The organism is Pseudoalteromonas sp. NSLLW218 (assembly GCF_015864775.1).
Taxonomy (GTDB): domain Bacteria; phylum Pseudomonadota; class Gammaproteobacteria; order Enterobacterales; family Alteromonadaceae; genus Pseudoalteromonas.
In genome coordinates, this window is sequence record NZ_JADYWO010000006.1 from 1 (window position 1) to 57,671 (window position 57,671).

A 57,671-nucleotide genomic window follows, 5' to 3' on the forward strand; every position below is an offset into this window, starting at 1 on the left:
GCAGGAGGATTCGAACCTCCGACCGCTCGGTTCGTAGCCGAGTACTCTATCCAGCTGAGCTATGCACCCACTTTCATTTTTACTATTACTTGTTTTTACTCTAAGTGAGAGTTTTACTTATTTATACTCTAAGCAGAGTTTATAAAGTGGTGGGCGCAGGAGGATTCGAACCTCCGACCGCTCGGTTCGTAGCCGAGTACTCTATCCAGCTGAGCTATGCACCCACTTTCATTTATAGTATTACTTATTTAAACTCTAAGTGAGAGTTTTGCTTATTTAGACTCTAAGCAGAGTTATTAAAGTATGGTGGGCGCAGGAGGATTCGAACCTCCGACCGCTCGGTTCGTAGCCGAGTACTCTATCCAGCTGAGCTATGCACCCATACTTTAAAACTTTACAAAACACGCCATTAAAAGAAATGGTGGAGAGGGAGGGATTCGAACCCTCGATAGAGCTACAAACTCTATACTCCCTTAGCAGGGGAGCTCCTTCGGCCACTCGGACACCTCTCCGTCTTGTGGGGCGTATAATAAAGATTTCAGAAAATATGTCAAACACTTTTCTACCAAAAACGACTATATGGTTATAGATTGCACATATGCTTGGTTTAAAAGTGTAATTAGTTTGAAATTTAAGCGGGTTACGCGTTTTTATTTGAAGGATTAACACCTAGCACGGGAACTAAGTCATCAGTTAACTGAGCTAAATACTGTTCTTGGTAACCTAACTGTTGAAATTCAGCAATACAAGCACGGTAATAAGCATTTCGTTCTTGCTCTGATGTGCCCTCTTCTGAAAAATCATCTACTCGTTTGTCTTTCATACTATTATTCTAAGTCCTTTAAGAATCTATACTTAAACTGCTAAATACCAAGCAGTGTAAATTTCGTGCGTATTCTAGCTAAAACCTTTACATAAATACAACATATGTTTAAAAAACAATCATACTAAAAAGTTATAGCACTGTTAGTTTTAATATTAAAAACTGCCAATAACAATAAATTAGTGAAGCTGAATTGCACATTAACCAGCACTAATAACTACATTTAATTTTTAGTGTAGTACTTATTAATTAAAATACTAATACAAAATAAAAAAACGCCGCTATTAAGCGGCGTTTATTAACTTACTTTGTTCTACCCAAAGCTTAGTCAGCTTGCGGGCGCATATGCGGGAACAAAATAACGTCTTTGATTGTAGATGAGTCAGTAAACAACATTACTAAACGGTCAATACCAATACCTTCACCTGCAGTTGGCGGTAAGCCGTACTCAAGTGCGCGTATGTAGTCTTCATCGTAATGCATTGCTTCATCATCGCCTGCGTCTTTCTCTTCAACTTGGCGTGTAAAGCGCTCTGCTTGGTCTTGTGCATCGTTAAGCTCAGAGAAACCATTTGCAAGTTCACGACCGCCAACAAAAAATTCAAAACGGTCGGTAACAAATGCATTTTCGTCGTTACGGCGTGCAAGTGGAGAAACTTCCCACGGGTAGCCAGTAATAAACGTAGGTTGAATAAGCATGTGTTCTGCTGTTTCTTCAAATATTTCACACAAGAACTTACCTGGGCCCCAAACACAGTTTTCAGGAATTTTAACGTGTACTTGTTTAGCGTACGCTTTTAATTCGTCAAAGTGGTTTTCTGGGTCGTTAAATACCGCAGCATCAAACTCAGGGTTATATTTTAATATTGCGTCCGCCATGCTTAAACGTGTAAACGGTTGGCCAAAGTCGTATTCAACTGAGTCAATTACTTCGCCGTTTTCGTCTTTAGTTGTATTAACTACAACTGCACTACCTAGTACGTTTTCTGCAACCGTACGAAGCATGTCTTCGGTGATGTTCATCAGGTCGATGTAATCAGCGTATGCTTGGTAAAATTCAATCATTGTGAATTCTGGATTGTGACGCGTAGATAACCCTTCGTTACGGAAGTTACGGTTAATTTCGAATACACGGTCAAAACCACCTACCACTAAGCGCTTTAAGTAAAGCTCAGGCGCTATACGTAAGTACATGTCGATATCAAGCGCGTTATGGTGAGTTACAAACGGACGCGCAGATGCACCGCCAGGTATAACCTGTAGCATTGGTGTTTCTACTTCCATAAAGTCACGGTCTGCTAAAAAGCGACGAATGCCTTCAACTACTTGTGAACGGATGCGGAATGTTTCGCGCGTTGCTTCGTTAGTAATTAAATCAACGTAACGTTGGCGGTACTTTGTTTCTTGATCTGATAAGCCATGGAATTTTTCAGGCAACGGACGAAGTGACTTAGTTAATAATTGGTACTCAGTCATTTCTACGTATAAATCGCCTTTACCCGATTTATTTAATGCGCCTTTAACACCAATAATATCGCCAGTGTCTAGCTGACCATATTTTTCTTTAAGATCTTTTTGAACATCTTTAGATGCATACGCTTGTACGCGACCTTTCATGTCTTGAATTACAAAAAACGGTCCACGCTTTGCTAAAATACGGCCAGCGATAGACACAACTTCTTGCATCTCTACTAATTCTTCTTTGCTCTTATCACCAAACTGGGCTTGCAAATCAGCCGTGTAATGCTCACGACGGAATTGGTTTGGATGACCGTTGGCTGGGCAATTTTCGCGTATAGCGTCTAACTTGCCGCGACGCTCAGCGATTAACTTGTTTTCGTCTTGGATTTTATCAGTCATTTTTTAGCTCTTTATTAGCTTGGTGGTTATAGGCCAGATTTAAGGCTGGCTTCAATAAATTTATCTAAGTTACCGTCAAGTACCGATTGGGTATTGCGGTTTTCAACGCCTGTACGTAAATCTTTAATGCGTGCGTCATCAAGTACGTATGAACGAATTTGACTACCCCAACCAATATCAGATTTAGCGTCTTCTTGCGTTTGTTTTTCAGCATTTTGCTGTTGTAGCTCAAGCTCAAATAATTTAGCTTTTAACTGCTTCATCGCTTGGGCTTTATTTTTATGCTGTGAACGCTCGTTTTGACACTGCACTACGGTATTTGTTGGTACGTGAGTAATACGAACCGCCGATTCGGTGGTGTTAACGTGCTGACCACCCGCGCCCGATGCACGGTAAACGTCTATACGTAAGTCTGACGGATTCATATCAATTTCAATGTTATCGTCAACTTCTGGGTATACAAACGCAGAAGCAAATGAAGTATGACGACGACCACTTGAGTCAAATGGGCTTTTACGTACTAAACGGTGCACACCAGTTTCGGTACGTAGCCAACCGTAAGCGTATTCGCCAACAAAGCGGACAGTTGCGCCTTTAATACCGGCAACATCACCGTCGGTCGCTTCAACTAGCTCAACTTTAAAGCCTTTAGCCTCGCCCCAACGTAAATACATACGAAGTAAAATATTACACCAGTCTTGTGCTTCAGTACCGCCAGAACCTGATTGTAAATCAAGGTAAGCATCGTTTGAGTCATGAGGACCCGAAAACATACGACGAAACTCTAAACCTTCTAACTGTCCGTTTAAATCAGCAAGCTCAGTTTGCGCTTCAACAAAGGTATCTTCGTCTTCAGCTTCTACAGCTAGCTCAAGTAAGCCTTCAACGTCGTCAGTACCGGCTACTAGGTTGTCGATTGTTTCAACAACCGCTTCTAATGCTGATTTTTCACGGCCAAGCGCTTGTGCGCGTTCAGGCTCATTCCATACGGCTGAATCTTCAAGCTCGGCGTTAACTTCTTCTAAGCGTTCTTGTTTAAGAGCGTAGTCAAAGGTACCCCCGAAGCAATTCAGTACGTTCGCGAATTTCCTTGATTTGATTAATCACAGGATTCACTTCAAACATGTACATCACTCCAAAATGGCTAGGTAATTGCGCCCCTTTAAATGGGATTTTCGCAATAAATTATCGTCAAATGATAAAAACGCCCGATTTTAACAAAAAACCGCGCGCTTTATTAGCATTTTATGCATGATATTACATATTTTTTAATGCACTTTTTCAAGCTCTCTAACTATTAATTGCAGCGTAAATTTACCTCTAAACTCATTTATATCGAGCTGATACGCTACTTTTACAAACTTCGCCTCAGTATCTGGCCACTCTTTTATATCAATACCAAAAGCAATGGCGTCAACTAATCGACCAGATTGGTGCTTTAACACGAGCTTTAAATGCTTTTCGCCTACTATGCGCTGCTGTATTACTTCAAAGGTATGCTCAAACACCGGCTCAGGAAATTGCTGACCCCACGGGCCCGATTGCTTTAATAGCTGGGCAAAATCCATTGTAAAGCAGTCGTTTGGCAGCTCGCCGTCGGTAAACACAATGCAGCGTTTACTTTCTTCACTTAGTTGCGCGCTAACTGCGGCATCAAACGCTTTTTTAAAGTCGTTAAAGTGTTGCTCGTTAATACTTAAACCGGCGGCCATTGCGTGACCACCAAATTTATTAATTAAATGCGGGTCGGCGGTATTAAGTCCTTCGAGTAAATCGCGCATGTGTAGCCCTTCAATAGAGCGGCACGAGCCTTTAATCTCACCGTTTTCGCCACCAGCAAATATAACGGTTGGGCGGTGGTATTTTTCTTTTAGGCGACCAGCCAAAATACCAATAACACCTTGATGCCAATCGTCTTGAAACAAACAAATAGCATCAGGAATGTTATCATCGCTAAATGCGAGCCTATCAAGCACGGCTTGCGCCTCAAATTGCATGCCTTGTTCTATTTCGCGCCTTGCAAAGTTTAAGCTATCGAGCTCGCCCGCTATACTACGCGCTTGGTTTATATCGGTGCTAAGCAAGCACGCTATACCCAAACTCATGTCGTCTAATCGCCCTGCTGCATTCAAACGCGGCGCAAGCGAAAAACCAAAGTCGCTTGCACTTAAGCGCGCAGCATTGCGGTTAGCCACTTCAATAAGCGCGGTAATACCAGGGCGTGTTTTACCACTGCGAATACGTGCTAAACCTTGATGCACTAACGTACGGTTGTTCGCATCAAGTGCGACCACGTCAGCAACCGTACCAAGCGCTACAATGTCGAGTAAGTTAGCTAAATTAGGCGGCGGTTGCTGCTCAAAATAACCTAAGTCCCGCATTACGCTTCTCAGTGCTATTAACAAGTAAAAAGCAACGCCAACGCCTGCAATGGATTTAGACGGAAAATCACATTCATGCCTGTTTGGGTTTACTATTGCATCGGCATTTGGCAGCTGCTCACCTTGTAAGTGGTGATCTGTTACCAGCACTTTTATGCCAACCGCTTTTAAAATATCAATACCGGCAATACACGATATGCCGTTATCTACGGTGATCACTAAATCAGGTTTTATTTGTACTATTTGCTCTGCAAGCGCGGGGCTTAAGCCATAACCTAAGCTAAACCTGTCAGGAATTAAGTAATCTAAATGCTTAAAGCCAAACATCTCAAGGCCTTGCATTAAAGTTGTAGTGCTTGTTGCGCCATCGGCATCAAAGTCGCCAACTATTAATATTTGGCTTTGCGCTTTTAATGCTTCAATTAATAAGTCGCTGGCTTTGTCGATGTCTTTAAACAATTTAAAGTCGTGGAGCGTAGCTACGCTGTTATTTAGCTCTTCGGCATTGAATACATTGCGGTTAGCATAAATTTGTTTAATTACAGGGTGTAAATTACTCGGCAGATGCGAGTCGTCAACGTTTTCACGCGCAATGATTAGTTTTTTCATGCAGGGTTTTAACTTATTGAGTCGTATTAAAAAGACAAAAAAAGGCCATTAAGGCCTTTTTAATAATAACTAAGCGTTTAATTACGACGCTTTGTTAGCTTCTAATGCTGCTTTTAATGCTGCTGCTGGCTGGTAACCAGGGATCATCGTACCATCTTCTAAAATAATAGCGGGTGTGCCGCTAATACCAAAGCTTTGACCTAATTGGTAATGCTCTGCAACCGGTGCGCTACAGCCTGCAACTACTTTAGTGCTTGTGCCCGATTTAGCTTCTGTTAGTGCTTCTTGCTGATCGCGTGCACACCATACGTTCATTAAATCTGCGTAACCTGAACCTTGTAAGCCACCACGTGGAAACGCTAAGTACTTAACGGTAATACCCGCATCAAGTAAATCGTCTAACTCGCGGTGTAATTTACGACAGTAACCACAGCTAATATCGGTAAATACAGTAATACTGTGTTTTTCGTTTGGCGCTTTGTACACAATCATCGATTCTTCGTATTCTTTAATACCTTCAACACGCACGCCATTTAATGCTTGCTCTGTTAGGTTATTACGATTATTTAAATCAATTAACGTACCTTGCATTAAAAATTGACCATCTGGACTTGCATAGAGCACGCCTTTATTAGTGATCAATTCTTTTAAACCAGCTACTGGACTTGGATTAATTTGCTTTACAGTTACACCAAGCTCGGCAAATTTAGTAATAATAGGATCATTAGCATCTGGTGTTACAGCAACGCCATTTGCAAATGCACTAATACTTGTGCACAACATGGCACCTGCTAACATTAATTTTTTCATAACTTCTCTCTATCCTAAAAATACTTAATATATTGACCGGCTTAATGATATTTACTTTCAAACTTACGCACGCGGATGATGCTCTGCGTGTACCGACTTTAACCGTTCATTGGCAACATGGGTATAAATTTGCGTCGTTGATAAATCGCTATGGCCCAACATCATTTGTACCACACGTAAATCTGCCCCATGATTTAATAAGTGCGTAGCAAAAGCATGGCGCATAGTATGGGGCGATAAAGGAGACTCAACTGCTGCCAAAATAGCATAGTGTTTAATTCTATGCCAAAAGGTTTGTCGCGTCATGCCTACTCCGCGTTTAGATGGGAACACAAAATCGGTGGCATGTTTTATCATTTGCGCACGACCACCCTTTAAAAATTGCTCAAGCCAATACATGGCCTCTTCACCCAGTGGTACTAACCGCTCTTTATTACCTTTACCTTTTACAAACACCACTGCTTGGCGCAAATTAATTTGCTCCATGCGCAGTCCAACAAGCTCACTTACACGCAAACCCGTTGCATAAAGTAGCTCTAGCATGGCCTTATCGCGCAGTCCCATCGCTTCTTCGGTGTTAGGCGCATTTAATAATGCCTCAACTTCAGCTTCTGAGAGTGTTTTAGGTAACGACTGCCCTGCTTTTGGCTGAGAAATATTTAGCATGGGGGTGTCGCTAATTAGTTTTTCGCGCACAAAGTACTGATAAAAACGCTTTAGCGCACTAATACTACGTGCAGTACTGCGTGGTTTTAAGCCTAAATCGACTCGATGCGCTAAGTAACTTTCAACATCAAGCCCTGTTACCGTCATTAAATTTTCGCCTTTTAAAAATAGGCAAAACTTGTCTAAATCACTGCGATAAGCACTTAATGTGTTTTCGCTTACGCCTTGTTCTAAGTACAGGCTATCTAAAAAGGTTTCTAGGTAGTCGCTATTACTGCTCATACTGCTGTTATTTTCAAAAGAATCGTCAGATAGCGTTGTCACATTATGCTCTCATGCTTTGCTAAGGTATCAATTAAAAATACCTTACGGTAAACTTGAGCCTATCATATCAGGCAATTACACAGTGATAAATACGATGCAAATTGGTTTATTTTTTGGTTCTACTACGTGCTACACCGAAATGGCAGCAGAAAAGATTCGCGACATTATTGGTGCCGATATAGTTACCCTGCACAATATTAAAGACGAGCCACTAAAAAATGCAGAGCAGTACGACTTTATCATCTTTGGTATTTCAACATGGGACTTTGGTGAAATACAAGAAGACTGGGAGTCAAAGTGGGACGACATAGCCGACGTAAACCTAAATGGTAAAACCATTGCTTTATTTGGCATGGGCGATCAGCAAGGTTACGGGCAGTGGTTTCAAGATGCACTAGGCATGCTACACGACGAAATAAATACGCAAACATTTACTCAACTTGGTTTTTGGCCAAACGACAGTAGCTACGAGTTTGAAGCTTCAAAAGCATTAACGCCTGATGGTAAACAGTTTGTAGGACTCGCATTAGACGAAGATAGTCAATACGAGCTAAGCGACGACCGCATTGCAACATGGGTTGAACAGGTAATGACTGAATACGGCGAAACGCTTTAATTCACTTATCAATACCGACAAATAAAAAGTAAAAAGCCCACAACTAGTTTAGCTGCGGGCTTTTTAATTAATATAAATCAATTTATTGAAACGTCATCACATTGGTTGTTTGTGGGTAGTACCCATCAGCCATAACGATATAAGGCAGTAAATTACTTAACCATTTTTGCTGCACGCTTTCGCTATAATTTAAGTAAAGCTTATCTTCGTGAATATAAAATGCTTCAGGGTCTATCCCTACGGCATTACCCTCATCAGCCATTGCATAAGCGCACCAGCCACCGTATTGCGGTGCATAACGCTTTGGGTTTTCTGCAAATGTCGTTTTGTTTTCTTCACTCGAAAAATGCCAGTCAGCACCTAAATAACTAAACGTATATTTGTCGCTACCTTTAACGGCTTTATTTTGCGTAAAATAAGCAACGCTGTCGTACCCTTTAATAGCCGTGTTATTAAACCAACCCGTATTTACAGCATCATCCTTTGCATTTGCCCCACCGCTTATTAACAGTGCGCTAAGCATTATTAAAGCAACTATGTACTTAATCATCTTTTTTCCTTTATTATTTACTCAAAATTGAATGCCAATTAAATATAGCTGGCTTAGTGAGTAAGAAAGGCAAAGCGCAAAAATGATTTCAGTTAATACTTAATTATTTAACGTTTAGTAAATAAATAAACAGTAAAACTTACTCTACTTTTAACCAATATTGATTACGGTAAAAAAAGCCAATGTAGCCTCGTACTTCGAGCTTTTTACCTTCATCTTGCGGAGTTAGTTGTAAAGTGTAGGTTTTACCATTTGTTGGATCGAGTATTTCACCGTCTCCCCAAACGCCATCATCTTGTGCTTTGACATCGGTGATTATAGTCATTCCTAAAATAGGCTGATCTTTTAACTCATCATCGCATTTACTACATATATCATTTTGTTTTGCAGGGTTAAGAATGGTTTCAACTTTGCCGCTTAATACACCGTTGGTTTGGGTAATACGTACATACGACTTAGCTTGGTTTGTATCCTCATCAATCGTTTTCCAAAGGCCTACAGGCGTAATAGTAGCAAACACACCTTGGCTTGCAAAAATGGTGGCTGCTAACGTGCTAAGTACTGCTAATTTATTTAACTTTTTCATTGTGTTGCCTTTTAAATTAAGTGGCTAATAGCTAAATCATATCAGGTGATTTATAAACACACTATTAAAGCGCTGTACATAAAATAAAAAACCAAAAGCAAAAAACCTAAACTAATAATCATTAGTTTAGGTTTAAGGGGCAGTCGCATAAAAAAAGTTACGCATTACCTCACTTTAAAAACAACATCCCCTATTTTTAGATTTGAATATTCAGGCTCAACTAAAGATAATTCGTTATTATCAATCATGCTTTTAAGGTATCTAATCTCTTCAGGATTTTCGACATTCATATACCTTGATCGCCACTTACCCATGTCGAATAACCAGAAATATGCGGCTATATTTTCATTACTTTCGTCAATCACTATAAAATCGAGTTCATCATCCTTGTTCAAATCCATGCCAATGAAATAGTAAGTATGTTCTTTTAAAGAGTTACGATCGTAAAAATGTTGTTCAGAAAATACTGCCTCTATTAAACCTTGAGGTATTAGCGCTTGTGATGGCCAAAATACACTGCGCTCAATAAAATCACCGACTGTGTGTTCAAGCGTTAAAGCAAACTCATTATTTACATACATCCTATCGATGATAGCGTATTGCTCTGGGTGACTCGTTTCAATTTTCTGTTTTAATAACTGCATAGCTAAATAACCTTGGCGTCCTAAGCTGTACTCAAAATAGTAATAGTCAAACTTTTCTATTGTTACTTTATCTGCATCTAAACGCGCTATTTGGCTGTTTGTAGATAAGCTTTGAAAATTTAATAAAGGGGAGTTAACAGCAAGCATACTAACGAGCACCACCCACCCCATCACAATATTTATTTTGCTAAGCGGCTCTAGCCAATTGTCTCGCTTTGTTATAATTCCAACAAGATAACTAAACGAAAAACACGCCAATAAAAACCAAATCAAAATGCCCCAACAACGATCTACTGTTAGCCCATGCTGCTCTACCCGTAAGTAAATTCCATAGGCAGAAATAACACTATAAACTGGAAGTAACGCAACGCTTATAAAAACGAGTCGGTGCAAGAGCATGTGATAAGGGCGAACTGATGAGTCATCTTTATAAACAGTGTTAACAAAAAACAACGTGAGCACCTGCAGCCACATTACTAATAAACTGCCACTTCCGGTCTCCCATAATTTATTGAGTCCGGTAAAAGGAAGTGTTGCTAAAAAACCGAGAGAAATAACTGATAAAACAGGCAATAAAAACTTAATTAAAGTTTGTAGTAAAAAAGCGATATTATCTTCAATGTTCAAAAGCTTTCTAAATATGATACTCGCAAAGGCAAATGCGAGCGTTAAGGTTGGGATCCAAAACCATTCATCTCTTAGTAGCTCAGAGAAAAAATTTATATCTAAAATATCAAATAAAGCCGCACCTAAATTTAGTATTCCCCAAAAAATAAGTACGAACAGCCAGCATTCTCCAAAAATTATAAAATTACGCCAAGAGAGCTTAAACAAACGACTGTAGCTAACATTTTCTGAACTACCAAATTGTTGAATGTACATAAGGCCTTTAAAGCCAGCTATTAAACTAGTAAAAATAAAAACGGATATTAAATTGCTATTACTTACGTACTCTTGAGGCTCTTGCTGAAAGCCTGCATACGCACCCAGTAAAGATAACAACAAGGAAAAAGGAAGGATTAAAAGTAACGACGTTTTTATATTATTTTTATTAACGGTCATTAGCATTAATAAAGGAAAGCTCATAGAAAATGTAATAAGTGAGACTAACCATGTAGGGCTTGTTGCTGGCCACACATTATTTTCTATACTGCTATATAAAAGGGTAAGAGCAATAGCCTGTACTACGGCAAGTATAATTATAAAGGATTTTGGTAACTGACTATCCATATCTGTTCTCAACAATAGGTTTTAGTCAGTTTGCGTTATTCGTTCCTATTTTACAATTGCTTCACATTTTCAAATAAAATGCTTTGCACAGGGCTATATAATCAGCAGTGTAGGTATTATCTAAGTTTCTAATACATAGGATTGATGATTCTATATCGCTTTTTACGTAGCTAAATGTCATTAAACTGCGGCTAATATCTTTGTTGGGCGTGGCTTTTACTTGGCAGTGAGTATTTAAATAAAGCCCATTTTGAATAGCAAGCTCAATAAATAATGCGCCTTCAACGCTTGGGAGTATTAAGCTAAAGCGGGAACCACTATGGCTTAAATGTTTAAAGGCATTAATTAACTCTTCAAAACTTAATCCGTCGGTATGGCGTGCGGCATTACGCGCAGCATTATCGCCTTTTAAACTGTGATTAAAATACGGTGGATTAGAGATAACCACGTCAAATTTAACTTCACTACTAAAGCGCTGAATAGTTTGGTGCGTAATACTTATAGTTGGCCACGGACTATTAGCTACATTTTGTAATGCTTGGGTATAGGCGCTTTCGTCAATTTCTACCGCAGTTATATCAAGCTCATTACTGCGCTGCTTACACATTAGTGCTAGTAAGCCGGTGCCGGTGCCTATATCAAGTAATGACTTTACGCCGCTTAAATTAGCCCATGCACCAAGCAAAATGCCATCGGTAGAAACTTTCATTGCACAGTGGTCGTGTTCAACTTTAAATTGTTTAAATACAAAACCAGACATTTTTTCACCTTTTCATTCACCAAGCGCAGCATAGCGCGTATAATCAGGGTAATTGTCCCTTATTTTAGACACTCTATGCAATTTTCTGAATTTGATCTTGATAACAAGCTACTCGATGCCATTAATAAAATGGGCTACGAGACGCCAACCAGCATTCAACAACAAGCTATTCCTGAAGCACTACAGGGGCGCGATATTTTAGCATCTGCGCCTACTGGTACAGGTAAAACAGCGGCATTTTTAATTCCGGCTATTCAGTACTTACTGGATTTCCCACGTCGTGACCCTGGTTTTGCGCGCGTACTCGTTATGACCCCAACTCGTGAGCTGGCTTATCAAATTCATGAACAATGTGAACTGCTAGCTAAACGCACACACCTAAAAATTGGTGTAGTAACAGGCGGTATTAACTACGGCACGCATAAAGAAATTTTTGAAAAAAATAACGATATTTTAATCGCCACACCAGGTCGATTAATGGAATACCTAGAAACCGAAAACTTTCATGCTGAACATGTAGAAATGCTTATTATTGATGAAGCAGATCGCATGTTAGATATGGGTTTTAAAAAGGAAATGAGCCGTATTTGTGACGAAGCTAAAAATCGTCGCCAATGTTTTTTATTCTCAGCAACACTTGAAGGTGACAGCGTAGAAAGGTTTGCTGAAAAAACATTAAACGACCCAGCTCTATTAGAAGCCGAATCGTCACGTAAAGAAAAGGCTAAAATTCACCAATGGGTACATTTAGCCGACGATTATCATCACAAACTTGAATTATTAGTTAATACGCTAAAAAATCCTGACGTAACTAAAGCGATTGTGTTTGTTAAAACTCGCGAACGCTTAGAAACATTGATTGGCGAACTTACAACTAACGATGTAAAAGCAGCGTGGTTACGCGGCGAAATGCCACAAGACAAACGTATGAAAGCCATGGAAAACTTCCACAGTGGCAAAACAAGCATATTAGTTGCTACCGACGTAGCTGCACGTGGTATTGACGTATCTGATATCAGCCACGTTATTAACTTTGATATGCCGCGTACTGCCGACGTATATGTACACCGTATTGGTCGTACTGGCCGTGCTGGTAAAAAAGGGATAGCAATATCGCTAGTTGAAGCACACGATATTGGTATTTTATATAAAGTAGAGCGCTACGTTGAACAAAAATTAAAACGCCGTGTAATTAGAGGTGTCGAGCCACAGCATAAAGAAGCTAAGCCACCTGCTAAAAAGCGTAAAGATCCAGTAAAAATGAAAGCCAAGAAAAAGGCTAAGGTTAAAAAGAAAAAGTAACCTAAAACATTTTTATACTAAGCCGGCTTTTGTCGGCTTTTTAATGCAAGCTTTATAGCTCTGTCACTTGTACCTGTTACATATGTAACCCAAGCATGTAACTCATACTCATTTAAATGTAATTTTTGCCCACCTGAATTCCCACTTAATAAAATCCCCTTATATTTCATAGCGTTAATATTGGCACCGAAATTGTAACTACAAAGATAACCTAGCCGATGGAATTTCCATATTGTGGCTGCACTATTCACCGTAATGTAAGGATTAAGTTATGAACCGCTTCAAGTTAACTATCGCTTTAGTATCATTTTGTTGTTTATTTTTATTAGCTTGCGCTACAAAGGTAAGTGCAGCAACCAACATGGCCGTAGTAAGCAGTGTAGCCACTCAACCTAACTTACAACAAGCTATCACCAACACCCTACGAACTAATCCTAACCTAGCGTTAAGTGATATTCGTGTGCAGGTAAAAAATGGTGAAGTAGATTTATATGGTGAAGCACAAACTGGTTTTCAGCGCGCACTAGCTCAAAAGTTTTTAGAAAATATGGATGGCGTAAAAATCATTCGTAATAAAATTAGCGTTATTTAATACGCACCACATAAACTTATTTGTATAACTAATTCATAAGCGCGGCTTGTTACTCCAACACAAGCTGCGCTTTTTTATACCCTGTTTAAGGCGAGTTTAGCTGTTGAGTACAAAGATAAAATAAAACCTATGTAATGCAATTATTCCTCCCACCAAAGCGATAGCCCCACTAATACCAAACATACTACTGGCTTGGCTAATAGAACAAGTTACATCAGCATTAGTCACCATCCTCGTTTTAGTACAGCTATCTAAACAATTGAACCAACAGATCGTTTGGTTACTGTTTAACTTATAAATATAAGCGCGCAACTCTACGAACTTGTTATGCGTAAAAAGAAGCTAAAAATGACACCCTAATTTTTACACTATTGTTTATATTCAGTTTTTGTAATGCTGAAGAAGAGTGATTTGGATTTGATGCTAGCGTGGCTATCTCTGATTTTTAGCCTTGAAATAAACTCAGTTAATTTTGTAAAGGTTTACACAGGTTCTTCAGCCGATCGAGCGGGACTGAAAGAGGATGATTTAGTTATTGAAATAGATGGGGGTGCTATTCCAAAGTATGCTGCAAAGGTAGTAAAGAAGTCGGTGGATAAACACTACTTTTACTTATTAAACACTCCTATAGTCAAAGAACTGATCAGCATTGATATTCAATAGACATAACACTAGGTATTTAACTTTTGGCTAATAATCCGTTTATAAAAACCAACAGCGCAATTTTACTCTGTAAAAATGCGCTGTTGGTAAGTAACTATTTCCCAATGCTTTTGCCTAATGAGTTTTAACTAAATTACTCAATTTGGTCAGAGTCAGTACCGTCTTTATTTGATGATTGCTGGCTTATTTTATCGCTTATCATGGCATCGAGTTTTTCGCCGCCTTTAATACCAAAATCTAAAGTACGAATTGGGAATGGAATACTAATATCAGCTTCATCAAGTGCCTGCTTAACGGCAACAACACCTTTGTGGCGTACCGTCATAAAGTCAGGCTCGCCTGGGTATTTAATCCAAAACCATACCAGTAAGTTAATGCTGCTGTCACCAAAACCTTCGGCGTATACTGCGGTTTCGTCTTTGCGTATTACGAAGTCAAATTCATTTATTTTTTCGACGATGACGTCTTTTGCTTTTTCTATGTCGTCGCCGTACGAAATACCTACGGGTACCTCTATGCGCCTAACACCTAAAGTGGTGTAGTTTTTTAGTACGTTTCTAAATAATACTTTGTTTGGTACCAGTATTAACTGCCCGTAAAAGCTCTCTATTAGCGTGTTACGTAGGTTTATAGAATGTATTGAACCAAACACATCATCGGTTTCTATTACGTCACCTGTTTTAAATGGCTTACGTACACCCATTGCTATACCAGCAATTAGGTTTTCGGTCATGTCTTGAAACGCAAAACCAATGGCTAAACCCACAATACCTGCACCAGCAAGTAGCGAGGTAACAGTGCCTTTTAGCCCAACAAAATCGAGCGCTATAAATAAACCTATACACAACACAATAACTTTAAAAATTGACGCCATTAAGTCGGCAATTTGTGTTGAGTCGAGTGAGCGGCGTAATATGTTTTTCATCAGCTTGCCAGCAAAGCGCGCCAATATTGAAAACACAATTGCGATCAGTATCGCAACTATAAAATTAGGGATATGGCTTATTACAACATCAAACCACCCTCCGAGCTTTTCTTCTATTAGTTTTTCGGCTTCGTCAATTGACGGAATGCTGATCATTTTATTTGCACCTATTTAATTAGTGTTCTCATTAATATTAGATGAGATTGCAAATATAACGCCAACATCAAAAAAGCCATGCAATGCATGGCTTTTAAATTTTTTATTTAAGCTTATAAACCTAATTTTGTTCGTCGCGCATAAATACAGGCTCAAGCTCTTTAGCTGTTGCCTCTGGGCTAAAGTAATAACCTGCTACCGTAAACTCTTTAAGTTGGCTTAACTGCGTTACTTTATTTTCGATAATGTAGCGCGCCATCATGCCGCGTGCTTTTTTAGCGTAAAAGCTAATAACTTTATATTGACCGTTTTTACAGTCTTTAAAGTGTGGGGTAATAATTTGTGCATTAAGCGCTTTTTTATCAACCGCTTTAAAGTATTCATTTGAAGCAAGGTTAACTAAGTATTGTGCGTCTTGTGCTTTTAATACGTCGTTTAGTTTATTCGCTATTACGCTGCCCCAAAACTCATATAAGTTTTTACCACGTGAGTTTTCAAGCTTAGTGCCCATTTCAAGACGGTAAGCTTGCATTAAATCAAGTGGTTTTAATAAGCCGTATAAACCCGAGAGTATACGTAAATGGTTTTGTGCGTAATCAAGCTCAGTTGCCGTTAGTGTACTTGCATCTAAACCGCCGTATACATCGCCGTTAAAGGCAAGTGCGGCTTGTTTGGCATTACTTTGTGTAAACGGCTGCGCCCACTCACTAAAGCGTGCTGCGTTAAGCCCAGAAAGCTTATCGCTAATTTTCATTAAACTGCCAATTTGCGCTGGTGTTAGTTCACGGCATACTTTCATGAGCTCTTCGCTGTGCTCTAGTAATTCAGGCTGAGTGAACTTGTCTGTTGCGGGTGGCGTTTCGTAATCAAGATTTTTTGCAGGTGAAATAACAGTGATCATAGTTAGCTATTGACTTGTAATTTATTTAGTGTCAATTTCAACATTAAATGAAACGAAAAGCACGTTTTGTTTAAATAAATCCTCTCTTAAAATCCATGCATAGCCGTTTTTTTTATTGATCAGGACATAAGACCTATCAAGCATTGTCACACTGTTGCAGTATGGATTAGATATATTAAGAGTGATTAGATTTTTCTTTTAACTTGCTTGGAATGAGGAAAGCAAATGACTTCAGCTCTACAAAGGCTAAAACAACATTCATCTATCGTAGCCGACACTGGTGATATTGAAGCTATTAAAAAGCATCAACCAGAAGATGCAACTACAAACCCGTCGCTTTTATTAAAAGCGAGCGAGATTGAAGCATATAAGCCTTACCTAAATAAAGCTTGGAGCTACGCAAAAGAAACCGAGCAAGAGCCTGCTAAACAACTTGAACTAGCATGTGATTACTTTGCTGTATTACTAGGTAAAGAAATTAGCGCTATTGTACCTGGTTATATTTCGACTGAAGTAGATGCACGCCTTTCGTTTAATACGCAAGCTACGATTGATAAAGCACATACCCTACTTAGCCTTTACGAAAAAGAAGGTGTAAGCAAAGACAAAATTTTAATTAAAGTAGCGTCTACATGGGAAGGTATTAAAGCCGCTGAGCAACTAGAAAAAGAAGGGACTAAATGTAACCTTACTTTATTATTTAGCGATGCCCAAGCTCGCGCGTGTGCCGATGCAAACGTATTTCTAATTTCGCCATTTGTTGGCCGTATTTTAGATTGGCACGTTGCTAACGGTATGGAAAAACCAACCGATCCGCTACAAGATCCAGGTGTTCAGTCTGTACGCAGCATTTTTGAATTTTACAAACGCCATGACTACAAAACAGTTGTGATGGGTGCAAGTTTCCGTAATACAGGCGAAATTATTGCACTTACTGGTTGTGACAAGCTAACTATTAGCCCTAATCTTTTAGAAGATTTAGGTAACCTTGAAGGCGCACAAGAATATTTGCTTGAAAGCGATGTTCCACAAGAGCCAAAACCAGAGCCATTAACAGAAGCACAGTTCCGTTGGTTACATAACCAAGATGCTATGGCTACTGAAAAACTAGCTGAAGGTATTCGCTCTTTTGCTGATGCACAAGAACAACTAGAGGCGCGCTTTAAAGCAATGTAATTTGCTATAATCGTGTTTTAAAAACGTCGCAATAGCGGCGTTTTTTTATGCCTAAAATACGCTACCCCTCTATATAATCTTCATATCGACTTCATATAATCCTCGTATAAACCTTCATCAATTAATCACACTTATGTAACATAACTGTCACTTTTTTATTCTATTTTAACTAGGCCTGTGGTATAGGTATTCTTGAGGTCAATAAAATCAATAGGAGAAGTTCATGGATAGCCTAAACGATATATTAGAGATATTAGAAGGACCAGATACAACAAGGAAAACCTCTCAGAAAAATAAAAAAAGAAAATGGCGTGAAATAGAAGCAATAAAAGACAAACAGCGCCTACGTAAAGAACTACAAGAACTAGACTACTTTACAGACAGTATTGCGATTGAAGAGCTCGATTTTTAATTCAATACGCCCCAACTAAACAAAAAGGCTTCCGATATATGGAAGCCTTTTTTAATGCGCTGAAAATAGCTGCATGAGATAAATTTATTATTCAGAGCCCCGGTTATTTACACCTGCCAGTTAATCGGTTTTTCATCTTGGGCTTGTAGTAGCTCATTCGTTTGTGAGAAATGCTTACAACCAAAAAAGCCTCTATGCGCCGAAAGCGGCGATGGGTGCGGCCCTTTTAAAACATGATGGCGAGCGCTATCTATACCTTTACCTTTTTTTTGTGCATGTGCACCCCATAAAATAAATACCACACCTTCGCAGTGCTTATTAATATGCGCTATTACATTATCGGTAAATTGCTCCCATCCTAAATGCTTATGAGAATGCGCTTGCCCTTGCTCAACGGTCAATACTGTATTGAGTAGAAATACACCCTGATCTGCCCAACTTTGCAGGTAACCATGCTCAGGAGTAATAAACCCGCTAATATCGGTAGCTAACTCTTTATACATATTTTTAAGCGACGGCGGCAGCTTTTTTACATCAGGCAATACCGAAAAACACAAGCCATGCGCTTGCCCTTCTCCGTGGTATGGGTCTTGTCCTAAAATTACAACGCGGATGTCATTTAGCGCTGTGGCATCAAAAGCGCTAAATACTTGAGGTTCAGGCGGATAAACAGCAACACCTTCATTGCGGCGATTAGCCACAGTCTCTAACGTTTCCTGCATGTAAGATTGCTGTAATTCACTTTCTAAAAATGTAGCCCAATCGCTCATTGTGTACTCTTAATCTGTTTACGTGATGCGTCTATTTTATCACACATATCCGCGAGTCCATCTAGCATCCGCGGAGTAAAACGATGTAATAAATCGGCATTCACGCTAATAAATTGATCATTTTTAACAGCGGGCACTTCTGGCCACTTTTGCCAATTAACAACCGGCTGTGGTGTTTTTGATTTTTCATCAGGGATAATAATAACTTGTGGCTTAGTAACAATGACATTTTCGATACTAATTTGCGGGTAATCTGTAACGCTCTGTGCAAATACATTACTTACATGGCATGTTTCAATCAGTTGGCTTATCCATGTATTTTTACTAACTGTCATCATGGGCTCAGCCCATAACTGATAAAACCCGGTAATATTTTTTTTATCTTGCTGGCTTTTAACAATACCATTTAGCTTATGTTTAAATGCATTTGCCGCTTGCTGGCTTTGCTTAATGTTCCCTGTAAATTCACCAAAAGTAAGTAATTCATCGGCTACACCAGCGATTGTGGTGGGATTACTCAAATATACTTTTATACCTAAGCGCTCTATTTGGGCTAAATCTTCGCTTTGATTCCCGCTTTTCCACGCAATTACTAAATCAGGTTTAAGCGCTAACACTTTTTCAAGTGAGATACCGTAATAACCGCCTATGCGCTCAATACTTTTAGCCTCAGCAGGATAGTCGGCGTAATCAACCGTGCCCACAATATTATCGCCCGCTCCTATGGCAAATAGGTTTTCGACTATATGTGGTGCAAGCGCGATTATTCGCAGTTTTTTAGAATCCTTGGTCTGCTCTGCAAGCGCATCACCCAATACACTAAAAAGCAGCAGCCCAATAAAAAACGCTTTAAACATTAGTAATCAAACCCTTCGAGCGCTTTTATGCCTGAGTCGAATGCGTGTTTTACATTACGTACTTCGCTTACGGTGTCGGCAAGGTCGGTTAAAGTACGGTGCGCTGCACGCCCGGTAATAATAACTGACTGCATTGGCGGGCGGTTATTAAGCGCTGTTACTACTTCATCTAAATCAACGTAGCCGTAGGTCACCATATACGTAAGCTCATCGAGTAATACTAAATCAATACTGCTATCAGCAAGCATGCGTTTTGACTCTTGCCATGTTGCTTGCGCGGCTGCGGTATCGGCTTCTTTATTTTGCGTATCCCAGGTAAAACCGGTGTTCATTACAACAAACTCAACGCCTGCACCTTGTAATAAATTACGCTCGCCACATTCCCAAGTACCTTTAATATATTGGCAAACGGCTGCTTTTTTACCATGCCCAACACAGCGAGCTACAACGCCAAAACCTGAGGTTGATTTACCTTTACCATTACCCGTAATAACCTGAAAAATACCTTTTACATCTTGTGCTGCAGCAACGCGCGCATCCACTTGTTCTTTTACTTTTTGTTGGCGCTTTTGGTGTTTATCGTTGTTTTGTTCAGTCATTATTGTGCCCTTCATAAATCGAGATAATTTGCTGTATATTTAAATGCGCTTCACACATGGTTGCTAATCGTTCTAACTGCTGCTCGCGATGAGTGGCAATACTAATTGGGTTAATTGAGGCGCTTGGTTTTACCCATTTTAAAATTTGCGATGTAGCATCGGCTTCATCAAACAAGCCATGTAAATAGGTGCCCGCAATGGCATTATCATCGCTAATAAAGCCATCTGTTTTAAAGCCATTTGGGTGGCTTTTATTAAAGGTTATAAATGGCTTATTAAGCGCTGCACCTTGGCTAATTCCTGCATGTATTTCGTAACCACTACACGGTGTTTGTTGGTTATTTAAAAGTAGTGTAGCGGTTATTTTAGTTAATACTTTTTGTGCTGTCAGCGTGGTTTCAAAGTCGCATAGAGCAAGCCCATTTACTTGCTTTAATGACGATTCAATACCATCAGGATCGTTAATGGTATTGCCCAGCATTTGCATGCCGCCACAAATGCCAAGTACTTTGCCACCATAGCGTAAGTGGCGTTTAATTTGAGTGTCCCAGCCTTCATTTTTCAAAAAGGTTAAATCGCCCAGTACATTTTTACTGCCAGGGAGAATTATCAGATCAACGTCTGGGATAGTTTGCGTGTGGCGCACATAATTTATATTAATATTGGGGTGCAAACGCAGTGCATCAAAATCAGTATGGTTACTAATGTGGGGAACAAGTAGCACTGCAATATTAATTGTGGCGTTGGTTACATTATTATCAATGGCGACGGCGTCTTCAGCATCAAGCGCAAGATCGTGCAAATAAGGTAATACGCCAAGTACGGGTTTGTTTGTGTATTCTTCAAGCCAATCAAGCCCACCTTGCAGCAAACTTATATCGCCTCGAAAGCGGTTTATAACAACCCCTTTTACGCGCGCTTGTTCTGATTCGCTTAGCAAAGCAAGTGTACCTACCAAATGTGCAAACACACCGCCTTTGTCGATATCAGCAATTATAATAACAGGGCAATCTACCTCTTCGGCGTAACCCATATTGGCAATATCGTTTTCACGCAGGTTTATTTCAGCAGGACTCCCTGCCCCTTCAACAAGGAGTAAATCAAAGCGTTTAGCTAAGCGGTTATGTGAGGTAATTACCGCATCCATCGCCACTTTTTTATAGTCGTGATATTTGCCCGCTTCCATATTACTAATGGCTTTTCCATGAATAATAACTTGCGCGCCCGTATCGCTATTAGGTTTAAGCAATATGGGATTAAAATCTATTTCGGGCTCTACTTTAGCTGCTATTGCTTGCAAGGCTTGCGCACGGCCAATTTCTCCGCCATCTTTTGTTACTGCGCTATTAAGTGCCATATTTTGTGGTTTAAAAGGCGCAACCTTTACCCCTCGCTTAGCAAATACCCTGCAAAGGGCTGCAACTAGGGTACTTTTACCTGCGTCGGAAGTAGTGCCTTGCACCATTAAGGTTTTCATGGAATTACACCCTTCGCTTTCTAAAAAACAATAAACTTAAAAAGAACACGCTACCAATAGCAGCGGTTATAACACCTACAGGTAACTCTTGGTTTTTTAGCAAGGAGCGCGAAAGTACATCAACCCACACCATAAATGTACCGCCCATTAAGCTGGTTACTAGCAATCCCGCGATGGTGCCTTGGGAGATAAAAAAGCGCACAATGTGCGGTACCATTAATCCTACAAACCCAATACCACCACACATAGCCACCAGCACAGCGGTAATTAATGAGCTCAAAACTAGCATAAGTATTCTAAAGCGCTGGACCCTAACACCTAATGTAATTGCGCTTTCATCGCCAAGTAACATGGCATTGAGCTGCCTTCTATAGCTCAGCATTACAAACGTACACAATGTAATTACCAATAAAGGTAACCAAAGCGTAGCCCACTGCGCACGAGCAAAGCTGCCCAGTGTCCAAAATAAAATAGCGGCTACCGCCTGAGGGTTGCTCCAATAAAGCAACAAGCTGGTAAACGCACTAAATAAAAACGACAGAGCAACACCAGCTAATAACATTGATTCTACCTGTGCACTTTGCTGCCTACCTGCAATAAGTATTAATAAACTCATAGCGAGCAAGCTACCTAATAACGCTGCTGCCGATAGCATAAAGCCTGCGCTAATGCCTGCTAATGCCATAAGTAACACCACACCAAATGAGGCACCCGACGATATACCAAATAAGTAAGGGTCGGCTAGGGGGTTGCGCGTTACCGTTTGTAAAATAAGCCCCGCAATTGCTAAGCCGGAGCCTGCTAAAAAGGCGAGTAATGTGCGTGGCATTCTTAGCTCGTAAATAATACGCGTATTAAAAGACGCATCATTTGAGAGTAAAAAGCTATTAAGTACGTCTTGAAGTGAGGTCTCTGCTGCACCAAAACTAAGTGCTGCAAATAAGCTAAATAAAGCAGCTGCAGCACTTATAAAAAGCGCAAATGAGTGGCGATTATTAACTGCGCTCATATTATTTGTAACCATAAAAGTAAGTGATATGAGGGATGCTATTTCCCGACTTCGATATTTGCGGGTGGTTATTTACTTGGGCGCAGACACCAAAAACGTCGCCTAACATGTTTTCGGTTAATACCTCACTTGGGGCGCCTGAATGCGTAATTTCACCATTTTTAATAACCACTAGTTCATCGCACATTGCCGAGGCTAAGTTTAAATCATGAAACGATGCAAACACCGTTACACCCAACGATTTAGCAAGCTCCATTACCTGTATTTGGTATTTAACATCTAAATGGCTAGTTGGCTCGTCCATTATTAACAGTTGAGGTTGCTGGACTATGGCGCGGGCTATCAAGGCACGTTGCTTTTCACCGCCTGAGAGCGACTCAAAGCTTTGATCGCTATGATCTACCAACCCTACGGTGTTGATTGCTTGAATGATTTTTTGTTTATCAATGTTAGTTATTGAGCTAAATAACGATTTATGAGGCGTTAGGCCAAGCGCAATAACGTCAAATACGCTTAAGTTAAATTGCGACGGGGTTTCTTGTAAAACAACCGCTACTTTTTTTGCGTACTCATCGCTTTTTAGCTGCCAAATGTCGGTGTTGTTAAACTCTACAACGCCATCACTAGGTTTATTAAAACGATATAAACAACGCAATAAGCTCGATTTACCTGCGCCATTGGGACCAATTAAGCCAACAAATTTACCTGTGGTTATTTTAAGGTTTATTTTTTTGAGAATCGTTTTATTGCCAATATCCCACGATACGTTTTTAACGTTTAGCAATGGTGTATTTAATGGCGTTTGAGTGTGCAATAGTCAGTCCTAGGCTAGGTTAAACTCACTAAAAATGCGATAAAAATACTAATGCACTACAAGAAAAAAATGAGTAAACCCGCTCGTTAAAAAAATTCATACCAATTGCATTAAATTAGTGAGCTATTACAGCAACAAATAAATAGCTTAATAACAAGGCGGAAATTATGACATATAGTTGTTATATATGAATAATTTTTAACAAAGTTAGTAAGTTATTTAATTCGCTAGAAAGATCATGTTTTTAATAAAATTGGTATTATACCATTTGTATCTGACTTACAGCTCAGCTGCTTACAGTTGCGGGAACAGTCGAGGACTCGCACCTCATTCCAAATGAAGCTCTATTATGGGCGGCTAAGTAAATAATTTAAAGCAAAAAAAACCGCACTCAAAAGAGCGCGGTTAAAAAGGGAGTGTTTTAACTAGGGCGTATTGACCTTTGTGGATTTAAATTTGTTCAATCTAGGGGCGATTAAATCGCGGCGCGAGGTTTGTAACCTAGTGGGCTAAGTAAAAACCGAGCAAAGCTTCCGCGTCCTGCTCACGCCCCTTACCTACATCCATGTAGGCAACAAAGAGTAAATCGTCCCTAGAAAGAACCCTGAGGGCAGCGCATGTTTGGTATTTATGCTACGTTATCGCCTATTTATGGGGAATAACCACATTTCACAGACTCTGCCTTGCCTAAAAACCAAACACACTGCTGCAAATTCAACCACCAAAGATAAACACGCCCTGCCGTTAAAACTTGTATTCAATACCTAAGCCTACGTAGTCTTGGTCAACGTTGTTGTCCATATCGAAGCTTGAGTAAAAACCAAATACTTTAATGTTTTTATTTAATTTGTGATCAAGACCAACTGAAATTGCTGACTTATCGTCGCTGTCGTCAAAGTCCATATCTTGGTATTGCACTTTAAATGTGTTGTTACCCATGCTGTAAGCAGCATTTAGCAAGTAACCATCCGCTTCTGCGCTGCCATCTACTGCTTCTTGTGTTTGGTACATTGCGCCCAATTTAAAGTTTTCAACTTTACCCTGGATTGATGCACGCACTACATCGTAGCCATTTACTTCGCTATCGGCTGCAATAGAGGCGTATACCGCGCTCTTTTTAAGTGCAACGTCACCGTAGGTCACTGCCATTGAGTAACCGTTATCAGCGTCTACATCGTCTTCAGCTACAAAAGTAGCAAGTACTTTAAAGCCTTCGTATGAGTTTGATGAATAACTAACTGTATTTCCTAAGCGGTTTTCACCTTTAAATACATTTTTAATGTCGCCTTCAAGGTCGTTAAATAAATCCAACTTGCCTTGAGATTGCTTAAGCGCAGTATCGTTACGACCAATAACTACTTGGCCAAACGCACCTTTTAAACCAACGTATTGGTTACGCGCAGAAATATTGTCGTCGTTATCGCCTTTTGAATCAGCATCAGACACATCAACTTGAAACTCAAACTTATATACCGCTTCTAAACTATCATTTATTTTTTCAGAACCTTTAACACCAAGACGAGATGCATTACTTTTTATCTCAGTAAAAGACCCTTCGCCATCATCTGATGATTGCACTGTTACATTCGCTTTACCGTAAATGTCTACGTCGGCAAGTGCATTAAAAGATAAACCACTTAATAGTGCTAAGCATAAGCTCGATTTTACAAATTTCATGTTATTTCCTTGGATAATCACAAAAGACTAATTTTTAAAACTGCTGCATTTTGTCATCGCTAAATGACAGTAATATTACAATGGAAATATTAATGTCTTTTTTTATTAATAAAAATGCATTAAATATGAAATCAAAATAACATGAAAGTTTAATAAATGGTCTCTCTTACTTACTTTGCTTTAAAGACAAGCTTGGCGTCATTTGCGAAAGTAAATTAACTAAGGTTTCTATTAGCTCTTTTTGCTCGTTGTCTCTGTGGTATGCGATAAATACGTCTCTTGAGGTGTTTTCTACCCCTTTAACATGAAACAACTCACCTTTTTCTAAATGCCCTTCAACCAATACTTGAGGTATAAATGCACTACCACCACATTGCAGTATTAAATCAAGTGCAATACGTCCTGTGCTAGTTCTAAAGTAAGGTGGCGTTTTTCCTGTAAACTGGCGTGCATGCCAAAGAGAAAAAGTAGTTCCCCAATCAACATACACATATTGATTATCAAAAAAGTTTTCGTTGGTTGCTGTGTCATATCCGCTTACAGGAATGATTGGCAACTCACAAATTCGCTCTACTACTAACTCGTCTACTTTTGGTGGATCAAACAATATTGCCAAATCAAGCGTGCGCTCTAATAATAGTCGAGTGCTTTCTTGTTGTGCTTTAACTTCTGCAACCAACGACACGCCCGGCATCGCCGATACAATATTTGTTATACCAAACTGTAAAAAAGCATCCCAAATATTAGGCGTTCCTGCTAAGCTAATTTGCTTATGCATATTATCGGCAAGCGCAACATCTACTTTGGCGCGCTGCATACCTGTAATAATCATTTGCGCGTGCGGTAATAAGCGCTCGCCTGGTGCGGTAAGTTGAATATTGTTGCGCTGACGTATAAATAAATTAACACCAAGCCCTTGCTCTAATTGGCGAATTCTAAAGCTCACTGCAGACTGCGTAATATAAAGGTTTTCGGCCGCTTTACCAAAGTGACGCGTACGCACTACTTCAACGAATGTTTTTAATAAATCGATATCCAATTTTTTATCCTCACGATAAAAATAATTTGTTTAATAAATTGCCAAACTTGCATCATACTCCAGCTAATTAATAGGGTATGAGGATAAAGCTATGAGCAATAACATTTCATTACTACGCCAAGCATTTGTTAGCCAACGTCAATTTTATGATGATCAGAATTTTCCACGTGGCTTTAGCCGCAGCGGAAACTTCACCTTATTAGAAGCCAGTATATTAGAACAACACGGTGTTGTTTTAAGAGGCTTATATAGCAAAACAATTGAGCCGCAAAACGAACATCAAGAACAGTTTGTAGCAGTAGTCACTGGCTCACAAGAACCTACTAACCCAATCGAACGAGCTTGGGTAAAATACTTAAAGCTAACGACCTGTAAAACTAAATTTCATACTTTATTTGGCCGTTCAAAAATGTCAGGGCCAGCACCAATTAGCCAAGAGTATTATTCAGAAGCGGATAACCTGTAAGTACTTAAGTTATTTGCTTTTTTGCGTTTTAACAGTTACAACTTGTATAAGCAAATATTTTTGCAAAATATAAACAAGGTGTTACGTGACGCGAAAAATACTAATAGTTGAAGATACACCTGCAATGGCGCGAGTGCAAAAGCACATCGCGCTTAAAGCAGGTTATGAAGTTGATATAGCTGAGTCATTAGCACAAACAAAAGAGCTTATAAGTAAAAATAGCTACTTTTGTGCTGTAGTCGACTTTATATTACCTGATGCCCCATCAGGTGAAGCAGTACCGTGTACTGTTAAGGCTGACATTCCAACTATTGTAATGACGGGTAATATTGATAAACAAACCCGCGATACAGTCGAAAAATATCCAATCATTGATTACATCATTAAAGAAAACAAACAAGCGTATCAATACCTCGAAAGACAATTACTTAGATTAACTCGCAACGAAAATGTAAAAGTGCTTGTTGTTGATGATTCTGCATCTACACGTACTTACATTTGCAGCTTGCTTGCACGTCATAAATATCAAATTCTACAAGCCGAAGACGGTATAGAAGCACTAGCCGCGCTTGAAGCCTCACCTGATATATCTGTAATTATTACTGATAACGAAATGCCAAACATGAATGGTGATGAACTATGCACTGAAATTCGTCGTTTATATGACAACGATGAAAAAGTGATTATTGGTGTTTCTGCCGCAGACTCGTCTGATTTATCAACGTTGTTTTTAAAAAATGGTGCAAACGACTACCTTCGTAAACCTTTTAATAATGAAGAGTTTTATTGTCGTCTAAGCCAAAACGTCGATATGTTAGAGCTTATGGCCACAATAAAACGGCAAGCTAACACTGATTATTTAACTAATTTACCTAATCGCCGTTACTTTTTTGAAGAAACCAATAAGTCACTTAAAAAGATTAAAAGTAAGCAAGGTTCAGGATCCTTAGCAATGCTTGATATTGATCATTTTAAAGTGATTAATGACACACACGGACATGATGTAGGCGACGAAGTATTAAAAGGGCTTTCTATTTGCTTTAGTAAATATTTTAAAAAGTATTTAGTAGCGCGTTTAGGTGGTGAAGAATTCGCAGTGTACTTTGCCGACACTGATAAACAAGAAGCACTAAAAAGGCTTGAAGGTTTTAGGTATTTTATAGAAATGAATAGCCAAGAATTTAGTAAAGCTAAAATTAAATTTACTATCTCTATTGGCTTCTCAAACGGGCCTGTTTATCAAATTGATGAACTATTAAAACAGGCCGATTTAAAACTTTACGATGCTAAAGAATCTGGTCGTAATAAAGTAGTTAGTTAACCATTTTATTAGTTAATTATACTTCTGCGGCTGTAATCGCCGCTTTTTTACGTTTACGTGATTGATGATAAGAATCCCAACTAAAAATAGCTAATGCACTCCAAATACATGCAAACGTTACTACACGCTCAGCATCAAAAATTTCACCGTAAAACACCACTGCTAATATAAACATTAGGCTTGGTCCAATGTACTGAAAAAAGCCAAGTGTAGTGTATTGCAAGCGCTTAGCTGCACCGGTAAAACACAGTAATGGTAATGTAGTTACAATACCGGCACTAATGAGTAATGCATTTGTATGCCAATCGTTAGCTGGGAGGCTTGAAGTTGGTGTCGGCACCATTAACCACCAATAAATCAGTGCAACAGGCAGTAATATAAGTGCTTCAAGTAAAATACCAGGCAGAGCTTCAACAGGTAACTTTTTACGTATTAAACCATAAAGCGCAAACGATATAGCCAATGAAAATGCAACTACCGGAAACGAGCCAAAACTAATTAACTGCAGTACAACACCACTAAAGGCAAGTGCCACTGCTACGCCTTGAAACTTACGCAGGCGTTCACCTAAAAAGAGCATTCCCAGCAATACATTTAAGAGAGGGTTTATGTAATAGCCCAAACTCGCATCAAGCATATGGTTATTATTTATAGCCCATATAAATAAACCCCAGTTAAACCCTAGCAGCGCAGAGGTAATAACAAGCATAAGCAAAAGCTTAGGCTGAACAATGATGCGTTTTACTTTGCCCCAATACTTTAAAACACTTACTACCAGTACTAAAAATACAACCGACCAAACAACCCGATGCATTAAAATTTCAAAGGCAGTAACATGCTGAATTAACTTAAAGTATATTGGCGCAAGACCCCACATAAAAAAAGCAAGACAAGCAAAAATAGCACCTTTACGCTGCTCGGTATCAATCGACATAATAAACACTTAGTGATTTAAAAGGCCGCTAGTTTACTTGCCACGCGCGTTTTATCCAACTAAATACGTACCAGTTCCAAAAGCAATTTGAACAGATTGTTCGTTATGCAATTCCATTCTACACACACATACTTTATTGCCTGAGCGAATAAGTGTGGCACTTGCTATAAAGCTCTCCCCTTTTCCTGGGCGCAAATAATCGGTTCGTAAATCGATAGTGCCAAGGGTTGCTAGCTTTTGCTGTACACTCTTAATGTCTATATCGGTTAGCTTATCAATTACACTCGCTGCCGCGAGCATGCCTCCTACGTTGTCGAGAACGGCTGAAATAACGCCACCATGTAATATTTTTTGCGCAGGGTTTCCTATAAATACGTCTTGCCAAGGAAAACTTATTTTTGCTTGCTCTGGAGTAAGTGACTCAACCGAGATATTTAAAAACTGATTAAATGGCATGCCATTTACAAACAATGCGCCCACTTGTTCAATTAACATTTCTTTATTCATTATTATTCTCTATGTTTAAACTGGTACGATGAGTAAAGCACAACTTAAGCAAAACTACGAGGCTCTCGTTAAGTCATTTTAAATAAGCCTGATATTAAAAAGCTATTTCAACACTAGGGTCTGTTGATCTTTCAAGGTTAAATTTGCAGCAGTCTGTTTGGTATTTAGGCAAGGCAGAGCCTATGTAGTGTGGTTATTCCCCATAAATGGGCGATAACGTAGCATTAATGACAAACAGGCGCTGCCCAAAGGGTTCTTCCTAGGGGCTATTTACTCTTTGTTGCTCGGTTTTTACTTAGCCCACTAGGTTACAAACCTCGCGCCGCGATTAAATAGCCCCTAGTCTGAACAAATTTTAATCCGCAAAGATCAATAGACCCTAGCAGAGTTAAATTTACTTACAATAGGGGTAAGGTTAAGTAACTCAGCTAAAGACATCTCACTAAAAAACCACTAAAATACCCGCCAATGAATACATCAACTCCCTCTTCGAGCACACTAGTGCGTAAACCCGAAACTGTCCTCAAACAAGTGTTTGGCTACAGTGAATTTCGCGACGGTCAAAAAGCAGTTATTGACGCTGCTATTAATGGTCAAGACTCTCTGGTATTACTACCTACCGGCGGCGGAAAATCAGTATGCTATCAAATTCCTGCTTTAGTGCTTGAGGGTGTAACTATTGTTATTTCTCCACTTATATCGCTTATGCAAGATCAGGTAACACAGCTGCAAGCACTTGGGGTAAAAGCAGCTTACGTTAATAACAGCTTAGCGCGAGAAGAGCAGCAATTAGTGTATCAACAGCTTCATCAGGGGCAAATTAAGCTTTTATATGTGGCACCTGAAAAAGTATTACAACGCGAATTTTTAGAACGCTTATCACATTTAAATGTGAGTTTATTTGCCATTGACGAAGCGCATTGTGTGTCGCATTGGGGTCACGACTTTAGGCCTCATTACTTTAGATTAAATGAATTAAAGCAGCGTTTTGCACACGTCCCCATGATGGCGCTAACTGCAACTGCCGATAAAGCCACCCGTTTTGATATAGTTGAACAACTAAAACTACAACAGCCTTATATCCATACTGGCAGCTTTGATCGCCCTAATATTCGCTACACCATAGAAGAAAAATTTAAACCTATGGTGCAATTGCTTCGTTACTTAAAAGAGCAAAAAAGCCAAAGTGGTATTATTTATTGCACCAGCCGTAAACGTGTAGACGACATTGCCGAAAAATTGGCTGATGCAGGGTTAAACGCTGCCGCTTACCACGCTGGTATGAGTAATGAGCAACGACAGTTTGTTCAAACTGGTTTTGCCCGTGACGATATTCAAATAGTGGTCGCAACCGTTGCCTTTGGTATGGGTATAAATAAGCCTAACGTGCGTTTTGTACTGCATTACGATATTCCAAAAAGTATAGAGTCTTACTATCAAGAAACAGGTCGAGCTGGGCGAGATGGACTCGCAGCTGAGGCCATAATGTACTTTGATCCAGCTGATATTGGCCGTGTAAGACGCTTTTTTGAAGACATAGACGACGAACAACGCCGCCGCGTAGAAGAACAACGCTTTAACGCAATGGCAAGCTTTGCAGAAGCACAAACGTGTCGTAGGCAAATATTACTTAATTACTTTAGTGAATATCAACGCGAGCCTTGCGGCAACTGCGATATTTGCTTAAACCCGCCAAAAAGCTTTGATGGTACCTTAGTCGCCCAGCAAGCACTTTCGTGTGTATATAGAGCTGACCAACGCTTTGGTCTTGGCTACATTGTTGAATTACTACGTGGTGCAAATACTAGCCGCATACGCGATAACAATCATCATGAGCTAAGTACTTACGGCATAGGTAAAGACAAAAACAGTGAATTTTGGCTCAGTATTTTACGCCAGCTTATTCATCAAGGCTTACTTAGCCAAGATATAACGCAAGGTGCGTCACTTAGATTAACCGAAGCCGCGCGTGCAATTTTAAAAGGCGAGTACGCACTGCAATTAGCCGAACCACGCTTGCAAGCCAAACACGTTTATCAAGATAAGTTAGCGCAATTTAATTACGACAAAAAACTATTTGCTCGCCTGCGCGCACTACGTAAAGAACTTGCTGATGCCGATGATGTACCACCTTATGTGGTATTTAATGATAAAACGCTAGCCGAAATGGCGCAGCTTATGCCAACAAACGACAGCGAATTTTTAAAAGTGTCGGGGGTAGGTTTTACCAAATTAAATAAATACGGCGGCGAATTCTTAACTGCAATTCGTAATTACCTAGCTACAAATTAAGAAAGTTATGACTCAAATAGAATATGACCACGCCCATAAATACATTTTAATTACACCAGTCGAGCCGCCAAACGATGAAGACTTTGAGCTGTGGAGTACCCTATTTTTACACTCAGATGATGTAACACTCAACGAGTATTCTGCAGGTGCCGATCGCCATCAAGTTCGCTTTACCTATCATCAGCAAACCTTTAATTTAAACTATGAGCATTATAGCCAAAGTATTTGGATTAATGCCGAAGGCCGTGAAGCTGAGCACTTATTAGCCGCTTTAGCATTTTATTTAAGTTAGCTTTTTATACCTCGCGCACAGGCGGCTCTAAACCAGGTTGGTTATTAACAAAAGTGAATATGAGTAACAATTAATTAGTTTCAAAATCCATACCTTTTACTTACATTATAATAACAATGATGTAAGCTGATATTACGGTAGTCATTTGCTACGTAGCAGTAAAGAGGTTTAATGGTGAACAAGAAATGGATAGCACAGTGTTGTATTAGCTTAACGGTTTTAAGCTCTTATGTGCCTAATGCATTCGCACAACAATCTTCAACGAAAACAGATAACTGCCTTGTAGAACAGACAGATTTAAGCACAGATAAAAACTTACGCCGAGAAGTCCAAGACAAAACATCCCTCACAAATAGTAACAGTAACGCAAAAATAGCCTCAATAAAGCTCAAGCAACTTAATGTATTTAATACTGAGCTTGAAGAGGAAAATAATGCACTATTTCGATTTGCTAACCGCGCTCATATTCAAACAGAGCCCGATGTAATCAATAACCTTTTATTATTCTCCCCTGGTGACAAGTACGACGCTAAAAAGCTTGCTGAATCTGAGCGTTTACTTCGTAAAGAAAGCTATTTATATGATGCACAAATTAGTGCAACCGAAAATTGCGACGGCAATGTTAATGTAGAAGTGGTTACCCGCGACTTATGGACACTTTTACCAGAAGTAAACTTTAGCCGTAGCGGTGGAGAAAACAAATCGAGTATAGGTTTTAGAGAATCAAACCTGCTTGGTTGGGGTAAGCGCCTTTCTTTGTCACGCACGACCGACAGCGATCGTAGCGGCTATTTATTTGTTTACGACGATCCTAATATTTTATCTACCCGCTACCGCGGCCGTTTAGAATATGCAGATAATAGCGATGGCAAGCGCCACTTACTTGAGCTTACCTACCCATTTTACGCAATAGACACCCCTTTTAGTTACGGTATTTTAAGCTATTCTGAGCAGCGCGAAGAGTCGCTATATAAACGCGGCGAAGAGTTTAGCGAATTTGATCAAACTACCGATTTAAACCGTGCATTTATAGGGCACTCAAAAGCACTTAATAATAATTGGACCCAGCGCTTAACCTTAGGTTACACCGACGAGCAACATACCTTTGAAGCAATAGACACAACCTTTGCACCACTTGCCGATGACAGAAGCCTAAGCTACCCCTTTATAAGCGGCCATTGGTTTGAAGATAACTATATAAAAGTACGCAATTTTGACAGCATATCTCGCACAGAAGATTTAAATTTAGGCTGGAATATTAAAAGCTTAATTGGCTATTCAGACGAGTCATTAAGTAATGACGACAGCCGCGCAGTGTATTCATTTAACTTCAAAAAAGCCCACTTTACTAACGATAATACTTTATGGCGCTTTAGCGCAGATATTGATGGCTATTGGAATAAAGAGCAGAAAAAGCTCGAAAACTTTATGGCCACCAGCCAAATACAATATTATTTAAATACCAGTGAAGACCAATCTTGGTATGTTAAAGCCCGCATGCAGTACGCCAAAAACCTTACTGCTGATCAACAACTTACTTTAGGCGGCGAAACAGGCCTACGTGGTTACCCTATGGATTATCAACATGGCGACCGTAGTTTTTTAGTTAATTTAGAAAAGCGTTATTACTGGGAATACGATTTACTGCAATTATTTAAAGTGGGTGGCGCAGCTTTTGTAGATGTAGGCAGAGCATGGTTTAACGATAAAGATAACGGTGAAAACGCACATGTATTAAAAAATATAGGCGTGGGTCTTCGTTTAGCACCGAGTCGTGCAAACTCAGGCACCATGATCCACATTGATATTGCAGCCCCAGTTGATAGCTACGATGATGTAGACTCAGTACAGTGGCTCGTGAGCGTTAAAAACACTTTTTAAATAATACAAACGCGTTAAACTAATATCAATTGCACTAAATTAAATTTTTATAAAAGCTCAGGGCCTAATGTGAAAGTAATAGAAGTTTTAGAATTGTTTGCATCACAATATAAGTTAATTGTCACTGTAATCGCTATTTTGGTTTTCCCTCTGCTATTAAAAATAACCAAAAAATTACTCGAAAAAGCAATTAAAGGAAAAGTGGATTTACATCGAAAGTACCGTGCAGAGCTCTTACTAAAAATAATACTCGCCTTTGTAGTGCTTTGTTTAGTTTTAGTATTTTGGGGTATAGAGCTGCGTGGTTTATTGGTTTTAGGCTCCTCTTTATTTGCCATGTTAGGCGTAGCGCTTTTTGCCGCTTGGTCATTACTGAGTAACCTAACCGCATTTTTACTGATGTTTATTCAAAACGACTGCAGAGTTGGCAATTGGGTACGAATTATTGACGGTGCTAACCATGTTGAAGGTCGAATAGTAGAAATGGGCTTGATGAATGTAGTGCTTGAACACATTGATGGGCACCGTGTAATTTATCCTAATAATTTATTTGTGACACGCCCTGTCATGGTTTTAAATAAAGAACCAAAGCCAACAAAAGCGCCCGTTATAAAGCGTATTATTGGCCCTAAAAAAACATAGCTTAAAAAGCATCGTTGATAAAGCAATATCCGCAAAAAAGCCGCAGTAAGTAATTACCTACTGCGGCTTTTTAATGCTTAGCTAAACAGAGTTTAGTTTAGCTATTAGTTATTTAGTTCAGCTGTTTTAAGCTCGTCATCTAAATCGTTTATTTCATCAATAAAGTTCTCTAGTTGCTGCTCTACTAAACTATTGTCATTTGCAAAGTAAGCAAGGTGGAATACCGCGTCACCTTCATTTACTAATGGCATAGTTTGCTGACCAATAACAATCCCGCCTTTGGGCGCTAGAAGCTCAAGCTCAGAGTCGCCTAATGGGCTACTAATATAAGCAAGTACTTGCCCTTTAGTCACATGCTCACCTAGTGATACTTGTGCACGCACAATGCCATCAACCTCTGCACGTATCCAACTAGTCGAACCGGCAATGATAGGATCTGGTAACTTTTTAGGACGCTTGCCACGGATCATTTTTAAATGACGCATAACATAATCAACACCCTGCACACCTGCCGCAATAGCTATAGGATCAAAACGCAGTGCTTCACCTGCTTCATAGGTTATAACCGGTATACCTAGGTTTGCAGCTTCACTTCGTAATGAACCATTACGCAATGACGCATTTATTACCGCTGGTGTACCAAATGCTTTAGCCATATCAGCCGTTGCTTCATCTTCTAAATTAGCGCGAATTTGCGGTAAGTTAGTTCGATGAATAGCGCCAGTATGTAAATCAATAATGTGAGTACAATGTACTGCCACTTGATTAAAAAACATATAAGCCATACGCCCAGCAAGTGAGCCACGCTCAGAACCTGGGAAACTACGGTTCATATCGCGTCGGTCTGGTAAATAACGCGATTTATGAATAAAGCCAAACACATTCACAATAGGCACAGCAATTATTGTACCGCGCAGTTGGCTTGGGTCTATTTTAGCAATTAACTGACGCACAACTTCTACGCCATTTAGTTCATCGCCATGGATCGCCGCACACACCATAAGCACAGGGCCTTCCATTACACCATTAACCACTTCAATAGGAATATTAAGTGGTGAATGGGTATAAAGTTTAGCTGCCTCTAAGGCAAGTGTTTTACGCTCGCCTACGCCTACACTTTCACCTAATAAGGTAAAAGGACGGTTAATTTTAACCTTTGCCACGTGTTGCTGTTCCTTTACTTGAAGCATTTTTTTCGATGAAATCAATCACCATGCCTGCAATGTCTTTACCTGTTGCTATTTCAATGCCCTCTAAACCTGGTGATGAGTTTACTTCCATTACAAGTGGTCCACGAGATGAGCGAAGTAAATCAACTCCCGCTACGTTCAAGCCCATTGATTTAGCCGCCGCTACTGCCGTTTTACGTTCTTCTGGAGTAATGCGAACTAATGTAGCGCTACCACCACGGTGAAGGTTAGAGCGGAACTCACCTTCTTGTGCTTGACGTTTCATTGCTGCTATTACTTTATCGCCTAGTACAAAACAACGTATATCCGCGCCACCTGCTTCTTTAATGTATTCCTGAACCATAATATTAGCTTTTAAGCCCATAAATGCTTCAATAACACTTTCTGCCGCTTTGCGTGTTTCAGCAAGTACAACACCAATGCCTTGTGTGCCTTCAAGTAATTTAATTACAACAGGTGCACCGCCTACCATCTCTAGTAAGTCTTTTACATCATCTGGTTTGCTAGCAAAACCTGTCACTGGCATACCAACGCCTTTGCGCGAAAGTAACTGAAGTGAGCGTAATTTATCGCGCGAACGAGAAATAGCGACTGATTCGTTTACTGGGTAAACACCCATCATTTCAAACTGACGAAGTACCGAACAGCCATAAAATGTAACCGATGCACCAATACGCGGGACGATTGCGTCAAATTCTTTTAAGTTTTCACCGCGATAGTGAATTTCTGGTTGCTCCGAGTTTATATTCATATAGCAGCGTAATGCATCAATCACCTTAACTTCGTGACCGCGTGCTTCTGCCGCCTCAATTAAGCGACGTGTTGAATATAGTTTTCTGTTGCGAGATAAAATACCGATTTTCATAGTTAAACCTTACGACCTAATAGTTGAGATAAAGCCGGGTCAACGACTATACGATTTTCCATGGCTGTACGCCCTAATAACATTCTAAACTTCATTGTTGCACGGCTTGTTAAAGTAAGCTCTATCGGCCAACTATGCTCGCCTGCATGCAATGTCGTTTCTATAAAGTAGCGTAACTCTTTTTGCCCACTTGAGCTGGTTACGTACTTCATTTTTTTAACTTTTGCCTTGCAAGTGACTTGCGTTTGCTCATCATCCTGCAATGGTTGGGCCGTAAATTTAACCCATTTCTCTGAGTCAACTTCGTATTCTTCAATGTTAATTGCATGAATACATGAAGTGCGAGCGCCTGTATCAATTTTTGCTTTTATATCGTTAATACCAAGCTCAGGTAAACTTAACCACTCACGCCAACCAACTGTAATCTTTGCTGTCATAAATGTGCCCTTAATAAAAAAGTGACTTATACGCTACAGGTAAAAAAACACCAACGAAATAAATTTATCTAGTCGATTAGTAAATTAAATTGATCTTTTTAAACAACTAGTCACACAATGCACGCCTTACTGAACAGTACTTTATGCTACTTTGCTCAGCCCCTAGGCTCTGCATTTATTTGGTTGTTCAAACTTAACTTATTAAAAATAAAGGTAAGTTTAAAATACTTAAGTAGATACACTATAGTTAACGGTATTAAAAATACACTATTATGAGAAATAATTATGATTAATGGTTTACTACATGCACTTGTACTTGATGGACAAGGCGGCGCTCGCCCTATTGAAAGCACGAATGAGCTAAATAGCTGGCAACCAAGCCAAGGGAAACTTTGGGTGCACATGGACTATAGCCAAAGTGAGGCGGTTGAGTGGCTCAAGGCACAGCCTCATTTAAACGATTACGAATTAGACTCTTTAATTGCTGATGAAACACGACCACGTATTACAGCAACAACTAATGGGCACATGTTATTTTTACGTGGTGTAAATTTAAACCCAGCACAAAGCCCTGAAGACATGGTTTCAATTCGTTTATTTATTAGTGAAAATATCCTTATTACCACCCGTAAGCGCCGTTTATTATCGGTGCAAGATACGCTTGCGTGTTTAAATGAAAACAAAGGTCCATGTAATATTTCTGAGCTAGTATGCTCCATTACACAAAAACTAACCTCTCGCATGCAAAGCGTTATTGATTCACTAGATGAAACACTCGATGAGTTTGAAGAAGAAATAGATGAACCTAGTAAAAGGTTTGATAACCAAGGTTTATCACAGTTACGCCGTCAAACAATTGCCTTAAAACGCTATTTAAAACCGCAAAAAGAAGCCCTTAGCTCAATGGTAAATAATCACTATTCCTGGCTGTTGGATGACGATAAAGCAAAACTTAATGAAACGACTAACTTACTTATTCGTTATTTAGAGGAGCTTGATAGCTCGATTGAGCGTGCGCAAATCATTCAGCAGACAATCACTAACCAAGTATCTGAACAGTTAAACCAGCGAATGTATGTTATGTCAGTAGTAGCGGCACTTTTTTTACCGTTAGGCTTTTTAACTGGCCTGTTAGGTGTAAACGTAGGGGGTATTCCGGGTACCGAAAGCCCTTATGCATTTAGTGCTTTTGTCATATTTTTAATTGTGCTTACTGGCGGTATTGGTGTGTATTTTAAAAATAAAAAATGGCTATAAATTAAAGCAATTTTAGTATGGCCACTCAATTGAGTGGCCATGATTGAGTAGCTAATTAGTTAGTTTCTCGGGTATAACTAACATTTGTCATCGTTACTTTAGATTCTGTAATCCCTAAATCTTCAAAGCACTCTTTGAAAGAATCCGAATTACCCGATTCCCCACACTCATCCAATGTATCAGGGTCTTGTGATTGTAGGTAATTACCAAATTTAAAGTATGACTCTGAGTCATCTTCTACAGGTATACCAAATGAGCGACCTAGTGCGCTAACATCAACATCGCCATAATTATTTTCAACACGTAGAGTAAACGAGCCACCACTAGTAATAGTACCAAGGGCAAATTTTTCTTCGCTACCGCTTGTATTTCGCAGACGAACATAAACGTCAAAAATGCCATTTCCAGCTACACTGTCATCAAATCCAGATTCATCTGTATCTGAAACATACACTTTAGAAATTGTCCCGGTATCGCTAGCATGGTGCTGAGAGATAATTGTTTTACCACCATCTGACATTTCAACTTTTACAGTTGCCTCAAAAACCTCATAGGTTTCGGTCATTGCAACACGTGCACTTTCTTTAACTTTATATTCATGACGCCAGCCATTCCCGTTTGGAGTGATATGACGCGCTTCTAAAGGAACAAACTCCAAAGTATCGCTATTTACTAATGGATGAGGATCATTACCTTCAAGATCAAAAATACTACCGTTGGTGATGTTACTCGCTATACCAGAGCCACTACCCGTATCACCGCCGCCAGTATCACCACCTGTGTCTCCACCGCCAGAAGAGCTACCCTTAGTTAACGAAAAGTCATCAAAACGAACATCGCTTGAACTCTTATCATGCTTAGCAAATACTTGTAGTGAACCAGTGTTAGCCGTGGTGAAAGTTTTAGATACTTTTGTCCATGAAGAAACATTGAATTTCTCACTTTTAAACAAACCATTAAGATCATTGATCCCGATTTGCCCCTTACCGAGTACATAGGCACTTAACGTGTACTGAGTATTTCGATCTACATCTACATTTTGATAAACACGCCCTGGGCTACCTTGTATTTTCAGTGATTTAGAGCCTTTATACGAATCTGAAGATAGCGCTGCAGGCTCTGTTTCATTCCAATTACTCCAGCCACCTTCGAAACCTGAATTTTCAATCGAGGCAGCGTGCGCAAAAGAAGTACTTGCAGCAACTGCAGAGCAAATAAGTAACTTTTTAAATTTAACCATTATTTTTATTCCTTTAAACCTGAATAATAAGCAACCTTACAGCTTAGCTTGGCGATAAAAACCAAACCTAGATCGCATCATTTAAACAGACTTTTAAACCCAAAAAATTGGTAACAACAAAAAAGAATTTGAAAAGAAAAAACCTTTAAATTGGTATTACCAAAACCATCACCTAACCGGCAAAACAAGGCTATATTTTTTGTTACCAATATGTCAACAAGTTAATTGTTACCATGAAAACTATAAAACCGCTAAAGGGATATCTTTAAAATACAAAAAAAAACTTTAAAAACAATACCTTAAAAACGTATTGATTTCTATTTACACTATGTAATAAATTTTAAATTTAAGAAAATAGTAGTACCTAAAATAAAAACCACTATTACCAATATTTAACGCAAAACTTAATGCCTTATGAATAAACACCGTTATTTCCTGATAAAATTGTTACCAAAACAGACTGGTAATACCTGTTAAATTTAATTTAACTTTAGTTATAAAGGTAAATTTGCATGACTAAAATTTAATTTAACTTTAGTTATAAAGGTAAATTTGCATGACTAAAATTTAAAAATACGCGCTTATATAATTTAAAATTTCAAAATATGAGTGCAAATAAATAATTAAAAGTAAATTTTATATGTGAGATTAACCTTTCAAATTAATAGGTGATGATGAAATTGAAATACTAAACAGGTACTAATTTTGAGATTTCTTTGGAGTGAGTAACACTTTGTTGTCTATATGGATACAGGTGAGGGGCGTGAGCAGAACGCGGAAGCTGCGCTCGGTTAACTTATTCTTACATGGATGTAAGCAAGTTTGAATCATGTAAAATTAGCACTCCCTAATTCGAGACACAAAAAAGCGAGTACTTTTACAATACTCGCTTTCAAATTAATAAATCTAGACTCTAGTTAGCTGCATTACTCTTGAAAGTAAGTGCCCCAACCATCGTACTCAACTTCGCATTCTACGGCTAGTTGCGCTAGCTTATCAACGTCTTCCATAATTACGTCTACGTCTAGCTCAGCTTCTACTACTATGTCGAAGCTCCAAATTTTGCTGCCGTCTTCAAGCTCAAGCTCTGCTGGCTCTTCAACATCGTAGCCTAGTTTAAAAGCAGCCAATGCTGCTTGCTCTAGCTTAGGGAAGTCTTCACATACAAAATGGTGTTCTACTTCATAAAGTATTTCAGGATCTGATCCATCTTCAAGTAGTGAACTTACGATGTCTTCACTTATTTCACGCCAGTTTTCCATTATTTATCTCTCACTTGAGCATCTAATTCAGTTATTTTAGCAGCCATAATGCTATGCACGCTTTTAGCATGCTCACGCGCGCTAGTGTTTTTATCAAGCGATATAGGCGCTAACATTTCGATGTGAATTGTACCATTATCCCAACGATTTAGCTTAATGGTTTTATGTGTTGTATTCATACATACTGGAATCATGGGTACATCTGCGCTCATTGCGGTGTGAAACGCGCCAGTTTTAAACGGCAATAAACCTCTTCCGTAACTTCGTGTACCTTCAGGAAACATCCATACAGATAAGCCATTCTTCTTAATTTTTTCGGCTGCTTTTGAAATAGTTCCCGCCGCTTTGGAGCGATTAGATCTGTCTATTAATATATTACCCGACAACCAGTAAAGCTGACCAAAAAACGGAATCCACTTTAAGCTTTTTTTACCTAAACTTACGCAATTTTTTGGCACCATTGCTGGCACTGTAAATAAGTCGTAGCTATTTTGATGATTAGCAACATAAACCGCAGGACCTGGATCAACGGCATCTTTATGACGTGTTAAAACTAACTCAACGCCAATCATTTTAGCCATTGAGCCAAACCAACCCGCTATTATATGTACATTATTAGGATGAAATGGTCTTACAATCGAAAGTAATAAACCAAAAATACAACTGAATAATATAAACAGCAGCATAATAAAAACGCGTATGACAGCTAGCAAATGGGCTTCTCCAAAAATCAATTATGATTATTATAGCGTTATTTTGTGACACAAACGAGTCAATAGCGCACAAGTGTACGCTGAAATATTTAAGCTGCTTGTTTTAATATTGCTTTAAAATGGTTTTAAAACAAAAACGGCCTGCAAATGCAGACCGTTTTTATTTGTACAAAAGAAGTCATTCGCTACTCTTCGCTAATAACTTCTTTTGGTTCATCATCTTGAGGTGTTAACTCAACAACCGCTTCGTCAACACGCTGTAAGCCACGTGGTAATTTATTACCCCTACGCCCTCGCTCACCATGATAATGCTCTAAGTCACTTGGTTTAAGTGTTAGTTTTCGCTTACCAGCATGAAGCGTAACACTGCTACCTAGTGGCACAACAGCAAGCACTTTTACAAACTCTTCACGGGCTTGTACTTTAGCACCCGGTATAGAAATGATTTTATTACCTTTACCCTTACCTAATTTTGGTAAGTCTCGCAGCGGGAATAAAAGCATTCGACCTTCGTTAGAAATAGCCATACAGTAATCGCTAGCAACATCGTTCACTCTAATAGGAGAAAGTAATATTCCACCTTTAGGGACACTTACCAGCGCTTTACCATTTTTATTTTTACTAACTAAGTCTTTAAAGTCGGTGATAAAGCCGTAGCCCGCATCTGACGCCATAAGCAATACTTGCTCATCTTCACTCATTACCACGTGCTCAAAATTAGCACCTGGTGTTAAGTTAAAGCGACCTGTCATTGGCTCGCCTTGGCTACGCGCCGAAGGTAGACTGTGTGCATCGGTTGCAAACGCCCGCCCTGCTGAATCTAAAAATACTGCAGGTTGATTACTCTTACCACGAGCCGAGGCTCTAAAGCCATCACCTGAGCGATAATTTAAGCCTTGTACATCTAAGTCATGACCTTTACCAACGCGTGCCCAGCCTTTGTCTGATAGCACAACAGTAACTGACTCTGATGGAATTAAATCTTTTTCGTTAAGTGCTTTTGCTTCTGAGCGCTCAATCACTGGTGAGCGGCGATCGTCACCGTACATTTCAGCGGCTTCTTGAATTTCTTTTTTAAGCAGTGTCGACATACGACGCTCAGAACCCAAAATTTGCGCTAATTTATCACGCTCTTTGGCTAGTTCATCTTGCTCACCACGAATTTTAAACTCTTCAAGTTTTGCTAAATGACGAAGTTTTAATTCTAAAATTGCTTCTGCTTGCGTATCGGTTAAATCAAAGCGCTCCATTAATACAGGCTTTGGTTTATCTTCGCTGCGGATGATTTCAATTACTTCATCAATATTTAAAAAGGCGGCTAATAAACCCTCTAAAATATGTAGGCGCGCTAATACTTTATCTAAACGATACTGTAAACGACGACGCACTGTTTCGCGTCTAAATGTTAGCCACTCACTTAAAATACAGCGCAAGTTTTTAACTTGCGGGCGACCATCTAGGCCTAACATGTTTAAGTTTACGCGGTAGTTTTTTTCAAGGTCGGTAGTTGCAAATAAATGAGCCATTAATGGCTCAGCTTTAATGCGGTTTGAGCGCGGGATAATTACAATGCGTGTTGGATTTTCGTGATCTGACTCGTCACGTAAATCGGCAATCATTGGTAATTTTTTAGCGTTCATTTGCGCTGCAATTTGCTCAAGCACTTTACCACCAGAACATTGATGCGGCAGTGCTGTAATGACAATATCGCCATGCTCTTCGGTGTAAACCGCACGCATTTTGATAGACCCACGACCGGTTTTATATATTTTATGAATATCGGCTTTTGGGGTAATTATTTCAGCATCTGTTGGGTAATCTGGTGCATGTACAAGCTCAAGTAATTCTTCAAGCTCTGTTTTTGGTTTATCAAGTAATAAACAACATGCGCTAGCCACTTCACGTACGTTATGTGGCGGAATATCAGTTGCCATACCTACGGCAATACCCGTTATACCGTTGAGTAAAATATGCGGTAAACGAGAAGGCAGTACAACAGGTTCATCCATTGTGCCATCAAAGTTTGGTGTCCAGTCGACGGTGCCTTGACCAAGCTCTTTAAGCAGTACTTCTGAAAACTTAGATAAACGCGCTTCGGTATAACGCATTGCTGCAAACGATTTAGGGTCATCTGCCGCACCCCAGTTTCCTTGCCCATCTACCAAAGGGTAGCGGTAAGAAAACGGCTGCGCCATTAATACCATCGCTTCGTAACATGCACTATCGCCGTGTGGATGGTACTTACCGAGTACGTCACCCACTGTACGGGCTGATTTTTTGTACTTAGCATTAGCCGACAAACCCAGTTCGCTCATCGCATAAATAATACGACGCTGTACTGGTTTTAAGCCATCACCTACATGCGGCAAAGCACGGTCCATAATTACGTACATGGAATAATTTAAATAGGCGTCTTCGGTAAAGCGCCCCATTGTTTGTTGCTCAATTCCTTGCATTAGCAAGGTATCTGTATCACTCATTAAAGCTTACCTAGTTTTTCTTATAGCTTACACGGTAGATTACGTTGGCGTAATCATCGCTTACTAACAGACTGCCGTCACCTAATTCTGCAAATGCAACAGGGCGTCCAAATGTTGTTTCGTCTTTCATAAAGCCAGTAATAAATGGCGTATATTTAGTTACGCGACCTACTTCAATTGTTGCTAGCCCTACTTTATAACCTGACTTTTTAGAACGGTTCCATGAGCCATGTTCAGCAACAAATAATTGCTGCTTATAGCTTGCTGGAAATTGCTTACCGTTATAAAAATGAATACCTAATGGCGCTACATGCGCAGGAAGTGCAAGTGCTGGTGACGTATAATCGGCAATGTTTTTACCTTCACCAAACTCAGGGTCAATAATTGCACCGGCATGAACATACGGAAAACCAAAATGCTCCCCTTCTTGCGTTGCACGATTTAACTCATCAGGCGGAATATCATCGCCCATCATGTCGCGACCGTTATCACTAAACCATAGAGCTTGAGTAGCTGGATGAAAATCAAAACCCACTGTATTTCTCACGCCCTTGGCTATTGTTTTTATTTGTTTTGTTTCTACATTAAGCGCAAAAATACGGCCAAAACGTTCATCTTCAGCACAAATATTACACGGTACACCCACCGGAATGATTAGCTCACCCGTTGGTGCAAAACGCAGAAATTTCCAACCATGATGACGCTCGCTCGGTAGCTTGTTATAGACCACATCAAACTTTGGGTCTTTTAATTGGGTATCAATGTTTTTAAAGCGAATAATACGATGTACTTCGCCTACATATAAATCGCCATCTTTAATTGCTATGCCAGAGGGCATATTAAGGCCTTTAGCCACAACAATTTTTTTATCTGCTACACCATCGCTATTATGATCAATAAGTGCATATACGTTGCCCGCTTTACGAGAACCTACATACACAATCCCTTTTTTTGAAACGGCTATTTGACGTGCATTTTCTACATCGCTCGCAAATAAGCTTATTTCAAATCCCGGTACTACTGTGAGCTTATCGAGTATATTTTTAGCCATTACAGGAGCGGTAGTCAGCCCAAGTAACAGCAAACTTCCTAGTAGTTTTTTCATTCGCCTCTCCTAGTGTTAAGCACAGGTAATTAAACGAGTGCCTTGTTACCATGATCTTCTAACCATTGACGACGATCAGGCGATCGTTTCTTAGCAAGCAGCATATCCATCATTTCCATGGTTTCTACTTCTTCATCAAGCGTAAGCTGCACTAAACGTCGGGTATTTGGATCCATCGTAGTTTCACGAAGTTGTAACGGGTTCATTTCACCCAGACCTTTGAATCGTTGTACGTTTACTTTACCGCGTTTTTTCTCGGCTTCTATGCGCGCCAAAATAGCGGTTTTTTCTTCTTCATCAAGTGCGTAATAAACTTCTTTACCAATATCTATTCTAAATAATGGCGGCATTGCTACATAAACATGCCCTGTTTTTACTAACTCTGGAAAATGACGAACAAACAGAGCACATAATAACGTCGCGATGTGTAGTCCATCCGAGTCAGCATCGGCCAATATACAAATTTTATTGTAGCGCAGTCCCGACATATCCGTTGACTCGGGATCAATACCCAATGCCACTGAAATATCGTGCACTTCTTGTGATGCGAGTATTTGGCCTGACTCAACTTCCCAAGTATTTAAAATTTTACCACGTAGCGGCATAATTGCCTGAAATTCACGGTCTCGCGCTTGTTTAGCAGAGCCACCAGCAGAATCACCTTCCACTAAAAATAATTCGGTACGGTCGTTATCGGCCGCGCTACAATCTGTTAGTTTACCCGGTAAGGCAGGACCTGCAGTAACACGTTTACGCACTACTTTTTTAGCTGCACGCAAGCGAGTTTGCGCATTTGAAATACATAACTCAGCTAATAATTCTGCTGTATCTGTATGTTCATTTAACCATAAACTAAACGAGTCTTTTACAACCCCCGATACAAACGCAGAACATGAGCGTGATGATAGTTTTTCTTTTGTTTGACCGGCAAATTGAGGGTCTTGCATTTTAACCGACAACACGTAACTACAACGATCCCAAATGTCATCAGGAGTTAATTTCACACCACGAGGGAGTAAGTTTCTAAACTCACAAAATTCACGCATTGCTTCAAGCAAGCCTTGGCGTAAACCATTTACATGCGTACCACCTTGCGCGGTAGGAATAAGGTTTACGTAGCTTTCAGCTATTGATTCACCACCTTCTGGTAGCCATACAACAGCCCAGTCAGCGCCTTCAATTGAACTTTTAAATTCGCCTACAAATGGGTCTTGCGGTAATGTTTCAAAACCTTTAATTGCTTCAACTAAATAATCTTTTAAGCCTGTTTCGTAAAACCATTCTTGGGTTTCTTTTGTTTGCTTATTAACAAACTTAATTCGCAGTCCTGGACACAAAACTGCTTTGGCTTTTAATAAATGATTAAGTTTGGTAATTGAGTAGTTTGGTGAATCAAAGTAGCTGACATCAGCCCAAAAACGAACCGTAGTACCAGTGTTACGTTTACCCACTGTACCAATTACATTTAAGTCTTCTACTTTATCGCCGCTTTCAAATGCCATTCTGTATTGTTGAGCATCGCGTCTTACTGTTACTTCTACACGCGTAGATAACGCATTTACTACCGAAATACCTACGCCGTGTAAACCGCCCGAAAACTGATAGTTTTTATTAGAAAACTTACCACCGGCGTGTAGCTTAGTGAAGATCAATTCAACCCCAGGGATACCTTCTTCTGGGTGAATATCAATAGGCATACCGCGCCCATCATCGCTTACTTCAAGCGAATTGTCTTCGTGGAGTATTACGTCGATACGGGTAGCATGGCCAGCCATAGCTTCATCGACACTGTTGTCGATAACCTCTTGACCTAAATGATTGGGACGTGTTGTATCTGTGTACATCCCTGGGCGTCTTTTTACCGGATCTAATCCATTAAGTACTTCAATGGCTTCGGCGTTATAATTTTGATCACTCATAGTTTTTGTCTTTATATCCGCTAAGGCTCTAATACGTTTTACTAGTTTTATTGTTATATGCGCTAAAGCGTTAATATAGTAACTAACCTTTGTTCAGGTTAACTAGTTTTACGTGATTTTAAGAAAATCTACAATACTTGCAAAGGTGCGTTCAAATTCAACGTAGCTATGATCGCCACCAAATTCTATCAATTGCTTACATTGTGAATAATATTTTACCGCGTGTTGAAAGTTCAACACTTCATCGCCTGTTTGCTGTAATAAGTACAGTAACTCAGTGTGTGCTAATTTATCTACAGCGAGTAATTTAAGTGCCTCAATATGACTGTTATTTAAGTCGTAATGATAATCTTGATACGGATTATAATTAGGCCCAAGTAACGACTGTAATAAATTATAGGGTGCGACCGCGGGATTAATGACCACTGCAGGAATTTGATAACGCTGCGATAAATACGTGGCAAAAAAACCACCTAACGAGCTACCTAATAAAACGGTATTTGGCGTTAGTAATTGCTCAAGCTCAATTATAGCTTGTAGGGGCTCGTGGTTTAAGCTCGGTACACAATAATCAACGTCATAGTTTGCCATAAGCTCACCAAAGCGCACAGCTTTATATGATTTTTGTGAACTATTAAAGCCATGAATATAAATTACGCGTTTAGCCATACCACTTCCGTTTTTACTTCTACTTTATCTTTTTTACTGTTTATATTGAGAATTCTGTAAGCTGGGCCCGCATTTTTTTGCTCCCACTGTGAAGTATGCTTTACAAACTGTATTGAGCTGGCTGGGGTCGCATATATGGGCAATCCTCTAAAGCTTTGCTGGTAATCATTATGAACATGACCATGGAAAAGCGCTGATGTGTTGTTACTGTTTACTAAAATATTTAAAAGCTGTGGACCATTTTCTAATAAGTGCTTATCAAGGTAGCCATTTATTGGCAGCGGATTATGATGACAAAATATAACCTTACTATTATTAGAGTCGACTAAAACGTCCGTTATTTCATCTAAGTGCGCACCAGTAACCCATCCTGCAGGCGTAGGTCCTTTAGAATTAACTAGAAGTAGCTCAACCCCATTAGCAATAATATGTTTAGCCGGACTTATTTGCCCACCACTTATGCGATTAAGCATCGCGAGTTCATCATGATTACCTGGTACCCAAAACACAGGGCAAGTTATGTCACTGGCATTTATAAGTTCACTAAATAGTAAGTACGATTCAAAGCTATGATCTTGCGTTAAATCGCCACCAAAAATAATGCAGTCTATTGGCTGCTCAGCAATGTGTGCTAAGGCTTGTTCAAAATGAGCTGCGGTATTTATATCAAAGTATTTACCGCTTTTGTCTGCAAATAAATGGCTGTCAGTAATATGCGCAATGCACAAAGATGATTTATCAAATGTGTACGAATCATCAAACCAAGCCATTATTTACATCCCAATTTAATGTCGCTTGTCCATGCTCTACACAGGCTACTAACCAGTCGTATAAAAAAGCATTAAGTTGATACTTTTCATCTTTTTGATGCATTTTAGGGTTAGGGTAACCATATGATGGTTTTATGCGTTGATGGTAATCGTGGTGAACAATTTCTGCCACTTTCGCATCGTGATACAAGCGCACCGTTAAATACAGCGGTGTTATTCCTTTAACCATTCCTGTTAGCTGCTTAATTGAAATATCCATAGTATATTTTGCGCTGCCATCAATTTTTGTAGCAAATTCACTGTTGCCAAGTTTTACTTCACGAATGCTTCCTAAATTGCGCTCGCTCGGTAATAACTTTAATAGTCGCACATAGTTATGCTCACAAAGAGTTAAATACTTTGGGAGGCTCTGAATATATCGCTTTGTTGCTAATTGTGCTGTCAAGGTACCGCCATAATTTTAGTAAGAGTTTATGCCCATTTGTTTGCCATTTTTTCGCGATTAAGCGCAAGCCACTGCATACAAATAACCGTTGCCGCATTATCCATTTCACCGTTATTGAGGCGCATTAGCGCATCATCAACTGATAAAATGTGAGTTTTTATATCCTCTCCTTCAGTTTCAAGACCATATACACCTGATTTCACTTGGCTTAAGTCAGTACGCGCTAAATATAAATGTAAGCGCTCAGTTGTACCACCGGGGCTTGATAAGTATGAAAGCATAAATTCAAGTTCAGTTAATTCAAGTCCAGCTTCTTCATACGCTTCTTTTTTAACAACTGATTCGTAATCTTTGCTGCCGTCTGTCATTCCGGCTATACATTCTAGCAGCCACGGCGAATGCTTGCTTTTAATAGCGCCAATACGTATTTGCTCAATTAAAAGAACAGTATCTGATATTGGGTCGTAAGGGAGTACTGCAATTGCATCACCACGCTCTAATATTTCGCGGCTAATTATTTTAGATTTTCCACCTGCAAATAGTGCATGTTCAAACTGGTACAAATCAACCTGAAAAAAACCTTTATAGAGGCTTTTTATTGGCTTTAAATTTACATCTTCATGTGTAAATTGAACGAGTTTTTTATCAACCACGTACCTAGCTCCTACTTATCTAAATCTTTAAAATGCGTTAATATATTCTGTTACACTTGAACATACTGTTTTACTAATTATTTTTTTTGTTATGCAGTAAAACAGGTTAACATGCTTTTAGTACAAAAATTGTCTAAGGACCGAACCCCACATGAAAAAGAACATTCTTGCGGCGCTAGTTAGTTTATCATGCGCACTAGGTGCAACAGCAGTGAAAGCTGAAGATTTACTACAAGTTTTTGAAATAGCGACAGCTAACGATCCTACTGTTTTAAAAGCAAAAGCCCAAGCTGATGCACAGTCTTATCAAAGCGATTTGGCGATGAGCACACTACTGCCTCAAATTGGTTTGACTATGAGTTATACTAAAAGCGATGCAACGTCTTATCAAAGCGTTGGCGACTTATCTAACCAAGTGAAAGTTGAAAGTGACACAGACCAATTCTCTCGAGGTGTAAGCTTAAGCCAAACTTTATTTGATCTAGGTGCCTGGAACACGTTAGATATTGCCGACAAGCAAGCGCTTCAAGCAAGCGGCCTATACGATGCAGCTAAACAAAATTTAATTGTACGCGTTGCTGAAGGTTATTTTAATGTATTAAGCGCAAGCGATAACCTTGAATTTGTTGAAGCTGAAAAACGTGCAATTGAACGTCAACTTGAGCAAACAAAACAACGTTATGCGGTAGGCTTAACGGCTATTACAGACGTACACGAAGCACAAGCTCAGTTCGATAACTCTGTAGCTCAAGAAATTATTGCAGGTAATGCTGTAGAAACAGCACGCGAGCAACTTCGTGAGATTACAGGTAAATATCACGAAAAATTAGATTTTTTAAATACAGATACTTTCTCAACAACTAGACCAACTAAGCGCTCAAGCGACTTTGTTAAAGTAGCTGAAGATAAAAACATAAATCTACAAGTGTCTAAAGTAACAGTTGATATTGCAAAAGATCAAATTGAATTAGCGAAAGCGGGCCATTATCCAAAACTAACTCTAAGTGCAAGTTATGGTGATTCTCTTACAGACAATCAAATAAATGGCGCTAACTTTGATGATCAGCCACGGTCAGACTCAAGCTCTGTAGGGCTTAACTTTAGCGTACCTTTATATTCAGGTGGCGCAACGGTTGCTGCAACAAATCAGGCCCGTGCGTTTTACGTAGGTGCTAGCCAAGACTATGAAACAAATTACCGCGCAGTAACTCGCACAGTGATTACATCATATAATCAAGTTGTTTCAGACATCGCTACTTATAAAGCGCTAGAGCAAGCCGTTGTTTCAGCTCAAAGTGCGCTTAAAGCAACTGAAGCCGGTTTTGAAGTAGGTACGCGTACAATTGTTGACGTACTAGTAAGTACGCAAAATTTATACGATGCAAAGCGTAACCTTGCTGATGTACGTTACCGTTATGTGCTATCTACCCTTCGCTTAAAGCAAGCTGCGGGTACATTAACAAGTGAAGATTTAGTGGCTATAAACCAAGGTTTAAAAGCCGCTTAAATCGCATAATTCATGTAGTTAAAAACATTGGAAGCCAGCTAAATGCTGGCTTTTTGTATTTTACAGCGCTTAGCGTTAAACTATCGTTTTTATTCTCAGAGATATTTTTGTGGTCACCTCATCTCCTTTTAAAGCATCTTTTTTAGGCCCTCGATACTGGTTAACGTGGATTGGCGTTCTATTTTTATATTTAATTTCTTGGTTACCGCAAAAACTACAATTGGCAATGGGTAAACAGCTTGGTCGCTTAGTTCATAAATTTATGAAACGCCGTCGCCATATTGCAGAAGTTAACATTAAATTATGTTTTCCTGATATGAGCGCAGCAGATCAAAAAGACCTTGTGCTCAAAAATATGGAAAACACCGGTATTGCAATGGTTGAGACTGGCATGGCCTGGTGGTGGCCGCAGTGGCGAGCACAAAAAGCATTAGGGTCTTTTAAAGGGCTTGAGCACTTTGAACGTGTTCAAGCGTCTGGTAAAGGTGTTTTATTGCTTGTACCTCATATTCTGCATCTTGAAATGGCTAGCCGTATTATGGGCTTAGAGTGTCAGGGTGTTGGCTTTTATCGCCCTCATAACAACCCTCTAATGGAATACTTTACGACTAATGGCCGCCTTCGCTCTAACGAATACCTAATTGGCCGAAAAGATGTAAAAGGCTTACTAAAAGCATTAAAGAATAAAAAGGTATGCTATTACTTACCCGATCAAGATTACGGCCGTAACCGATGTGAATTTGTTCCATTTTACGCAGTCCCTGACGCGGCAACGACAACCGGTACTCTTATGTTTGCTGGTAGTAAAAACTGCGAAACAATGAGCTTAATAACTCGCCGAGATGAAAATGGTAAATATCACTTGGAAATACTACCAGAGCTTGAAAACTTCCCTAGTGGTGATGATAAGGCTGATGTAACGCGTGTGAATCAACGAATGGAACAATCTGTTAATGCCGCACCAGAGCAGTATATGTGGCTACACCGTCGCTTTAAAACTCGACCTGATAAAAATACCCCTTCTTTTTATAAAAAGTAATGGTATAACAATAATAGGAACAAATAAGGTGGGTAATAATCATGTGGTTTTGGATTAGACATTTATCATTTGCAGCCGTGCTAATTGCACTCGCCGTATACTTTTTAGTGGGTGATGGTTCTGTATTTGATATTAAAAAATCTAAAAATGCAGCCGCCGAAGGATTATCACGTTTTTACTCCTCCATTCGTAACCAAGTAAAAAGTGATACAGAACGAGATCAATTTGTTTTAAAGCTTAAAACACCAGAACAAACCTTAGATAGAGTATTGGCTGAACGTGCGCGAACAGTAGACCCGATGCCGACTAATTGGACTGGAGAAGTTGAGCCTAGGCGCTTTGAAAATGGCACAACACTTAAAGACGTACTCAATCAGTACGCTAAAAATGAAGGCATTGAACTTTACTGGTATTTAAGTAAAGACTACGTAGTTAAAGATCATTTTAGAGTAGACAGCAACTTTACTTCAGCACTTTATCAAATTGGTCGTGCTATAAATGACGACTTTGAGCATGAGGTTTATACTTACTTTTGCCATAAACAACGGGCAGCGGTTATTACAGAGTTACCATCAGAATTTGTACGTACAAACTGTTTAAAACTAAAGGTTTAAAGGTTTACTCGCACAAAAAACCCAAGCAAGCGCTTGGGTTTACAGTTCAACTTAACTCAAAAATACTATTCCAAATATTCGTCACGTTAGTAATATCTTGCAAGAAAGCTTCTCGCGAGATCAACTTGCCTTTTTGATCCAAGCTCAACACGTGATAACACGAGCGATAATCAATATACGCTTTAATCAACTGCTGTTTTTGCTCTTTAGTAATACAGCCTATATTTGCTGCATCCGTTAATATTCTTACGTTATCTGAGTAAACTGTAAGCTGTTCAAACTCATTGGCGTGTTTAAGTACTAAATATTGCGTAATAAACTCAATATCAGCCATACCACCAACATCTTGTTTTAAGTCAAATTGCTCAGTATTTCCTTTCGCTAAATGGTCGCGCATTTTTTCGCGCATTTTTATTACATCTGCTTTTAAGACGGTATCATCGCGCTGTTGGCAAAGTATATTTTTACGAATTTGTGAAAAACGATCTATGAGATCGTCTTGGCCCAAAATCAACCGTGCCCGCACAAGTGCTTGATGTTCCCACGTCCATGCTTGAGTTTGCTGATAGTGATTAAAGCTCTCTAGATTGATAGCCAGTAAACCTGATGCACCTTCAGGGCGTAATCGCGTATCAAGCTCATACAAAATACCCGATGCAGTACGAGTATTAAATAAATGCATTAAGCGCTGAGCGAGTTTTAAATAAAACTGGCGAGAATCTATCGGCTTTTCACCATTGGTTTGGCTTGAGCCATCATGATTATGCACAAACACCAAATCTAAATCTGAGTCATACCCCACTTCCAAGCCGCCCGTTTTACCATATGCAATAACAGCAAAGCCTTTGTTTTCATCATCAGTGCCAGGTGGCATACCAAAACGCTTAACAGTGTTATGCCATGCAATATTAACAGCTTGATCAACAATCGCCTCAGCGAGTACGGTTAAGTGATCGCTTACTTTCATTACATCGAGAACGCCGGTTGCATCTGCAGCTGCAATTCGTAATTGATGCGTTTGCTTAAATTGCCTAAGCGACTCCATTTGCAGTTCTAAATCGTCATGCTCTATTCGTAAAAAATACTGTCTTATTTCATCTTTATAAGCCGTTAATGGTGTCGGTTTATAAAGAACCGCTGGGTCTATTAGCTCATCAAGTAATATAGGGTAGCGAGAAATATGCTCACCTATCCATTTGCTATGACAACAAAGTAAAACGAGTTGCTTTAACGCACCTTGGTTTTCGTACAGTAATTCTAAATAAGCAGTGCGTGAAATTATTTTATTAAAAATTTGGCAAACCATCGTAAAAGCAGCTTCGCTGGCATTAAAGTCATTTAACTGACTTAATAAAACAGGCATTAATTTATCAAGGGTGTCGCGCCCTCGGTTACCGATGTTTACCTTAGACAGCCTTAATTTAAAATCGTTAAGGGGAGTTTGCCATTCATCTCTAGCCTCTTTTAAAAACCCCACATCACCATGATCCCAAGCACTAATAAATGCGCCTTCACAAGTATCAAGTGGTGCGGTTTCCTCGCCAATGACCAGTGCAAACTCACCGTTAACTTGCTTCATCACTTTTTCAATAGTGCTTAAAGTAGCAGCAAAATCCGCTTGTTCTAATAATAAATTTAAGCGCTGCTGATTCAATTCATCATCAGGAAGTGTTTGCGTTTGTTGATCATCAAATATTTGTAAGTACTGCTCAACTTTTCGCAAATAAAGATAATTGCGCTTAAGCTCACTTGCTTCTTGCTCATCTATAACTTGGCTAAGTGCCAACTCATTTAATGCTTTAAGTAATGATTGAGTTTGTAAATTAGCCTCTCGGCCACCTCGTACCATTTGCAGGGCTTGCACTATAAATTCAACTTCACGAATACCACCAGCGCCTAATTTTATATTATTAGTTAAGCGTTTACGGCGAACCTCTTGTGCGATCATTAACTTCATTTTACGCAAAGATTCAATTACCGAAAAATCAATATACCGGCGATAAACAAACGGCTTTAAAAGCTTAATAAATTCATCCCAATATTTATTAGGGGTGCCAATTAGGCGCCCTTTTAACATTGCGTAGCGTTCCCAGTCGCGCCCTTGCTCCTGGTAGTAATCTTCAATAGCATTAAAGCTCATAACCAAAGGGCCACTTTCGCCAAACGGGCGTAGGCGCATATCAACTCTAAATACCTGCCCGTCACCGGTGGCTTGGTTAAGTGATGCAATGAGCTTTTGTGCAACTTTGGTATAAAATACTTGGGCCTCAAGGCTTCTGCGACCACCTTGGGTTTTTGTACTGCGTGGATATGCAAAAATGAGATCAATGTCAGAGGAGTAATTTAGCTCTTGCCCGCCGAGCTTCCCCATCCCTAAAACCATTAATGGCATTGCTTGGCTTTGCTCATCAAGCGGCTCACCATTTACTTTTGCCACCTGCGCATGCGCCCATTGGTTAGCGCTATCAATTAGCATATCAGCCAGTTGGCTTATGTAATTAATGCTATCGGCAATAGGGTTATTACAACATAAATCTAAAAAGGCGACTTTAAGCCAGTATTTTTCGCGGTACTTTCGTAAGATTTGATTACACTTAGCATCGTCAATATCACTAAGTTCAATGCTATCAAAGGGAGAGGTAACATGCCTGTTTTGAATTTCATCTTTGCACAGCAGCCAGTCTTTTAACGTTGGTTGTGATTCTAAACAGCGCCAGGCAAAGTCGCTCAAGGCGAGTAATCGTATAACTTCGCTTTCATTACTTTGCTGTGGATATAATTGTTCGAAGCGCTCTAAGCCAAGTTTTTGTAATTGAATAGGAAGTTGCTTTACGTTACTCATCAATCCTCTCTTTTATATCATCAATAACCGTACTAGAATGACTAAAACCTAGAAAGGTTCACTTAATTAGGATCACCATGTCATATTTGTCTTTATCTAACACTAGTTTTATTGCTATTGCTATTAGTTTTGCGGTTATTTGTATAACTATTTTTAGTTTACGAGTTGTCACTCAAATTAAAGCAAAACAAGCGCTTAAAGATGAACTTGCGCAGCACGATAACTTTGCCATGGGTATTAGCTTCGCATCTGAAATATCAGTTGTAATAGCCACTATGGCCTTCTTATTTGATGAAATAAGCATAAGCACCGCGCAATCCAATCCATTAAAAGTTTTGGTCATTATTATTTTATTATTTACATTTATTAAGGTAGGTCACTTAATTCATCGTAAATGGATATTGCACAGGTTTAATGAAGAAGCTGCAATATTAAAGCAAAATGTATGTGCTGCACTGGTGGATTCGGGCATGTTAATCGCCAACTGTATTATTGCACTTGGTTTATACACGTGGACACATACCCAAGGGTTTAGTAACTTACTTATTGCTTGCGTTAGCTTTTTTACACTTCAGGGAATGTTTGCACTGGATAGTAAAATACGAGAATATCGTTTTGCCAAAGCAAACCAAGGCGCTTCGCTACAAAGTAACTTCAACTTAGAAAACACCTCTATAGGTATAAGATATGCTGGAAAATCAATCGGTTTAGCATTATCTGTGTACGCTGGTTTATCTAGCGCAGCATTTCAAAACGGTAAAATGGTAGAAAACATATTTACACTCGTTATGCATTGCGGTGTAATGTGGATACTACTCTACAGCTTAACGTATGTTATAAAAGTTATCTCTTTACCAAATATTGATACAGCTCTTGAAATAGACCATCAAGATAATATTGGCGTAGCATGTATAGAGTTTGCTGTTTTTTGTGCTATAGGTTATTTACTTATTAGCATGTTTTCTCTTTAGACCTTTTTACTAAAAATACAGCAATTAAAACGTCTGCATTTAAGTAATAATGGTAATTACTTAAATGTAACAAGGCCCGAGCTCTATGCCACTTGAAGCTACTAACTATTTGTTAATTGACATAGACAACGAATTTAGCCGTGCATTTGCCGAATTCTATGTTAATAATGGCAAAACCAAAGCGAGTACGCTTATTGCAGCAGGCAATAATACCCGTCAGTTAGTAAAGATGATGTTTGACGAGCTTATTAAAGACTATAGTTATTGCGATCTTGAGAACGAAATCAGCGTTTCTGAATTAATTAACTATCTAAAAGAGCATCACGATTTACACGGAGTACTTTTTAATAATACCGATTACTTACTCGCAAGTGATAAACAACGCTTTATTTATAACTCCTTACATGAAAAACGCTTTTTAATAAACCTTGATGATACAGGCTATACACTAAGCCGAGTTACTGACGAAACATTAACCGAACCTTCGCAAAATCACCATGATATAGCACACACACCACAAGATTTAATAGATCTCGCCGAGCAACTTAATAAAAATAAATAATTGCGCACAGCTCCCAGCTTACTTACCATAGCAGTATATATTTTTATGCTAAGTAGTAAGTGACGCACTATGCGAGTTCCTCATATTTATCAAACATCGAGTATTGCCCTAAACACCCCTGTAACCTTAGATGAGGATGCTGCAGGGCATATTGGCAGAGTGCTGCGCATGAAAGTAGGCGAGCATGTATCTATTTTTAATGGCGAAGGCGGCGAATACCTTAGTGAAATAATTGAAGTAACAAAAAAAACAGTCGTCGTAATGCCATTAGAGCTTAATCCCCACGATGTAGAATCTCCGCTTAAAATTCATTTAGGCCAGTGTGTATCCCGTGGTGATAAAATGGACTTTACAATTCAAAAGTCAGTTGAACTGGGCATTACCGAAATCACCCCACTTTTTAGTCAGCGCTGTGGCGTGAAACTAATGGGCGATCGCCTTGAGAAAAAACACCAACAATGGCAAAAAATTGCAATTGCAGCGGCAGAGCAATCTGGGCGTAATTTTGTGCCAATTATTCATCCTCCTGTCGATTTAAAACAATGGCTTGCACAACAAACCAATGCAA

At 39.4% G+C, this 57,671-nt stretch carries 55 protein-coding genes, 3 tRNA genes and 1 riboswitch (1 of these 59 running past the window's edge); of the genes, 19 read left to right on the forward strand and 39 right to left on the reverse strand.

The window, feature by feature from the left end; translation table 11 throughout:
* Positions 1 to 147 precede the first annotated feature (147 nt).
* The 9 genes from I6E80_RS10130 to xerD form a co-directional block, all read right to left on the reverse strand.
* Positions 148 to 224: transfer RNA gene (locus I6E80_RS10130), tRNA-Arg, on the reverse strand.
* Between the two features lie 80 nt (positions 225 to 304).
* Positions 305 to 381 (reverse strand) — tRNA-Arg (locus I6E80_RS10135).
* Positions 382 to 419: 38 nt separating this feature from the next.
* A tRNA-Ser gene (locus tag I6E80_RS10140) sits at positions 420 to 512 on the reverse strand.
* Positions 513 to 640: 128 nt separating this feature from the next.
* Complete coding sequence (locus I6E80_RS10145; protein ID WP_024597674.1) at positions 641 to 823, reverse strand: hypothetical protein; 183 nt, start codon at positions 821 to 823, stop codon at positions 641 to 643.
* A 324-nt stretch (positions 824 to 1,147) separates the two neighbouring features.
* The gene (gene lysS / locus I6E80_RS10150; RefSeq protein WP_024597675.1) at positions 1,148 to 2,683 is read right to left on the reverse strand and encodes a lysine--tRNA ligase; all 1,536 of its coding nucleotides are present in this window, start codon (positions 2,681 to 2,683) and stop codon (positions 1,148 to 1,150) included.
* Between the two features lie 26 nt (positions 2,684 to 2,709).
* A protein-coding gene (gene prfB, locus I6E80_RS10155) for a peptide chain release factor 2 (protein WP_139016071.1) occupies positions 2,710 to 3,808 on the reverse strand; the annotation gives its coding sequence in 2 pieces (ribosomal slippage) (positions 2,710 to 3,732 and positions 3,734 to 3,808; 1,098 coding nt in all).
* 143 nt (positions 3,809 to 3,951) lie between these two features.
* Positions 3,952 to 5,673: a single-stranded-DNA-specific exonuclease RecJ gene (gene recJ, locus I6E80_RS10160; protein ID WP_197185479.1), complete on the reverse strand. Its 1,722-nt coding sequence runs from the start codon at positions 5,671 to 5,673 to the stop codon at positions 3,952 to 3,954.
* A gap of 81 nt (positions 5,674 to 5,754) precedes the next feature.
* Positions 5,755 to 6,483 (reverse strand): bifunctional protein-disulfide isomerase/oxidoreductase DsbC, encoded by a 729-nt coding sequence (gene dsbC / locus I6E80_RS10165; RefSeq protein ID WP_076925107.1) that lies wholly within the window; start codon positions 6,481 to 6,483, stop codon positions 5,755 to 5,757.
* Positions 6,484 to 6,546: 63 nt separating this feature from the next.
* The gene (gene xerD, locus I6E80_RS10170; protein WP_024590718.1) at positions 6,547 to 7,473 is read right to left on the reverse strand and encodes a site-specific tyrosine recombinase XerD; all 927 of its coding nucleotides are present in this window, start codon (positions 7,471 to 7,473) and stop codon (positions 6,547 to 6,549) included.
* Positions 7,474 to 7,567: 94 nt separating this feature from the next.
* Between xerD and fldB the strand changes: the two genes are divergently transcribed.
* Positions 7,568 to 8,089, forward strand: coding sequence for a flavodoxin FldB (gene fldB, locus I6E80_RS10175; RefSeq protein WP_007583764.1), 522 nt, complete (start codon positions 7,568 to 7,570; stop codon positions 8,087 to 8,089).
* Positions 8,090 to 8,171: 82 nt separating this feature from the next.
* Here fldB and I6E80_RS10180 read toward each other — a convergent pair whose 3' ends face one another.
* The 4 genes from I6E80_RS10180 to I6E80_RS10195 all read right to left on the reverse strand — a co-directional run bounded on the left by I6E80_RS10180 (position 8,172) and on the right by I6E80_RS10195 (position 11,859).
* Positions 8,172 to 8,639, reverse strand: coding sequence for a YHS domain-containing (seleno)protein (locus I6E80_RS10180; RefSeq protein ID WP_197185480.1), 468 nt, complete (start codon positions 8,637 to 8,639; stop codon positions 8,172 to 8,174).
* Between the two features lie 139 nt (positions 8,640 to 8,778).
* The gene (locus I6E80_RS10185) at positions 8,779 to 9,225 is read right to left on the reverse strand and encodes a DUF2147 domain-containing protein (protein WP_197185481.1); all 447 of its coding nucleotides are present in this window, start codon (positions 9,223 to 9,225) and stop codon (positions 8,779 to 8,781) included.
* 164 nt (positions 9,226 to 9,389) lie between these two features.
* Positions 9,390 to 11,099 carry a DUF4153 domain-containing protein gene (locus tag I6E80_RS10190; protein ID WP_182749523.1) on the reverse strand — a complete coding sequence of 570 codons (1,710 nt, stop codon included), beginning with the start codon at positions 11,097 to 11,099 and terminating at the stop codon, positions 9,390 to 9,392.
* Between the two features lie 61 nt (positions 11,100 to 11,160).
* A complete protein-coding gene (locus tag I6E80_RS10195; RefSeq protein WP_197185482.1) occupies positions 11,161 to 11,859 on the reverse strand; it encodes a tRNA1(Val) (adenine(37)-N6)-methyltransferase in 699 nt (232 codons plus the stop codon).
* Positions 11,860 to 11,934: 75 nt separating this feature from the next.
* On the opposite strand from I6E80_RS10195, the gene srmB reads away from it, so the two are divergent.
* The 3 genes from srmB (at position 11,935) to I6E80_RS10210 (ending at position 14,416) form a co-directional block, all read left to right on the forward strand.
* Positions 11,935 to 13,161 carry an ATP-dependent RNA helicase SrmB gene (gene srmB / locus I6E80_RS10200; RefSeq protein WP_007376476.1) on the forward strand — a complete coding sequence of 409 codons (1,227 nt, stop codon included), beginning with the start codon at positions 11,935 to 11,937 and terminating at the stop codon, positions 13,159 to 13,161.
* Positions 13,162 to 13,432: 271 nt separating this feature from the next.
* Positions 13,433 to 13,753, forward strand: a complete 321-nt coding sequence (locus tag I6E80_RS10205; RefSeq protein WP_010553266.1) for a BON domain-containing protein — start codon at positions 13,433 to 13,435, stop codon at positions 13,751 to 13,753.
* A gap of 411 nt (positions 13,754 to 14,164) precedes the next feature.
* Complete coding sequence (locus I6E80_RS10210; RefSeq protein WP_197185483.1) at positions 14,165 to 14,416, forward strand: hypothetical protein; 252 nt, start codon at positions 14,165 to 14,167, stop codon at positions 14,414 to 14,416.
* Between the two features lie 133 nt (positions 14,417 to 14,549).
* Here I6E80_RS10210 and I6E80_RS10215 read toward each other — a convergent pair whose 3' ends face one another.
* Both I6E80_RS10215 and yaaA read right to left on the reverse strand, forming a co-directional pair.
* Complete coding sequence (locus I6E80_RS10215) at positions 14,550 to 15,497, reverse strand: mechanosensitive ion channel family protein (RefSeq protein ID WP_197185484.1); 948 nt, start codon at positions 15,495 to 15,497, stop codon at positions 14,550 to 14,552.
* A gap of 121 nt (positions 15,498 to 15,618) precedes the next feature.
* Positions 15,619 to 16,398: a peroxide stress protein YaaA gene (yaaA, locus tag I6E80_RS10220; RefSeq protein WP_197185485.1), complete on the reverse strand. Its 780-nt coding sequence runs from the start codon at positions 16,396 to 16,398 to the stop codon at positions 15,619 to 15,621.
* 225 nt (positions 16,399 to 16,623) lie between these two features.
* Here yaaA and tal point away from each other — a divergent pair, with 225 nt between their 5' ends.
* Positions 16,624 to 17,574 carry a transaldolase gene (gene tal, locus I6E80_RS10225; protein WP_007583747.1) on the forward strand — a complete coding sequence of 317 codons (951 nt, stop codon included), beginning with the start codon at positions 16,624 to 16,626 and terminating at the stop codon, positions 17,572 to 17,574.
* A gap of 223 nt (positions 17,575 to 17,797) precedes the next feature.
* Complete coding sequence (locus tag I6E80_RS10230) at positions 17,798 to 17,986, forward strand: DUF3545 family protein (RefSeq protein WP_007583746.1); 189 nt, start codon at positions 17,798 to 17,800, stop codon at positions 17,984 to 17,986.
* A 107-nt stretch (positions 17,987 to 18,093) separates the two neighbouring features.
* Here the strand turns inward: I6E80_RS10230 and ung are convergent, their stop codons facing one another.
* From ung to I6E80_RS10270, 8 genes are all read right to left on the reverse strand, one after another.
* Positions 18,094 to 18,756 (reverse strand): uracil-DNA glycosylase, encoded by a 663-nt coding sequence (ung, locus tag I6E80_RS10235; RefSeq protein WP_197185486.1) that lies wholly within the window; start codon positions 18,754 to 18,756, stop codon positions 18,094 to 18,096.
* Entirely contained in the window at positions 18,753 to 19,613 is an 861-nt protein-coding gene (locus I6E80_RS10240; protein ID WP_170072476.1) for a cobalamin-binding protein, read from the reverse strand. The genes ung and I6E80_RS10240 overlap by 4 nt, the downstream gene beginning before the upstream one ends.
* Positions 19,613 to 20,212 carry a cob(I)yrinic acid a,c-diamide adenosyltransferase gene (gene cobO, locus I6E80_RS10245; RefSeq protein WP_170072474.1) on the reverse strand — a complete coding sequence of 200 codons (600 nt, stop codon included), beginning with the start codon at positions 20,210 to 20,212 and terminating at the stop codon, positions 19,613 to 19,615. Before cobO ends, I6E80_RS10240 begins: the two co-directional genes overlap by 1 nt.
* Positions 20,205 to 21,689 carry a cobyric acid synthase gene (locus tag I6E80_RS10250; protein ID WP_197185487.1) on the reverse strand — a complete coding sequence of 495 codons (1,485 nt, stop codon included), beginning with the start codon at positions 21,687 to 21,689 and terminating at the stop codon, positions 20,205 to 20,207. Before I6E80_RS10250 ends, cobO begins: the two co-directional genes overlap by 8 nt.
* A gap of 4 nt (positions 21,690 to 21,693) precedes the next feature.
* Positions 21,694 to 22,698, reverse strand: a complete 1,005-nt coding sequence (locus tag I6E80_RS10255) for an iron ABC transporter permease (RefSeq protein WP_197185488.1) — start codon at positions 22,696 to 22,698, stop codon at positions 21,694 to 21,696.
* Position 22,699: 1 nt separating this feature from the next.
* Positions 22,700 to 23,512 (reverse strand): ABC transporter ATP-binding protein, encoded by an 813-nt coding sequence (locus I6E80_RS10260; RefSeq protein WP_197185489.1) that lies wholly within the window; start codon positions 23,510 to 23,512, stop codon positions 22,700 to 22,702.
* 247 nt (positions 23,513 to 23,759) lie between these two features.
* A riboswitch (cobalamin riboswitch) is annotated at positions 23,760 to 23,892 on the reverse strand.
* Between the two features lie 364 nt (positions 23,893 to 24,256).
* Positions 24,257 to 25,189, reverse strand: a complete 933-nt coding sequence (locus tag I6E80_RS10265) for a porin (protein WP_076925095.1) — start codon at positions 25,187 to 25,189, stop codon at positions 24,257 to 24,259.
* Between the two features lie 166 nt (positions 25,190 to 25,355).
* Complete coding sequence (locus I6E80_RS10270) at positions 25,356 to 26,228, reverse strand: LysR family transcriptional regulator (protein WP_024598997.1); 873 nt, start codon at positions 26,226 to 26,228, stop codon at positions 25,356 to 25,358.
* A 91-nt stretch (positions 26,229 to 26,319) separates the two neighbouring features.
* Between I6E80_RS10270 and I6E80_RS10275 the strand changes: the two genes are divergently transcribed.
* The gene (locus I6E80_RS10275; RefSeq protein WP_007583734.1) at positions 26,320 to 26,694 is read left to right on the forward strand and encodes a DUF413 domain-containing protein; all 375 of its coding nucleotides are present in this window, start codon (positions 26,320 to 26,322) and stop codon (positions 26,692 to 26,694) included.
* Positions 26,695 to 26,779: 85 nt separating this feature from the next.
* Positions 26,780 to 28,015 carry a response regulator gene (locus I6E80_RS10280; RefSeq protein ID WP_024598998.1) on the forward strand — a complete coding sequence of 412 codons (1,236 nt, stop codon included), beginning with the start codon at positions 26,780 to 26,782 and terminating at the stop codon, positions 28,013 to 28,015.
* Positions 28,016 to 28,031: 16 nt separating this feature from the next.
* Here I6E80_RS10280 and rarD read toward each other — a convergent pair whose 3' ends face one another.
* Positions 28,032 to 28,949, reverse strand: a complete 918-nt coding sequence (rarD, locus tag I6E80_RS10285) for an EamA family transporter RarD (protein WP_197185490.1) — start codon at positions 28,947 to 28,949, stop codon at positions 28,032 to 28,034.
* A 51-nt stretch (positions 28,950 to 29,000) separates the two neighbouring features.
* On the reverse strand, positions 29,001 to 29,456 hold the full coding sequence (locus I6E80_RS10290) for a thioesterase family protein (protein ID WP_024599000.1): 456 nt from the start codon (positions 29,454 to 29,456) through the stop codon (positions 29,001 to 29,003).
* Between the two features lie 468 nt (positions 29,457 to 29,924).
* Here I6E80_RS10290 and recQ point away from each other — a divergent pair, with 468 nt between their 5' ends.
* From recQ to I6E80_RS10310, 4 genes are all read left to right on the forward strand, one after another.
* Positions 29,925 to 31,748, forward strand: coding sequence for a DNA helicase RecQ (recQ, locus tag I6E80_RS10295; protein ID WP_197185491.1), 1,824 nt, complete (start codon positions 29,925 to 29,927; stop codon positions 31,746 to 31,748).
* 7 nt (positions 31,749 to 31,755) lie between these two features.
* Entirely contained in the window at positions 31,756 to 32,040 is a 285-nt protein-coding gene (locus I6E80_RS10300) for a DUF3630 family protein (protein ID WP_024598872.1), read from the forward strand.
* A gap of 171 nt (positions 32,041 to 32,211) precedes the next feature.
* Positions 32,212 to 33,921 carry a ShlB/FhaC/HecB family hemolysin secretion/activation protein gene (locus tag I6E80_RS10305; protein WP_197185492.1) on the forward strand — a complete coding sequence of 570 codons (1,710 nt, stop codon included), beginning with the start codon at positions 32,212 to 32,214 and terminating at the stop codon, positions 33,919 to 33,921.
* A gap of 69 nt (positions 33,922 to 33,990) precedes the next feature.
* Entirely contained in the window at positions 33,991 to 34,563 is a 573-nt protein-coding gene (locus tag I6E80_RS10310) for a mechanosensitive ion channel domain-containing protein (protein WP_024596238.1), read from the forward strand.
* Positions 34,564 to 34,667: 104 nt separating this feature from the next.
* Here the strand turns inward: I6E80_RS10310 and I6E80_RS10315 are convergent, their stop codons facing one another.
* The 3 genes from I6E80_RS10315 to I6E80_RS10325 are packed head-to-tail and all read right to left on the reverse strand — an operon-like array spanning position 34,668 to position 37,055.
* Positions 34,668 to 35,726, reverse strand: a complete 1,059-nt coding sequence (locus I6E80_RS10315) for a succinylglutamate desuccinylase/aspartoacylase family protein (protein WP_121953615.1) — start codon at positions 35,724 to 35,726, stop codon at positions 34,668 to 34,670.
* The gene (gene rimK / locus I6E80_RS10320) at positions 35,713 to 36,618 is read right to left on the reverse strand and encodes a 30S ribosomal protein S6--L-glutamate ligase (protein WP_002961977.1); all 906 of its coding nucleotides are present in this window, start codon (positions 36,616 to 36,618) and stop codon (positions 35,713 to 35,715) included. Before rimK ends, I6E80_RS10315 begins: the two co-directional genes overlap by 14 nt.
* 2 nt (positions 36,619 to 36,620) lie before the next feature.
* Positions 36,621 to 37,055, reverse strand: a complete 435-nt coding sequence (locus tag I6E80_RS10325) for an ATP-dependent zinc protease (protein WP_024596236.1) — start codon at positions 37,053 to 37,055, stop codon at positions 36,621 to 36,623.
* Between the two features lie 285 nt (positions 37,056 to 37,340).
* Here I6E80_RS10325 and I6E80_RS10330 point away from each other — a divergent pair, with 285 nt between their 5' ends.
* Positions 37,341 to 38,312 carry a zinc transporter ZntB gene (locus I6E80_RS10330; protein ID WP_076925088.1) on the forward strand — a complete coding sequence of 324 codons (972 nt, stop codon included), beginning with the start codon at positions 37,341 to 37,343 and terminating at the stop codon, positions 38,310 to 38,312.
* Between the two features lie 55 nt (positions 38,313 to 38,367).
* On the opposite strand, the gene I6E80_RS10335 is transcribed toward I6E80_RS10330, so the two are convergent.
* The 10 genes from I6E80_RS10335 to I6E80_RS10380 form a co-directional block, all read right to left on the reverse strand.
* Positions 38,368 to 39,552 carry a polysaccharide lyase family 7 protein gene (locus tag I6E80_RS10335; protein WP_197185493.1) on the reverse strand — a complete coding sequence of 395 codons (1,185 nt, stop codon included), beginning with the start codon at positions 39,550 to 39,552 and terminating at the stop codon, positions 38,368 to 38,370.
* A 926-nt stretch (positions 39,553 to 40,478) separates the two neighbouring features.
* Complete coding sequence (rraB, locus tag I6E80_RS10340; protein ID WP_007376503.1) at positions 40,479 to 40,814, reverse strand: ribonuclease E inhibitor RraB; 336 nt, start codon at positions 40,812 to 40,814, stop codon at positions 40,479 to 40,481.
* The gene (locus I6E80_RS10345; RefSeq protein ID WP_024598877.1) at positions 40,814 to 41,527 is read right to left on the reverse strand and encodes a 1-acylglycerol-3-phosphate O-acyltransferase; all 714 of its coding nucleotides are present in this window, start codon (positions 41,525 to 41,527) and stop codon (positions 40,814 to 40,816) included. The genes rraB and I6E80_RS10345 overlap by 1 nt, the downstream gene beginning before the upstream one ends.
* A gap of 185 nt (positions 41,528 to 41,712) precedes the next feature.
* On the reverse strand, positions 41,713 to 44,007 hold the full coding sequence (parC, locus tag I6E80_RS10350; protein ID WP_197185494.1) for a DNA topoisomerase IV subunit A: 2,295 nt from the start codon (positions 44,005 to 44,007) through the stop codon (positions 41,713 to 41,715).
* Between the two features lie 10 nt (positions 44,008 to 44,017).
* On the reverse strand, positions 44,018 to 45,112 hold the full coding sequence (locus tag I6E80_RS10355) for a sorbosone dehydrogenase family protein (RefSeq protein ID WP_197185495.1): 1,095 nt from the start codon (positions 45,110 to 45,112) through the stop codon (positions 44,018 to 44,020).
* Between the two features lie 29 nt (positions 45,113 to 45,141).
* A complete protein-coding gene (gene parE, locus I6E80_RS10360; RefSeq protein ID WP_024598880.1) occupies positions 45,142 to 47,031 on the reverse strand; it encodes a DNA topoisomerase IV subunit B in 1,890 nt (629 codons plus the stop codon).
* A gap of 108 nt (positions 47,032 to 47,139) precedes the next feature.
* Positions 47,140 to 47,700 (reverse strand): YqiA/YcfP family alpha/beta fold hydrolase, encoded by a 561-nt coding sequence (locus I6E80_RS10365; protein ID WP_197185496.1) that lies wholly within the window; start codon positions 47,698 to 47,700, stop codon positions 47,140 to 47,142.
* On the reverse strand, positions 47,685 to 48,470 hold the full coding sequence (locus tag I6E80_RS10370) for a metallophosphoesterase (protein ID WP_197185497.1): 786 nt from the start codon (positions 48,468 to 48,470) through the stop codon (positions 47,685 to 47,687). Before I6E80_RS10370 ends, I6E80_RS10365 begins: the two co-directional genes overlap by 16 nt.
* Positions 48,457 to 48,915, reverse strand: coding sequence for a DUF1249 domain-containing protein (locus I6E80_RS10375; protein WP_024598883.1), 459 nt, complete (start codon positions 48,913 to 48,915; stop codon positions 48,457 to 48,459). Before I6E80_RS10375 ends, I6E80_RS10370 begins: the two co-directional genes overlap by 14 nt.
* A gap of 26 nt (positions 48,916 to 48,941) precedes the next feature.
* Positions 48,942 to 49,568: an NUDIX domain-containing protein gene (locus I6E80_RS10380; RefSeq protein ID WP_197185498.1), complete on the reverse strand. Its 627-nt coding sequence runs from the start codon at positions 49,566 to 49,568 to the stop codon at positions 48,942 to 48,944.
* Positions 49,569 to 49,719: 151 nt separating this feature from the next.
* On the opposite strand from I6E80_RS10380, the gene tolC reads away from it, so the two are divergent.
* The 3 genes from tolC to I6E80_RS10395 all read left to right on the forward strand — a co-directional run bounded on the left by tolC (position 49,720) and on the right by I6E80_RS10395 (position 52,728).
* Positions 49,720 to 51,075, forward strand: a complete 1,356-nt coding sequence (gene tolC / locus I6E80_RS10385; RefSeq protein ID WP_024598885.1) for an outer membrane channel protein TolC — start codon at positions 49,720 to 49,722, stop codon at positions 51,073 to 51,075.
* Between the two features lie 109 nt (positions 51,076 to 51,184).
* Positions 51,185 to 52,114 carry an LpxL/LpxP family Kdo(2)-lipid IV(A) lauroyl/palmitoleoyl acyltransferase gene (lpxL, locus tag I6E80_RS10390; protein ID WP_170072458.1) on the forward strand — a complete coding sequence of 310 codons (930 nt, stop codon included), beginning with the start codon at positions 51,185 to 51,187 and terminating at the stop codon, positions 52,112 to 52,114.
* A 41-nt stretch (positions 52,115 to 52,155) separates the two neighbouring features.
* Positions 52,156 to 52,728, forward strand: a complete 573-nt coding sequence (locus tag I6E80_RS10395; protein WP_024598887.1) for a toxin co-regulated pilus biosynthesis Q family protein — start codon at positions 52,156 to 52,158, stop codon at positions 52,726 to 52,728.
* Between the two features lie 46 nt (positions 52,729 to 52,774).
* Here I6E80_RS10395 and glnE read toward each other — a convergent pair whose 3' ends face one another.
* Entirely contained in the window at positions 52,775 to 55,570 is a 2,796-nt protein-coding gene (glnE, locus tag I6E80_RS10400) for a bifunctional [glutamate--ammonia ligase]-adenylyl-L-tyrosine phosphorylase/[glutamate--ammonia-ligase] adenylyltransferase (protein ID WP_170072457.1), read from the reverse strand.
* Between the two features lie 77 nt (positions 55,571 to 55,647).
* Between glnE and I6E80_RS10405 the strand changes: the two genes are divergently transcribed.
* The 3 genes from I6E80_RS10405 to rsmE form a co-directional block, all read left to right on the forward strand.
* Positions 55,648 to 56,541, forward strand: a complete 894-nt coding sequence (locus tag I6E80_RS10405; RefSeq protein ID WP_024596224.1) for a hypothetical protein — start codon at positions 55,648 to 55,650, stop codon at positions 56,539 to 56,541.
* A gap of 85 nt (positions 56,542 to 56,626) precedes the next feature.
* Positions 56,627 to 57,103 (forward strand): hypothetical protein, encoded by a 477-nt coding sequence (locus I6E80_RS10410; RefSeq protein WP_024596223.1) that lies wholly within the window; start codon positions 56,627 to 56,629, stop codon positions 57,101 to 57,103.
* 69 nt (positions 57,104 to 57,172) lie between these two features.
* On the forward strand, positions 57,173 to 57,671 hold the 5' portion of the coding sequence (gene rsmE, locus I6E80_RS10415; RefSeq protein ID WP_197185499.1) for a 16S rRNA (uracil(1498)-N(3))-methyltransferase. It continues 236 nt past the right edge of the window; the window shows 499 of its 735 coding nt (coding positions 1-499); its start codon is at positions 57,173 to 57,175; the stop codon falls past the right edge of the window.

Bases quoted from the DNA above. Each gene is read 5' to 3' on its own strand.
- I6E80_RS10195 (WP_197185482.1), bottom strand. From the start codon at position 11,859: ATGTCTGGTTTTGTATTTAAACAATTTAAAGTTGAACACGACCACTGT.
- recQ (WP_197185491.1), top strand. From the start codon at position 29,925: ATGAATACATCAACTCCCTCTTCGAGCACACTAGTGCGTAAACCCGAA.
- fldB (WP_007583764.1), top strand. From the start codon at position 7,568: ATGCAAATTGGTTTATTTTTTGGTTCTACTACGTGCTACACCGAAATG.
- ung (WP_197185486.1), bottom strand. From the start codon at position 18,756: ATGAGCGATTGGGCTACATTTTTAGAAAGTGAATTACAGCAATCTTAC.
- I6E80_RS10395 (WP_024598887.1), top strand. From the start codon at position 52,156: ATGTGGTTTTGGATTAGACATTTATCATTTGCAGCCGTGCTAATTGCA.
- I6E80_RS10255 (WP_197185488.1), bottom strand. From the start codon at position 22,698: ATGAGCGCAGTTAATAATCGCCACTCATTTGCGCTTTTTATAAGTGCT.
- parE (WP_024598880.1), bottom strand. From the start codon at position 47,031: ATGAGTGATCAAAATTATAACGCCGAAGCCATTGAAGTACTTAATGGA.
- I6E80_RS10330 (WP_076925088.1), top strand. From the start codon at position 37,341: ATGATTAATGGTTTACTACATGCACTTGTACTTGATGGACAAGGCGGC.
- I6E80_RS10180 (WP_197185480.1), bottom strand. From the start codon at position 8,639: ATGATTAAGTACATAGTTGCTTTAATAATGCTTAGCGCACTGTTAATA.
- I6E80_RS10230 (WP_007583746.1), top strand. From the start codon at position 17,798: ATGGATAGCCTAAACGATATATTAGAGATATTAGAAGGACCAGATACA.
- tolC (WP_024598885.1), top strand. From the start codon at position 49,720: ATGAAAAAGAACATTCTTGCGGCGCTAGTTAGTTTATCATGCGCACTA.
- I6E80_RS10325 (WP_024596236.1), bottom strand. From the start codon at position 37,055: ATGACAGCAAAGATTACAGTTGGTTGGCGTGAGTGGTTAAGTTTACCT.
- rimK (WP_002961977.1), bottom strand. From the start codon at position 36,618: ATGAAAATCGGTATTTTATCTCGCAACAGAAAACTATATTCAACACGT.
- rarD (WP_197185490.1), bottom strand. From the start codon at position 28,949: ATGTCGATTGATACCGAGCAGCGTAAAGGTGCTATTTTTGCTTGTCTT.
- cobO (WP_170072474.1), bottom strand. From the start codon at position 20,212: ATGACTGAACAAAACAACGATAAACACCAAAAGCGCCAACAAAAAGTA.
- I6E80_RS10300 (WP_024598872.1), top strand. From the start codon at position 31,756: ATGACTCAAATAGAATATGACCACGCCCATAAATACATTTTAATTACA.
- glnE (WP_170072457.1), bottom strand. From the start codon at position 55,570: ATGAGTAACGTAAAGCAACTTCCTATTCAATTACAAAAACTTGGCTTA.
- I6E80_RS10240 (WP_170072476.1), bottom strand. From the start codon at position 19,613: ATGTTTAAAGCGTTTTTTATTGGGCTGCTGCTTTTTAGTGTATTGGGT.
- recJ (WP_197185479.1), bottom strand. From the start codon at position 5,673: ATGAAAAAACTAATCATTGCGCGTGAAAACGTTGACGACTCGCATCTG.
- I6E80_RS10205 (WP_010553266.1), top strand. From the start codon at position 13,433: ATGAACCGCTTCAAGTTAACTATCGCTTTAGTATCATTTTGTTGTTTA.
- I6E80_RS10275 (WP_007583734.1), top strand. From the start codon at position 26,320: ATGAGCAATAACATTTCATTACTACGCCAAGCATTTGTTAGCCAACGT.
- yaaA (WP_197185485.1), bottom strand. From the start codon at position 16,398: ATGATCACTGTTATTTCACCTGCAAAAAATCTTGATTACGAAACGCCA.
- parC (WP_197185494.1), bottom strand. From the start codon at position 44,007: ATGAGTGATACAGATACCTTGCTAATGCAAGGAATTGAGCAACAAACA.
- tal (WP_007583747.1), top strand. From the start codon at position 16,624: ATGACTTCAGCTCTACAAAGGCTAAAACAACATTCATCTATCGTAGCC.
- I6E80_RS10190 (WP_182749523.1), bottom strand. From the start codon at position 11,099: ATGGATAGTCAGTTACCAAAATCCTTTATAATTATACTTGCCGTAGTA.
- I6E80_RS10335 (WP_197185493.1), bottom strand. From the start codon at position 39,552: ATGGTTAAATTTAAAAAGTTACTTATTTGCTCTGCAGTTGCTGCAAGT.
- I6E80_RS10305 (WP_197185492.1), top strand. From the start codon at position 32,212: ATGGTGAACAAGAAATGGATAGCACAGTGTTGTATTAGCTTAACGGTT.
- I6E80_RS10290 (WP_024599000.1), bottom strand. From the start codon at position 29,456: ATGAATAAAGAAATGTTAATTGAACAAGTGGGCGCATTGTTTGTAAAT.
- I6E80_RS10410 (WP_024596223.1), top strand. From the start codon at position 56,627: ATGCCACTTGAAGCTACTAACTATTTGTTAATTGACATAGACAACGAA.
- I6E80_RS10185 (WP_197185481.1), bottom strand. From the start codon at position 9,225: ATGAAAAAGTTAAATAAATTAGCAGTACTTAGCACGTTAGCAGCCACC.
- I6E80_RS10355 (WP_197185495.1), bottom strand. From the start codon at position 45,112: ATGAAAAAACTACTAGGAAGTTTGCTGTTACTTGGGCTGACTACCGCT.
- I6E80_RS10265 (WP_076925095.1), bottom strand. From the start codon at position 25,189: ATGAAATTTGTAAAATCGAGCTTATGCTTAGCACTATTAAGTGGTTTA.
- I6E80_RS10370 (WP_197185497.1), bottom strand. From the start codon at position 48,470: ATGGCTTGGTTTGATGATTCGTACACATTTGATAAATCATCTTTGTGC.
- srmB (WP_007376476.1), top strand. From the start codon at position 11,935: ATGCAATTTTCTGAATTTGATCTTGATAACAAGCTACTCGATGCCATT.
- I6E80_RS10145 (WP_024597674.1), bottom strand. From the start codon at position 823: ATGAAAGACAAACGAGTAGATGATTTTTCAGAAGAGGGCACATCAGAG.
- rraB (WP_007376503.1), bottom strand. From the start codon at position 40,814: ATGGAAAACTGGCGTGAAATAAGTGAAGACATCGTAAGTTCACTACTT.
- dsbC (WP_076925107.1), bottom strand. From the start codon at position 6,483: ATGAAAAAATTAATGTTAGCAGGTGCCATGTTGTGCACAAGTATTAGT.
- I6E80_RS10405 (WP_024596224.1), top strand. From the start codon at position 55,648: ATGTCATATTTGTCTTTATCTAACACTAGTTTTATTGCTATTGCTATT.
- lysS (WP_024597675.1), bottom strand. From the start codon at position 2,683: ATGACTGATAAAATCCAAGACGAAAACAAGTTAATCGCTGAGCGTCGC.
- I6E80_RS10215 (WP_197185484.1), bottom strand. From the start codon at position 15,497: ATGATCAGCATTCCGTCAATTGACGAAGCCGAAAAACTAATAGAAGAA.
- I6E80_RS10365 (WP_197185496.1), bottom strand. From the start codon at position 47,700: ATGGCTAAACGCGTAATTTATATTCATGGCTTTAATAGTTCACAAAAA.
- I6E80_RS10250 (WP_197185487.1), bottom strand. From the start codon at position 21,689: ATGAAAACCTTAATGGTGCAAGGCACTACTTCCGACGCAGGTAAAAGT.